Origin of the sequence: Actinotalea sp. JY-7876 (genome assembly GCF_014042015.1) — a bacterium.
Classification (GTDB): Bacteria; Actinomycetota; Actinomycetes; order Actinomycetales; family Cellulomonadaceae; genus Actinotalea.
The window spans coordinates 3487534-3545055 of record NZ_CP059493.1 but is presented as its reverse complement, the minus strand read 5'-3'; the positions used below and the strand labels follow the sequence as shown (position 1 = coordinate 3545055).

Sequence of the window (57522 nt, the reverse complement as noted above, 5' to 3'; positions counted from 1 at the left end):
TCGCCGTCTCGGGTGTCAACTTCCCGATCGGTGTCCTCATCTACTGGACCACCACGAACGTGTGGTCGATGGGCCAGCAGTTCTACGTGATCCGGCGGAACCCGACGCCCGGGTCCGAGGCGGACCGCCTGCTCAAGGAGCGCCGGGCGCGCAAGGCGGCCGCCAAGGGCATCGTGCTGGAGGAGCCGAAGGCGGAGGTGGAGGAGAAGCCGCGCGGGCAGCGTCCGCAGCCGAAGCGCAAGGCTCGCGCCAAGCCGGTCGCGGGTGCGCCGACAATCCCGGCGGGTACCTCGGACGCTCCTCAGGACGATGTCCAGGATACCCCCGGGGGTATGTTGGAGGTCCAGGACGACGCCCCTGCGCCGACCACACCCGCGGCGAAGAAGCGACCGGCCACCAGCGCGGGTGGGGCGACGAAGCCCCGCCCGGCGGGAGCGACCGGTGGCACGACGAAGCCCCGCCCGGCGGGAGCGACCGGTGGCACGACGAAGCCCGCTGCCGCGGGCGGCACCGGGACCTCGGCCGCGCCCAAGAAGCCGCGTCCTGGTGGCGCGACGGGGGCGGACGGCGCGGGCTCGAGCACGCCGCGCAAGCCGCGGACCCCGAAGAAGTGATCTCGACGGGCCGGCCGACCGCGGCCGCCCGATCCATCCCCGTGCACCAGGAGACGCCATGACCGACAGCACTGCCGCTCCGGAGACCTCCGACGGCCCGGACGACGTCCGGCGCCTGGAGGAGGAGGGCGAGATCGCGGCCGACTACCTCGAGGAGCTCCTCGACATCGCCGACCTCGACGGCGACATCGACATCGACGTGGACCACGGACGCGCCGCCGTCGAGATCGTGGCCGAGCCGGGGACGGAGCGCGCCCTGCGTGCGCTCGTGGGTGCCGACGGCGAGGTGCTCGACGCGCTCCAGGAGCTGACCCGCCTCGCGGTACAGACCAAGACGGGCGAGCGGAGCCGGCTCATGCTCGATGTCGCCGGCTTCCGTGCCGGCCGCCGGGCCGAGCTCGCGGAGGTCGCCCGGGCGGCGATCGCCGAGGTCGCGGCCGCGGGACAGCCGGTCGCGCTCGAGCCGATGAACCCGTTCGAGCGCAAGGTCGTCCACGACGTCGTCGCGGAAGCCGGCCTGGCGTCCGACAGCGAGGGCGTGGAGCCGTCGCGGTACGTCGTGGTGCGGCCTGCCTGACGTGGTTCCACGTGAAACGGGGCCCGACGCCGAACCTGGCGGCGTCGGCGCGTCGGCTGGGGACGCCGGACCGGCTGAGCTGGACCCGGCGCCCTCGTCGGCGTTGCTGGACGAGGTCCTCGGTGCCGGGCGCCCGACGGTCGAGGCGTTCCACGACCTGCTCGCGGCGGAAGGCGTGCGCCGCGGGCTCATCGGCCCGCGTGAGGTGGCCCGGCTGTGGCGGCGCCACCTCCTCAACTCCGCCGCGGTCGCGCCGTTGCTTCCCGCGACCGGGACGCTGGTCGACGTCGGGTCCGGCGCCGGTCTGCCCGGGATCGTCCTGGCGGCGCTCCGGCCGGACCTTCGGGTGGTGCTGCTCGAGCCCATGCTGCGTCGGACCACGTGGCTCAGCGAGGTGCGCGACTCGCTCGGCCTGTCCAACGTGGAGGTCGTCCGGGGCCGGGCCGAGGAGCAGCACGGCGTCATCTCCGCGGACGCGGTGACGGCGCGCGCCGTGGCGCCCATGGACAGGCTGGCCCGGTGGACCCTGCCGCTGCTGCGTCCCGGTGGCGTGCTGCTGGCGATGAAGGGCGAGCACGCGGTCGAGGAGCTGGCCGCCGCCGGCGCCGTCATCGACGCGCTCGGGGGTGGCGAGCGATTGGTGGTCGACGTGTCGCCGGGCGGGGAGGTGACGCGGGTCGTGCGTGTGGTGCGGGCGACCGTACCGGTGCCGGCCCCGAAGCGACGGGGCCGGGGCCGGTCCTGACACCGGGCTGACGTGGGTGGGAGCCGCGCGGAGTGATTCTGCGATGTTCCACGTGAAACAGGGCCGCCTTCGGCCTCACTGGTGGACAGGGCGCCACCCACGCGGTGGGCTCGTCCATGCGCAGCCGGCCTGAGCTCGTGGCCGCGGCACTCGACTGATCGTCGTTCCACGCGGAACAGGTCGCGCCTAGCGAGCTCGAGTGCGGAGGCTGTACCGCGCCGCGGCGTTTCACGTGGAACCGAGCATTGCCGCCGCCCGCGAGACGGGGCGGAGACCCCCGTGCGCGGTCACGACCACGCACAGCGCCCCGCCGCCACACGCTGTTGCAGGCCCGCCGGAGCACGCGCTCGCGCGGGTGGTCTGTTTCACGTGGAACAGGCCGCGCCGGTGGCGAGGACTGTCGGTGCCAGATGGCAGGATGGACCGACGACGACGGGAGATCGGGTGCACGAGCAGGACCTGCCACCGGCTGACGCCCTGGGGGCGCTCACGGCGGACGACGAGCGCCGAGCAGCGCTCATGCAGTCGATCCCGGACGGCGACGAGTCGACGCCACTCGCGGCGCAGCTCGCCGTCGACGCCCGCCGGCGGATCGACCTGTCCGGACGCCGGTTCGAGCGCCCGACGACGACCCGGGTCCTCACCGTGGCGAACCAGAAGGGTGGCGTCGGCAAGACGACCACCACGGTGAACCTCGCCGCGGCCCTGGCGCAGGCCGGGGCGTACGTGCTCGTCATCGACAACGACCCCCAGGGCAACGCGTCGACCGCCCTCGGGGTCGACCACCGCGCCGGCACGCCGTCGACGTACGAGGTGCTCGTCGAGGACGAGGACCTGGCCGCCGTGGTCCAGCAGTCCTCGCGGATCCCACGCCTCCTGTGCGCTCCCGCGACGATCGACCTGTCCGGGGCCGAGATCGAGCTCGTCTCGCTGGTCGCCCGGGAGACCCGGCTCCGGAACGCGATCGACGTGTACCTCCGGCACCGGAGCGAGACCGGCGCGGACCGCCTGGACTACGTGTTCATCGACTGCCCGCCGAGTCTGGGCCTGCTGACGGTGAACGCCTTCGTCGCCGCGCGCGAGGTGCTGATCCCCATCCAGTGCGAGTACTACGCGCTCGAGGGCCTCAGCCAGCTCCTCAAGAACGTCCAGCTCATCAAGAACCACCTCAACCCTGCGCTGCACGTGTCGACGATCCTTCTGACGATGTACGACGCCCGGACCAATCTCGCCCAGCAGGTCGCGGCCGAGGTGCGGGAGCACTTCCCGGCGCAGACGCTGCGGACGACGGTGCCCAGGACGGTCCGCATCTCGGAGGCACCGAGCCACGGCCAGACCGTCATGACGTACGACCCCGGTTCGACCGGCGCGCTCTCCTACCTCGCCGCCGCGCGCGAGCTGGCCGAGCGTGGCGCACCGCGCGTGCCCGTTCCCGCAGAGAACCCCGCTGCGACGACCTACCTCGAGGAGAACTGATGGCTGAGAAGCGTCGTGGGCTGGGCCGTGGCCTCGGAGCCCTGATCCCGAGCGCACCGAGCGGCGACGCCCGCCCGGTGGACGTCTTCTTTCCCGGGGCACCCGCTGCGGCCGTCGTCTCGGACACTGTCCCCGTGAGCACCGACGTCGTTGCCGCCGGGAACACCGGCGGTGCGGCCGCCGCCACCGTCCCGCCGTCGCCGGTCGACCTCGTCGACGACCACGCGCAGCGGCCCCGTGCAGCGGCCTCGGAAGTCCCGGCACCGCACGGTGACGTCCTGTCGCCGCGCCCGGGGGAGCGCGCCGATGTTTCACGTGAATCGGTGCACGACGGCGCTACGGACGTCGACGTTTCCCGTGAAACCGCGGCCACGACGGCGGAAGCGGACCGTCCCGCTGCCGATGTTTCACGTGGAACCACGGACGACCTGGTCCCGGTGCCGGGCGCCCACTTCGCCGAGCTGCCGGTCGGGTCCATCGCTCCGAACCCGCGCCAGCCCCGGTCGGTGTTCGACGAGGAGGCCCTCGCCGAGCTGGTCGGGTCGATCCGCGAGGTCGGCGTGCTCCAGCCCGTCGTCGTGCGGCCCGTCGTGGGCGAGGACGGCGCGCCTCGCTACGAGCTCATCATGGGCGAGCGGCGGTGGCGGGCCACCCAGGAGGCGGGCCTCGAGCGGATCCCCGCGATCATCCGGGAGACCGACGACACCGACCTGCTCCGCGACGCGCTCCTGGAGAACCTCCACCGCAGCCAGCTCAACGCGCTCGAGGAGGCCGCCGCCTACCAGCAGCTGCTCGACGACTTCGGGTGCACCCACGAGGAGCTCGCGCGGCGGATCCACCGCTCACGCCCGCAGATCTCCAACACCCTGCGCCTGCTGCGGCTCCCGCCGCTCGTGCAGCGGCGTGTCGCCGCCGGGGTGCTCTCCGCCGGGCACGCCCGCGCCCTGCTGGGGCTCGCGGACGGCGCCGCCATGGAGCGCCTGGCGCAGCGGATCGTGGCCGAGGGCCTCTCCGTGCGGGCCACGGAGGAGATCGTCGCGCTGGGGGGTGACGCCGAGAAGCGCGTGCCCGTGCGGCGCCCGCGGGCCGGCGTCCACAACGCGGCGCTGGACGACCTGGCCACGAGGTTGTCCGACCGCTTCGAGACGCGCGTGAAGATCCAGCTCGGCCGGAACAAGGGCCGGATGACGGTCGAGTTCGCGTCGGTACAGGACCTCAACCGGATCCTCGAGACCCTCTCGCCGCAGGACCCGGGTCTGCTGCGCTGACGCGGGCTGGCGCCCTGACGCGACGTGTCAGCGGGTGTCGGGCGACGCGCTCTCCACGGCGCCGCCGGCGCGGTGCGGGCCGGTGCCGAAGAGCCTGAGCAGCTCGCTCTCGGCCTCGACGACCCCGGCGAGCCGCCGGACGCCCTCGCGGATGCGCTCGGGGGTGGGGTAGCAGAACGACAGCCGCATGTGGTCCGAGCCCTGACCGTCGGCGTAGAAGGCCGTGCCGGACACGTACGCGACGAGCGCCGTCACCGCGCGGGGGAGCATCGCCTGGGCGTCGAGGCCCTCGGGCAGCTTGACCCAGGTGTAGAAGCCGCCGTCGGGGACCGTCCAGCTCGCCTCGGGGATGTGCTCCTCGAGAGCCTCGATCATCGCGTCGCGCCGCTGGCGGTACATCTCGCGGTACAGCTTGATCTGGTGCCGCCAGTCGTGGTGCGCGAGGTAGGTCGAGATCGCGAGCTGCGACGCGTTCGAGGGGCACAGGATCGAGGACTCGCTCGCGAGCACGAGCTTCTCGCGGATGTAGTGCGGGGCCACCGCCCACCCGACGCGGTAGCCGGGCGCGAAGGTCTTCGAGAACGAGCCCAGGTACACGACGCCCACGTCGTCCATGGAGCGCATGGCGGGCAGGGGGTCGCCGTCGAAGCCCAGCAGACCGTAGGGGTCGTCCTCCAGGACGAGGACCCCGTAGCGGGCCGCGATCTCGAGGACGCGCGGTCGGCGCTCCTGGGCGAGGGTGACGCCGGCCGGGTTGTGGAAGTTCGGGACCGTGTAGAGCAGCTTGACGCTGCGCCCTTCGCGCTTGAGGCGGGCGAGCGTCTCCTCGAGCGCCTCGGGGATCAGCCCGTGCTCGTCCAGCGGCACGTGCACCACGTCCGCCTGGTAGGAGCGGAAGACCCCGAGGGCGCCCACGTAGCTCGGCGCCTCGGCGACCACGACGTCGCCGGGGTTGATGAAGAGCCTGACGACAAGGTCGAGCGCCTGTTGTGATCCCGTGGTGACCACGACGTCGTCCGGGTGCGCCTGGATGCCCTGCAGGCGCATCACCTCGAGGATCTGCTCCCGCAGCGTCTCGTCGCCCTGTCCGGAGCCGTACTGCAGCGCCGTCGTTCCGCGCTTGAGGAGCAGCTGGTAGCTCGACTCGGCGAGCGCCTCGAGGGGAAGCCCGTCGATGTTGGGCATCCCGCCGGCGAGCGAGACCACCTCGGGGCGGTTCGCGACGGCGAAGAGCGCGCGGATCTCCGAGGCGCGCATGCCGTGGGTGCGGTCGGCGTAGGCCTCGATCCAGGGGTCGAGGCGGGTCCCGGTGGCGGGCTGGACGCGGGGAGCGGCTCCGCCGGTCGCGGGAGTCACCCGCCCCGTCGGCTCGCCGTGCTCGGGAGTCATGTCCCGAAGTCTGCCACGCGGCGGACAGGTGAGACGCGCGCCGACCGGCCGGCGGGACACCGGTGGCCCACCGCCGGACCGGCTGGCCTCCGCGCCGCCCCCGTGCACGCCGAAGGCCCCGCGGTTCGCCGCGGGGCCTTCGGTCGGGTGGAGCAGACGGCGTCAGCGCGAGGCGCCCGCCAGGACCGACTCGATCTCGGTGACGAGCGCCGGCTTGGGACGCGCGCCGACGACCTGCTTGACGAGCTCGCCGCCCGTGTAGATGTTCAGCGTCGGGATGGACGTGATGCCGTAGGCCGCCGTGACCTGCGGGTTCTCATCCGAGTTGATCTTCGCGATCTTGACGCGGCCCGCGTAGGTCTCGGACAGCTCCTCGAGGATCGGGGCGACCTGGCGGCACGGGCCGCACCACGGCGCCCAGAAGTCCAGGACCACGGGGATCTCGGACTCGAGGACCTCGGTCTTGAAGGTGGCGTCGGTGACGGGGACGGTGCTCACAGGGTCTCCTCGATCTTCTGGGGCAGGGCGGCGGGGGCGGGGGGCTCGGCGGCGTGCACGAGCTCCGCCAGGTAGTGCTGGGCGTCGAGCGCGGCGGCGCAGCCCGTGCCGGCGGCCGTGATGGCCTGGCGGTACACGTGGTCGACGAGGTCGCCGCACGCGAACACGCCCTCGACGTTGGTGGCGGTCCCACGCGCGCCGGCACCGGCGGCCTCGGGCCCGACGAGGACGTAGCCCTCGTCGTCGAGGTCGACCTGGCCGACGAGCAGCTCGTTGCGCGGGACGTGCCCGATGGCGACGAACAGGCCGGTCGCCGCCAGCTCACGCTCGGCGCCGGTCACCGTGTCACGCAGGGTGACGCCCGAGACCTTGTCCTGGCCGTGGATCGCGACGACCTCGCTGTTCCAGGCGAACCGGATCTTGGGGTCGGACGTCGCGCGGTCCGCCATGATCTTCGAGGCGCGCAGCTCGTCGCGGCGGTGCACCATGGTGACCGTCCTCGCGAAGCGCGTGAGGAACGTCGCCTCCTCGACGGCGGAGTCCCCGCCGCCCACCACGACGACGTCCTGGTCGCGGAAGAAGAACCCGTCGCACGTCGCGCACCACGAGACGCCGTGGCCCGAGAGGCGCTTCTCGTCCGGCAGCCCGAGCTCGCGGTAGGCGGAGCCCGTCGCGAGGATCACGGCGCGCGCCCGGAAGGTGTCGCCGTTCCCGGTGACCACGGTCTTGACGGGGCCGACCAGGTCGGCGCGCACGACGTCGTCGTAGCGGACGTCCGCGCCGAAGCGCTCCGCCTGCTTGCGCATGTTCTCCATGAGGTCCGGACCCATGACGCCGTCGACGAAGCCCGGGAAGTTCTCCACCTCGGTGGTGTTCATCAGGGCGCCGCCCGCGGTCACGGAGCCCGCGACGACGACGGGTGCCAGGCCGGCGCGCGCGGCGTACACGGCGGCGGTGTAGCCGGCGGGGCCGGACCCGATGATCACAAGGTCCCGGAGGGTGTCGGTCACGTGCGGCGTCCTTCGTCCGGTGGGTGGTTCGATCGCGTCAACCGATCCTAGAGGCCGGATGTTCCGTGCCGGCGCCGACCGGTGCCGGCACGGCCCGGTCAGGAGAGGCGGATCTCCGCGAGCTCCACGCGGTTGCTGCCGTCGGCGGTCTGCGGGAGCTCGGTGAACCACAGCACCAGGTGCTGGGTCTCGGTGGGGCTGCTCAGCGTCAGCACCGTCTCGGCGGACATCGGGCCGGACGCGAGCACCTCACCCTCGGTCGGCGTCGCCGGGTCCGTCGCGCGGATCTCGACGTTGCCGCCCGTGCCGTTGACCACGAGCGTGACGGTGGTGACCGTGGCCGGCTCGGCCAGCGTGACCGCGTAGCCGACGCCGGGCTTCATGCCGTAGGTCGGCGACTTGTACGTCCGCGTGTACCAGTGGGTGGCGGGGTCGCCGTCGTAGGCGAGCGCGACGGCCTCGGGGTGCTCGTTGTTGTCGCCACCGGGCGGCGGGTCGAGCATCTCGCCGGACGCGATGGTGGGCGGCACGGCCGTCGCCGCGTCCCCGGGCGCCTCGCCCTCGCCCTCGCCCTCGCCCTCGGCCGGGGCGTCGGCCTCGGGCTCCTCGGGTGCGGCGGAGTCGACGACGTCGCCGAAGCCGTCGCTGCCGCCGATCGGCGGGGGCGGGTCGGTCAGCGCGTTCCACGCCCACACCAGGCCGATGACGACGGCGATGCCGACCAGGGCGAGCACGATGGGTGTGGGGTCGAAGCGCTTGCGCACGAGCACCTCGACGGGGGTGCCGATGAGGTGCTCGAAGGACTCGTGCCCGCGGTGGTGCTCGCGGTCGGGCGCACGCTCCGGGTCGGGCGCGGGCCCGTGGTCGGTCGAGGGCGAGGGGCGGTCGCTCGACGCCGGGGGCCGGACGGGACGGCGCTGCACCGTGGCCGGGCCCATGACCTGCGTCGGCGCGGCTCCGGTCGGCATGGCCTGCGTGGCCGCCGCTGCGTCCGCACCGGCCTCGGCCTGGTCGGGGGCGTCCGTCCCGGCCCGCGCGGCCTGGGCGGCACCGAACGCGGCCGCGGCGGCTCCGGCGGCCACCCGCGGGTCGGTGCGGCGGAAGGCCGGCGGGATCGCGGGCGGCGGCGTCGTCCCGGGTCGCTCCGTGGCGGGCTGCGGGCCGTCCAGCGTGCTGCGCACCGACTGGCGCTGGACGCGCGCCGCGGCCGCGCGCGGCGGGACGACCGCCGGCGCCGCGGGCGTCGTGGCGGGGGTGTCCGCCGGGACGGCGGTGACGGCGCCCCACGGCTCGAGCTCGCGGACCAGCTCGGCCGGACTGTGCGGGCCGTCGTCGTGCGGACCGAGGGTGACCGCGCACAGCGTGTCGAGGTCGTTCGGGACGTCGGGCGCGAGCGCGACGGGCGGGACGGGCGTGCCGTCCTCGTCGGGCGGCGCGGCGATGCCGGCGTCGGGCATGGCCTCGCGGTGCGGCCACCGCCCCGTCAGCGCGAGGTACAGCAGCGCGACGAGGCCGACGGTGTCCGCGCGGGTGGTCGACCGTGCGTCGCCGGGGCCGCCGCCGAGGATCTCACCGTCGATGCCCAGGCCGGTGACGACGACGCCGCCCGCGGGCGTGATGCGCACGGCCGACGGGCGCAGCGCGAGGTGGTGGAGGCCGCGGCGTCGGGCGACCTCGAGCGCGACGGCCGCCTCGCCGACGATCGCCCGCGCCTGGTCCGCCGGGAGCGGGCCGGACGCGACGGCGTCGGCGAGCGTGCGGCCCGTGAGCGGCTCGGTGACGGTGTAGGCCAGGCCCTCGTGGTCGCCGACGTCCAGGACGCGCAGCAGGCGCGGGTCGGTCACGAGGGCGGCGCGGCGCGCGGCGTCCTGCGCCTGGGCGACGCGTCCGGCGCGGAGCACGAGCGCGCGCACCGGGCGGTCGAGGATCTGGTCGTGGGCGTCCCACGCCTCGACGTCGGGCAGGTCGGTGGCTGCGGACCGCTCGAGGCGGTACCTGCCGGCGAGCAGGGTGCCCTGCTCCACGACGACGTCCACCCGACCATCCCCTCGTCCGTCCGTGCGGTCCTGGCGAGTGCCGTCCCGGCCGGCCCGCCCGCCCATGCTACGGCCCAGGCGTGCCATCAGCGGGGCCGCCAGGCGGGCGACGTCGTCCACGCCGAGCAGGCGCAGGCCGCCGAGGTAGATCGCGAGCATGACGGAGCCGACCAGGACGCACAGTCCTGCGGCCTGGAGGAACCCGAGCCGGCCCAGGTCGCCGAACAGGAGGCTCAGCGGCCAGCCGACGGCGGTCGCCACGCCGGCGCTGAGGACGGCGCGGGCGTGCATCGACGCGGCGCGCCGCCCGGTGCCGCCCACCCGCCGCCGGACGAGGACGCCGCCCCACACGGCTCCCAGCACGTAGGACGCCGCGATCGAGGCGCCGGCCGTGACGGTCCACCACCGCGCGGGCAGCACGGCCGCGCCGAGCATCGTCCCGCCGGCGACGACCCCTGCCATCGCCACCTGCACCCAGAAGAGGCTCCGCGCGTCCTCGAACGCGTAGTACACGCGCTGGCACAGGGACCACGCGCCCAGCGCGGACAGACCGAAGAGCAGCGCGACCACCACGGGGGCGAGGGCGCCGAGCTCGCCCGGCGACGCGGAGGGGAACACGACGCGGACCAGCGGCAGGGCGAGCACGGCCAGGACCGCCGTCGCGATGACCGTGAAGACGCCGATGGTGCGCAGCCCGCTGGAGAAGTCCTCGCGCACCGCCCGGCGGTCGTCGGCCGCGGCGTGGCCGGACAGGCGGGTGAAGAACGCCGTGAGGAGCGAGACCGTCACGAGCGAGTGGGGCAGCATGAAGACGGTGAAGGCGAGCGAGTAGGCGTTGTTGCCCGCCACGTCCGCCTCGAACTCCTGGGCCGCGGACGAGGTCACGCGCATCACGGCGAGGATGCCGAGCTGGCCGACGACGAGCGCGGCGAAGGTCCACCCGGCGACCCGGCCGGCGCTGCCCAGGCCGGCGTTGCGCCAGTCGAACCGCGGCCGGAAGCGGAACCCGATGCGGCGCAGGGGCACCAGGAGGACGAGCGCCTGCACGACCACGCCCAGCGTCGCGCCGCCGGCCAGGAGCGCGACGTGGCCGGCGTCCCAGGTGGTGGGGTCGTCGAACCCACCGCCCTCCTGGTACCTGCCGAACGCGGCGATGAACACGCCGAGCGATCCGATGGCCACGACGTTGTTGACGACCGGCGCCCACATGTAGGGGCCGAAGCTCTCCCGTGCGTTGAGGACCTGCCCGAGGAGCGTGTAGAGGCCGTAGAAGAAGACCTGCGGGAGGCACCACACCGCGAAGGTCGTGGTGAGCGCGACGAACTCGGGGTCCTTGTCGCTGACCACCAGGCGCACCACGAGCGGTGCGGCGACCGTGATCACGACGGTGAGGGCGAGCAGCAGCGAGATCGAGATCGTCAGCAGTCGGTCGACGTACTGCTGCCCGTCGCGCTCGCGGTAGGCGCGCACGATCTGCGGCACGAGCACCGCGTTGAGCACCCCGCCCGCCACGAGCATGTAGAGCATGTTCGGCAGCCAGTTCGCCGCGGCGAACGCGTTGGCCGCGGGGGCGTTGAGGCCGATCGCCGCCACGAGGACCGCCGCACGGACGACGCCGAGCACGCGTGAGGTGGCCGTGCCCGCCGCCATGATGGCCGTGCTGCGGCCGATGCTGCTCACGGTGCCGCCCGCCCCGGCGTCCCGCTGGGCTCGAGCTCGTCGGACTCCTCCTCCGGCGAGAGGGCGTCGGGCCCGGCCACCACCGGGGCCGCGCGGGCGGCGGTCCGGCCGCGCCGGATGGTGCGGACGATGCCCAGGACCAGGCCGAGGGCCAGGAGCCCGCCGAGCACCGCGGCACCGATCCCCTCCCACTCGGCGCGCACCCGGACCGTGAGGACGGTGCGGTCGTCCAGCACGACGCCGTCCCCGGTGCGCAGCTCGACGGTGACGGGGACGTCGGCGCTCTGCACGGCGTGCACCGGCAGCAGCACCTCCCGCTGGCCCTCGCCCGGGACCGTGACGGTCACGGCCTCGTCGGCGACGAGCCGGGGGTCGCTGGGCCGCAGGGCGACGACGACCGTCACGGGCTGGTCGAGCGTGTTCTCCACGACGACGGGCAGCTCGCCGGTCGTCGAGACGAGGAAGACGTCGCTGCCGGGGCGCACGGTGACGGCGTCGCGCAGGGCGTCCGTACGTGCCACCGCGGCCGCGACCACCTGGTCCCGCCCGTCGGGGTCGTCGCGCCAGGCCACCGACAACGGCGTGAGGCGCTCGAGCTCCAGGTCACCGACCAGCGCCGCCGGGCGCTCGGCGACCGACGCGAGCGCGACGCGCTGGTCGAGCGTCTGCTCGAGGGTCGAGATCAGCGCCGGGGAGATCTCCGCCGTGGCCACCTCCCGCTCCGGGAGCCGGCCGCGGTCGACGGGCTCCACGGTCGCGAGCTCCGCGATCGGTGCGGTGCGCACCCAGGGGGCCGCCTCGAGCGCCTCGAGCTGGGCGCCGACGAGCGCGGGGTCCGGGTCCCAGTGCCGCGACGCCGAGATCAGCACGTGCCTCGCGTCGTTGGGTCGCTCGCGGGTCAGCACCGCGAGCTCGGCGAGCAGGTCCTGGGCCGCCGTCGTGGGCGTCAGCTGGTCGGGCCGTGTCTCGTCGTCGAGGCGCTCCTGCACGGTGCCGGTCTCGAGGGCGGCCGAGAGCCGCTCGTCGGGCACGAGCACGGTGACCTCACCGGCGGCGGTCTCGACAGTGCTGCGGGCCGACGGCGTGTAGCTCGTCTCGGCCGCGGGCGACAGCGCACCGGGTGCGACGACCATGAGCCCGCCCGTCCCCGCGAGGGCGGCCGTCTCGGCGTCGGGTGTCGGGTTGGCCGGCAGGACGAGGCGGTTCAGCCCCGGGTCCGGGACGCCAACCTCCTGCGCGGTCAGCGCGGAGCGGGCGACCGCGGCGTCCCAGAGGCTGGTCGAGCCGGAGTGGGCGATCGCGGACGGGTCCACGTCGGCGAACGGCAGCAGGGCCACCTCGTGGTCCGCGGCCGCACCGAGCAGCCGCTCGGCCCAGGCGGGACCCGCGGGGGCGGCGCCACCGGCCGCACGCTGGACCAGCCACGGGTCGAGGAGCCAGGTGATCTCCGGCCGGTCCGCGGTGGCGTTCAGCAGCGTCGTGAGCCGGCCACCCGGGCGGGTGAGGGCGGTGAGCAGCGTGTCGGTGCCCGGCTCGCTGCCGGCGGCCGGTCCCACGACGGGGACGGCGAGGGAGACGCTCGTCGGGGTGACGTCCTGCTCGGGGAACCAGATCGTGAACGTGCGGGCCAGGCCCTGCCGGCGGCGGACGTCGTCCTGGCGGTCGACGACCTCCACGGCGAGCCCGCGCGGTCCCCAGGAGGCGCTGGTGCGCAGGCCGACGGACGCGGCGGGCACGGTGACGGTGAAGGGCAGGGCGGCGCCGGGGGGCACGGCCTCGGTGAGGTCCACGGTGAGCACGCCGCGGCCCGACGGCTCGGTCGTGTCGGCCTCGCGCCACTCGTCGAGCTCGGTGCGCGAGGCGAACGCCGACCGCTCGAGGTGCACCACGACGCGCGGGATCTCGAGAGTCGCGTCTCCGGTGTTGCGGATCGTCCCCGAGACGACGAGGTCCTGGCCGGGCTCGAGGATGCCCGTCACCGCGTCCAGCTCGATGCTCAGCGGCAGGTCCTCGCGCTCGGACGCGGTCGTGGCCGGACCGGCGGGAGCACCGCCGGCCGGCTGGGCGGCGGCGACGGCCGGCGCGCCCAGCAGCGCCGCGAGCAGCGCGGAGCCCACGGCCGCGCGCCGGACGACCGACCGCGCCCTCATCCCTGGGCTCACCCGGCCTCGCCGGCGAGGAGCTGGGTGGCGGCCTGGGCCAGCCGGCGCTCGTTCGGGTACGCGAGCCGCTCGGGCAGCGCGGTCAGCGCCACCCAGGCGACCTCCTCGGCCTCCTGGTCGGGGTCGCCGTCGACGCTCAGGACGCCGCCGCGCGCGTGCAGGAGGAAGTGGTGGACGACCTTGTGCACGCGGCGGTCGTCACCCGTGAACCAGTAGTCGATGGTGCCGAGCGCTCGCACGACCTCGCCGCGGATGCCCGTCTCCTCCGCGATCTCCCGCACGGCCGCCTCGGCCGGGGTCTCCGTGCCCTCGAGGTGCCCCTTCGGCAGGCACCACTCGAGCCGCCCGGCCCGGTTGCGGCGCGCGATGACGGCGGCGTGCGGCGCCCCGGCGTCCTGGCGCACCACGAGCCCGCCCGCGGAGGTCTCCTCGACGACCGGCAGGGTGTGCACCGGGCGCCGCGAGGCGGCCGTGCGGTCGGGGGCCTGGATGCGCAGCGCGTGGCCCCCGGGCGGTGCGGGCACGGGGCCCGGCCGCGGGTGAGGGACGGCGCTCGACATGGCGCCACTGTAACGACCAGGGCTGGGGCGGGACCGGACGGCGGCGGGCGCTGCCGCATCTGGCACGCTGGTGTCCCGTGTCCACTCCTCTCCCGCCGACCTCGCGACCCGCTGCCACTGCGCCTGCCACCACGCCCGACCCGGGCGCCCTCGCGGCGCTCCAGCGCCGCGCGCTGACGGTCATCGCCGAGCTGGCCCCCGCCGCGGTGGAGCTCGGCGAGGCCTTCGCGCGAGAGGGCCACGAGCTGGCCCTGGTCGGCGGCCCCGTGCGCGACGCCTTCCTCGGCCGCGTGAGCAGCGACCTCGACTTCGCGACCTCCGCGACCCCGGACCAGACGCAGCGCATCCTCGCCGCGTGGGGCGACGCGCACTGGGACATCGGACGCGAGTTCGGCACCATCGGCGCCCGGCGCTTCGCGCGCGGCGGGGGTGCCGACGTCGTCGTGGAGGTCACGACCTACCGCACGGACGAGTACGACCGCACCTCGCGCAAGCCGGTCGTGGCGTTCGGCGACACGCTCGAGGGCGACCTGTCGCGGCGCGACTTCACCGTCAACGCGATGGCGGTCCGGCTGCCGTCCCTGACGTTCGTCGACCCCTTCGACGGCCTCGCGGACCTCGCGAAGCAGGTGCTGCGCACGCCGGTGACGGCCGAGCAGTCGTTCGACGACGACCCGCTGCGCATGATGCGCGCCGCGCGGTTCGTGGCCCAGCTCGGGTTCGCGCTCGCCCCGGACGTCCGCACCGCGATGGAGCGCATGTCCGACCGGATCACGATCGTGTCCGCGGAGCGGGTGCGCGACGAGCTCGTCAAGATCATGCTCGCGCCGGACCCGCGCCCGGGCCTCGAGGTCCTGGTCGAGACCGGCCTGGCCGACCACGTGCTGCCCGAGCTGCCGGCGCTGCGCCTGGAGATCGACGAGCACCACCGGCACAAGGACGTCTACCAGCACTCGCTCACGGTGCTGGCCCAGGCCATCGACCTCGAGACGGGCACGCACGAGCACCCGACGGGTCCGGTGCCCGGTCCCGACCTGGTCCTGCGGCTCGCCGCCCTGCTGCACGACGTCGGCAAGCCCGCGACGCGCCGCTTCGAGTCGGGCGGCGGGGTGAGCTTCCACCACCACGAGGTGGTGGGGGCCAAGCTGGCCGCGCGCCGGCTCAAGGCGCTGCGCTTCGACAAGGAGACGGTGCAGGCCGTGGCGCGCCTGACGGAGCTGCACCTGCGGTTCCACGGCTACGGCGAGAGCGGCTGGACGGACTCGGCCGTGCGCCGCTACGTCACCGACGCCGGGCCGCTGCTCGAGCGCCTGCACCGGCTCACGCGCTCGGACTGCACGACGCGGAACCGGCGCAAGGCCGAGCGGCTGTCCTTCGCCTACGACGACCTGGAGCGGCGCATCGCGGAGCTGCGCGAGCACGAGGAGCTGGCCGCCATCCGGCCCGACCTCGACGGCGAGCAGATCATGGCGATCCTCGGCATCCCGCCCGGCCGCGAGGTGGGGCAGGCCTACCGCTTCCTGCTCGACCTGCGCATGGAGCACGGGCCCCAGGACCCGGCCGAGGCCGAGCGGGCGCTGCGCGAGTGGTGGGCGGCGCGCGGCTGAGCGCCGCCGGGGTGAGGCTGGGCCCATGAGGCTCTGGTCGGTCCACCCGCGCTACCTCGACCGCCAGGGGCTCACGGCCGGCTGGCGCGAGGCCCTGCTCGCGCAGAAGGTGCTCACCGGCACCACGCGCGGGTACCGCAACCACCCCCAGCTGCGGCGCTTCCGCGTGGGCGAGCCCGGCCCCGTCGCGCCGGGCGGGCCGCCGCTCGACGTCGGGGCACCGATCCTGACCTTCCTGCACGCGCTCGCGGACGAGGCGGCCCGGCGCGGCTACTCCTACGACCGGACGCGCGTGCTCGGACCGCCCGACGCCGCCCTGCGCCTCGACGTGACGCAGGGGCAGCTGGCGCACGAGTGGGACCACCTGCGCGCGAAGCTCGCCGCCCGGAGCCCCGACGTCCTCGCGCGCTGGCGCGACGTCGAGGTTCCCGAGCCGCACCCGCTCTTCGTGGTCGTGCCCGGGCCCGTCGCGGACTGGGAGGTCGTCACGGACGGTGGACGGCCCGGTGGGCGGCCGGGCGGACGGCCGGGCGGACGGGCCGGGCCGGGAGCCTGACGGCGGCTCAGTCCGGCTCGGCGTCCCGCCGCACCACCAGGACGCAGACGTCGTCCTCGTGCTCGCCGCCCGCGAGCGTCGCGACCAGGTGGTCGCAGATGCCGCGGGCGTCCATCCCGTCGGGCATCGCCTCGAGCGTCGCGCGCAGCTCGGCGATCCCGCGCCGCAGCGGACGGCTGCGGCGCTCGAGGAGGCCGTCGGTGTAGACGACCAGCACCGCGCCGGGGGGCAGGTCCACCGCGGCCTCCACGACGGGCCGGCCGGGCACCGGGACCCCGACCGGGGTGGTCAGCGCGCCGTCCAGCTCCCGCACGACGCCGTCGGCCGTGCGGACGAACGGCGGCGGGTGACCCGCGCGGGTGTAGCGCAGGGTCGAGCCCTCGAGGCGCAGGTAGACGCAGGTGGCGATGTCGGCCATGCCGAGCCCCTGGACCAGCTCGTCGAGCCGCGCGACGACCGTGCCCGCGTCCTGGCCGGACCACGCGTAGGAGCGCAGGACCGACCGCAGCTGGCCCATGGACGCGGCGGCGTGCAGGTCGTGCCCCACGACGTCGCCCACGGCCAGGCCGACGGCGCCGTCGGGCAGCGGCAGGACGTCGAACCAGTCGCCCCCGACCTGGGCGCGGTCGAGGGCCGGGACGTAGGCCGCGGCGACGTCGAGGCCGGGGATCTCGGGCAGCTCGGGGAGCAGGCTGCGCTGGAGCGTCACCGCGGCCTCGCGCTCGCGCTGGTACAGGCGCACGTTGTCGAGGCCCACGCCGGCGCGGTGCCCGAGGTGCGCGGCCGTGATGACGTTCTCCTGCAGCAGGTCGTGCCGGTCTCGGACGACCAGGACCAGGACACCCAGCACGCCGTCACGGGCCCGCAGCGGCACCACGAGCGCGCTGCCCAGCCCGAGGCGGTGGAGCAGGGCGAGCTGGCGCGGCGTCGTGCGGGCGGCCAGGGACGCCACGTCGACGGGGGAGGCCACCGGGACGTGTCCGGCCGGGCTCGCCAGCGCGTGCGCGATGCGCGGTGAGCGCGTGAGCCAGCCGAGGTCGGCGCGCTCGAGCTCCGCGGCGTCGATGGCGTCGACCGGGTCCGCCGCGACGATGTGCAGGCCGTCGAACCTGCCGCGCTCGTCCACGACGGCGACGAAGCCCCACGACGCGAGCCGCGGGACGGCGACCTGGGCGAGCGCCCGGACCGCGTCGGTGTAGTCGAGGTGCTCCGCGAGGGTCTGGCTCACCTCCGCCAGCAGGTGCAGGCGGCGGCTCGAGACCCGGGCCTCGTCGAGCGCCGCCTCGCGCGCGAGCAGCGCCTGCACGCGCTCGGTGACGTCGGCCTGGATGCCGACGTGGTGCGTCACGTGGCCGTCGGCGTCCAGGACGGGACTGATGACCACCTGGTTCCAGAACGGCGTGCCGTCGGCGCGGTAGTTGAGGAGCGTGTCCGCGACCGTGGTGCGGGCCTCGAGCGCGGCGCGGATGCGGGCCACGACCTCGCGGTCGGTGTCAGGGCCCTGCAGGAAGCGGCAGTTGGTGCCGATGACGTCCTCGGCCCGGTAGCCGGTGACGCGCTCGAACGCCGGGTTCACCCACACGATCGGGTCGCCGGGCTGGGTGGGGTCCGTGATCGTGAACGACACGCTGCTCGCGACCGCAGCGCGGGCGTGGACGTCGGTGCCCAGGTCCGGCATGGCGGCCGCCGCGGTCCGCGACCGCAGCGGCAGCAGGACGACCAGCGCCTGGTGCGCGAGCGGGGCGGGCGCGCCGGCGAGCGGCACGCCGACGACCCAGAGCGCCTCGCGCAGGGCGGAGTCGCCGGTGGCCCGCTCCGCGCTGACCTGGATCCCGCGCGACGGCGCCTCGCGCGCGATCGTCGCGAGCGTGCGCAGGCCCTCGTCGAGCCCGAGGCCGTCCTGGGTCCGGAGCCCGGCGGCGCGGGCCCACTCGGCCAGCGGGGCCGGGAGGCGGACGTCCGGGGCGAGCTGGGTCGCGAGGAGGTTCGCGAACACGACCGTGCCCGCGTCGAGGTCGACGAGCAGGGTGGCCGCCGCCTGCTCGTGCGCCCCCTCCGGCAGCGCCAGGGCGTCGACGACGGCGCGCGCCGCCAGGTCGGCGAGGGCGTCGGCCTGGCCCGTCGGCTCGCTCACGCGGCCGATCCTAGAGCGGGACGGCGTCCGACCCGACGTGCCGGGCGGCCGCCGCGGCGGCCCGCGCGACGCCCAGCCGCAGCAGGGCCGCCGTGACGACGTAGGCGACCGCGAGGGCCGCGAAGGCGGGGCGGGACCAGCCCGTGTCCGGCAGCACGGCGGCCGCGAGGGCGGCGGCGCCCACGAAGGCGGCGTTGTAGAAGACGTCGTAGAGCGCGAACGCGCGCCCGCGGAACTCGTCGTCGGTGTCGCGCTGCACGATGGTGTCGACCGCGATCTTGGTGCCCTGGGCGGCGAGGCCGAGCAGGACGGCGCCGACCAGCACCGCGGTCCGCTCCACCGTGACGGCGAGCAGCACCTGGCTGCCCGCGCCGATGCCGAGGCAGACGACGATCCACTGCTCCGGGGTGAGGCGCTGGTGCGCGAGGGGCGTCAGGATGACGGCGCCCGCGAAGCCCACGGCCGACGCGCCGAGCACGAGCCCGAACGTCGCGAGCCCGGCCGCGCTGTCGGCGGGGTCGGAGAGCAGGTTCCGGGCGATGAGGATGCTCGCGATGAACGTCACGCCGTAGATGAAGCGGTGCGCCGCCATGACGCCGAGCGCCATCGCGGGGGTGCGCCGCGCGACGAGGTGACGCGCGCCCGCGCCGAGGCCGGCGGCGACCTCGCGCAGCTTCGCGCGCAGCTCGTCCGCACCGGCGCGGCGGGTCGGGCCGAGCTGGTCCGGGCCGAGCCGCAGCGCGAGCGCCGACGCGGCGGCGAAGACCACCGCGGCGCCGACGAGCACGACGGCGTCGTGCGCGGGTCCCGCCGGCGCGACGATGCCGCCGACCAGTCCGAGGGCGCCGCCGACGCCCGCGGCCGCCGCGCCCAGCGTGGGCGTGATCGAGTTGGCCATGAGCAGCTGCTCGCGCGGCACGACGCGGGGCAGCCCGGCCGAGAGCGCCGAGAGCAGGAACCGGTTGACCGAGAGCGTCACGAGCGTGAGGACGTACACGGCGGGTCCGACGCCGACGCCGGCCAGCAGGGCCGCGAGCACGAGCGTCAGGACCACCCGGACCGCGTTGCCGACCAGCAGCACCTGGCGCCGGCGCCAGCGGTCGAGCAGGACCCCCGCCCACGGACCGACGACCGTGAAGGGCAGCAGGAGCACCGCGAAGGCGGCCGCGACGCCCGACGCCGTCGTCATCCGCTCGGGCGCGAAGAAGAAGAGCGTCGCCAGGCCGACCTGGAACATCCCGTCGCCGGTCTGGGACACGAGGCGCACGGCGAACAGCCGCCGGAACCCGGGGTGCACGGCGACGATCTTCAGGTCTCCGAGCACGCTCACACCGACGCAGGCTACCGGCCGAAGGAGCAGCCCACGGCCCTGCACCCCTTGAACGCGCCGTGCCGTGGCCGATCAGGTCGGTGTGAGACGTCTGCGCCCCGACGGGCCCGCCGCGCGGGGCGCCGGCCCCACGGGCATCGTGACGGAGCTGCGGCGCAGCCACGTCGCGCTCGTCGCGGCGCTCGCCGCGATGCTCGCGATGGCCCTCGTGACCTCCGGCTACCTGCTGGTCGTCAGCGAGCCCGCCGTCGTGCGGTCGACCAACCTCACGCGCGAGGCACGCCTCATGCAGGAGGGCATGCTCAACCAGGAGACCGGGCTGCGGGGGTGGCTCGCGACGGGTGACGAGGTCTTCCTCGGGCCGTACGAGCAGGGCCGCGCCGACGTCGACGCCGCGGGCGCCCGACTCCTCGAGTACGCGGCGGACGACCCCGGCCTGACGGCGCTCGTCGTCGAGACCATGCTCGCGCGCCAGGCGTGGCAGTCGTGGGCGGACGACGTCGTGGACGGGACCACCCGGATCTCGGCGCTCACCCCGGCGGCGACCACGCGCCTCCTGCTCGCGGGCAAGGACCTGTTCGACGTCTACCGCGCCGCCGACACCGTGACGATCGACACGGTCGTCGAGCAGCGCAACGCGGCGCTCGTGGCCCAGCGTGGTGCGCTGGTCGCGGGCATGGGCGGGTCGGTCGTGACCGTGACCGGTGCGGCGGCCCTCGCGACGCGCCGGCGCCGGCGGCTCACGAGCGCCGTGATCGCGCCCGTCGACGAGCTGCTGCGCACCATCGACGCCCTGCGCGAGGGGGACCTGTCCGCGCGCGTGCCCGTCACGGGCATCTCCGAGCTCGACACGATGGGCTCGGCGCTCGACCGGCTCGCGTCGGACCTGCAGGCCGCGGGCGAGCTCGGGGTGGCCCGCGAGGAGCGGCTGGCGCTCCTGGCGGAGCGCCTGGCGAGCGTGGTCCGGATCGCGCGGGAGGTCTCCGGCAGCACGAGCGTGCGGTATGTCGCCGAGTCGGTGAGCGACGCCGCCGCGGACCTGCTGGGTGCGCCCGTGACGCTCTGGATCCGGGGGGACGACGGCGAGCTGCACGCGGTGCGGTGCAGCGACGACCCGCACGGCACGGTGCCCTCGTCGGACACGCCGCTGCCGCCGGCCGTGGTGGCGAGCGCCGCCGACGCGCGTCCGGTCGCGGAGGAGCAGGGCAGCGCCCACCCGCTGGTGCTCGGCGGCTCCGTCGTCGGTGTCTTGCACCTGGGCGGCATCGGCGCGCAGGCGGGCCGCGCGGTGGACCCGGACACGCTCGAGGTCCTCACGGCCCTGCTGTCGACGGCGGCGGCGGCACTCGAGTCCGCGCGCCTGCACGGCTCGGCGCGCGACCAGGCCGAGCACGACGCCCTGACCCGCCTGCCCAACCGACGCCGGCTCGAGGCCGACCTCGCCGTCGAGTGGGAGCGCGCGGAGCGCTACGGGCGCCCGCTGACGTTCCTCATGCTCGACCTGGACCACTTCAAGCGGCTCAACGACCAGCACGGTCACCTCGCGGGCGACGCCGTGCTGCGGGCCGTGGCGCACGCGGTCCGGCGCGAGCTGCGCTCGAGCGACACCGCGTACCGGTTCGGCGGCGAGGAGATCGCCGTGCTCCTGCGCGAGACCGACGCCGCGACCGCCCAGGCGGCGGCCGAGCGGCTGCGCGCGGCCGTGGCCGACGTCGTCGTGCCGGACGTGCCGACCTACGTGACGGCGTCCGTCGGCGTCGCGTACCGCACCGACGACATGCTGGTGGCGTCCGACCTGGTGGGCGCGGCCGACGCCGCCCTCTACACGGCCAAGCGCAGCGGACGGGACCGCGTGGCGCTCGCGCTCGTCTGAGCCGCCGCGCCCCGGGTGCTCCGGGAAGGAACCGGGTCCCGTGTCGGTTGATGCGACAACTGCCGCGGATCGCCCGCGGCCTCGTCGCGAGGAGACCACCGTGTCGATCGTCGTCACCGGAGCCACCGGCCACCTGGGCCGCCGTGTCGTGGAGGAGCTGCTCGAGCGCGGGGTCGCCCCCGCCGACGTCGTCGCGGGCGGTCGGGCGCTCGAGCGCGTCGCGGACCTCGCCGAGCGCGGGGTGCGCACCGCGCGGGTCGACTACGACGACCCGGCGTCGGTCGCGGCCGTCCTGGGCGAGGGCGACACGGTCCTGCTGGTCTCGGCCAGCGAGCCGGGGCGACGGGTGCAGCAGCACGGGACGGTGATCGACGCCGCCGCGCGCGCCGGCGTCGCGCGCCTCGTCTACACGTCCGTCCTCGCGGCGGACACCACCGCGCTGGTCCTCGCGCCCGAGCACAAGGCGACCGAGGAGCTGTTGGCCGCGAGCGGCCTGACCACCACGGTCCTGCGCAACGGCTGGTACTCCGAGAACTACGTGCCGACGCTCGAGCAGGCGCGCGCCACGGGCGTCGTCCTGTCGAGCACCGGTGGCGGGCGCGTCGCGAGCGCGGCCCGCGACGACTACGCCGCGGCGGCGGCCGTCGTGCTCACCACGGACGGCCACGAGGGTGCGGTGCACGAGCTGTCGGGCGACACGGCGTGGAGCTTCGACGAGCTCGCGGCGGTGCTGAGCGAGCTGCTCGGCCGCGAGGTCCGGCACGACGACGTCACGCCCGAGGAGCACCGCGCCGCGCTGCTCGCCGCCGGCCTCGACGAGGCGACGGCGGGCTTCGTCGTCGCGCTCGACGGCAACATCCGCGACGGCGCGCTCGCGGCCACGTCCGGCACGCTGAGCCGCCTCATCGGCCGCCCCACCACCCCCCTCGCCGACACCCTCCGCCGCGCCCTCCCCTGACGGCCCCGCCCGCGCCCGGCTGGCCCCGGCCCGCCCGCCCGCCCGCCGCCCGGGCGGCGAGCGGCGCACCTCGGCCCGCTCCGGCCCGCCCGGGAGCTTTCGCCCGCCCACCGGTCCCAACCCTCCGCCGCGTCCCGGGTGGCCGCGTTCAGCTCGTGGTCCCCTGGCTGGCGCACGCGTGTGCCCGGTCCATGTCCGCCGCGCGGAGGCTTGCGGCCGCCCACCGGCCCCAACCCTCCGCCGCGATCGGGAGCGTCGGCCCGCGCCGCCGGGAGCCGGTGCCGCACAGATTCGTGGGGCGGAAGGTTGCGCCCGCCCAGCGGTCAGAAGCCTCCGGCGCGTGTGGCCGATGATCGGCGGGCGACGGTGCAGGTGGGGCCGCACGGGCGCGCGGTCCCGGACCAGCCGCCGGCGCGTAGGCCGGCCTCGACCTGCAGCGTCGTGCGGCACGGGGTGACCGCGACGTGCGCCCAGCGGTAGCGGAGCGTGAGCTCCGCGCGCTCGAGGAGGACGGCGTTGTCGCGCCAGGTGTCGGCGTCCGTGCGGCCGCCCGGGTGGGCGAGGCGCCCGTCGAGCTCCACGCGCAGCGCGTACTTCTCGTAGACGACGTCGGCGCGCACCCAGCTGCCGTCGAGCCGGTGCCGCACCTGCAGACAGGCCTTCGGCAGCCCGTGCCGTCGTTCGACGTCCCGCCGGTAGCGCCGCTCGAGCGGCGACTCGACGCCGTCGCCCACCTCGCACAGGAGGTCGCGGAGCAGCGCGCTGCGGGCCGACCGCCCCCGGCGGTCCAGTGCCGCGAGGACCTCGTCCGGGTGCGTCCCGGCCCGGACGGCGTCGCACACGCGAGCCATCGCGTCGTCCTCCGTGCGGGCGTCGGCGACCAGGTCGACCACCGTCTCGCCCGCCACGTGCGGCGCGGCCGGCCCGCCGACGGCGGCACGGGCGTCCGGCGGTGCACGGTGAGCCCGGCGCTCGGCATCACACGCCGCTCACCGGGCACGGTCACGGCGACCGTGCGGGGTGGCTGGACGGTGACGTCCTGGAGGAACGCGGCCGCCTCGTGGCTCAGCACGGCGCCGCGCCCGGCGTAGAGCAGGGCGCCCCAGGCCCTCGCGCGCCAGGGCACCGGGCCCGAGTGCGTCACCAGCACCCCGCGGTGCAGGCGCTGCCACCGCCCGTGCTCGAGCTGGCGGGTGATCCACGAGTCGTCCGCGCCGGCCTCGCGCAGCTGGGCCCGCGTCGCGACGCCGGCCTGCGGTGCGGTGAGCTGCCCCACGAGGCCGAGGTCGAGTCGCATGCGCGCGATGCTCGCGCCTCACCGGTCCTCTCGACCAGCCACCCGGCGTCGCCTGTGGACGACCACACGCTTGGGGACGACGGGCGGGCGGGGTGACCAGACGGACGACGCCCGGGCACCCGACCCGCGCCGCCGTCGCGCCGTAGCGCCGCCCCGACGGAGGGTCATGCCCGTATAGCGCCCAGAACCCTCCGGCCGACGTCCGACGGCGGCGGTTCGGCTCGCCCGGCGCGTCGGGTGAGGGGCGCCAGGGTGGTCCGCCGTCGTGCGCGGTGCCGGTTCGGTGCCGGGCGAAGCCGACGGAGGGTTGCGCCGGATGGTGCGCAGAACCCTCCGGCGAGCAGCTGAGCCGGAGGCGTGGCGGGTGGCGGCGGCCGGTGGTGGGCGGCCGGTGGCGGTGGCGGCGGCGGGTGGCGGCGGCCGTGGCCCGTGGCGGCGGGTGGGGATGCGCCGAGGGCCCCGGACGGGTGCGTCCGGGGCCCTCGGGCGAGCGGATCAGGTCCGCTCAGGTGGTGCTGGTGCTCAGCGCTCGATGTCGCCGGCGATGAACGCCTCGAGACGCGCACGCCCCGCGGTGTCCTCCATCTGGACCGGCGGCGACTTCATGAAGTACGTCGACGCGGACACGATGGGGCCGCCGATGCCACGGTCCTTGGCGATCTTCGCCGCGCGGAGCGCGTCGATGATGATGCCGGCCGAGTTCGGGGAGTCCCAGACCTCGAGCTTGTACTCGAGGTTCAGGGGCACCTCGCCGAACGCGCGGCCCTCGAGGCGCACGTACGCCCACTTGCGGTCGTCGAGCCACGCGACGTAGTCCGACGGGCCGATGTGGACGTTGCGGTCCTCCTTCTTGCCCGCGAGCGGGCCGTCGTCGATGTTCGACGTCACGGCCTGCGTCTTCGAGAGCTTCTTGGACTCCAGGCGCTCGCGCTCGAGCATGTTCTTGAAGTCCATGTTGCCGCCGACGTTCAGCTGGTACGTGCGGTCGAGCACGACGCCGCGGTCCTCGAACAGCTTCGCGAGCACGCGGTGCGTGATCGTCGCGCCGACCTGCGACTTGATGTCGTCGCCGACGATCGGCACGCCGGCCTCCTCGAACTTCGCGGCCCACTCGGGGTCGGACGCGATGAACACGGGGAGGGCGTTGACGAAGGCGACGCCCGCGTCGATCGCGCACTGGGCGTAGAACTTCGCCGCACGCTCGGAGCCGACGGGCAGGTAGCAGACGAGGACGTCGGCCTGCGTCTCGCGCAGGGCGGCGACGATGTCGACCGCCTCGGCGTCCGACTCCTCGATGGTCTCGGAGTAGTACTTGCCGAGGCCGTCGAGCGTGTGACCGCGCTGGACCGTCACGCCGAGCGGCGGGACGTCGGCGATCTTGATGGTGTTGTTCTCGCTGGCGCCGATGGCCTCGGAGAGGTCGAACCCGACCTTCTTCGCGTCGACGTCGAACGCCGCCACGAACTCGATGTCCGAGATGTGGTACGGGCCGAACTGCACGTGCATCAGGCCCGGGACCTTGCTCTGCGGGTCGGCGTCCGCGTAGTAGTGGACGCCCTGTACCAGCGACGCGGCGCAGTTGCCGACGCCCACGATGGCGACGCGGATCGAAGTCATCCTCGCTCCTCGGTTCTCTCTCAGTGCCGGGGCGCGGAGGCGCCGTCGACGGTGGCGGGTCCGGCCGGACGGCCGTCCCCCTCGGTGGTCCCGCGGCGGTTGCCGCGCTCGTTGTCGATCAGTCCGTCCAGCCAGCGCACCTCGCGCTCGACCTGCTCCAGGCCGTGGCGCTGGAGCTCGAGCGTGTACTCGTCGAGACGCTCGCGTGTGCGCAGCGCCGACTGGCGGACGTTGTCCAGCCGCTCGGTCAGCCGCGTGCGGCGTCCCTCGAGGATCCGGAGCCGGGTCTCGGCATCCGTCTGCGCGAAGAGCGCGAAGCGGACGTCGAAGTGCTCGTCCTCCCACGTCGTCGGGCCGGAGCTCGCGAGCATCTTCGCGAGGTGCTCCTTGCCGTCGGCCGTGAGCTCGTAGACGATCCGCGCCCGCTTGCCGCTGAGGGCGTGGGGCGGCGGGGTCTGCGACGCGTCGGTGCCCGCGATCAGCCCGCGCGCGACGAGGCCCTTGAGGCACGGGTACAGCGACCCGTAGGACAGGGCCCGGAACGAGCCGAGCAGCACGTTGAGCCGCTTGCGCAGCTCGTACCCGTGCATCGGTGTCTCCTGGAGCAGGCCGAGGATGGCCAGCTCGAGCACGCCGGAACGACTGCTCACTGGACCTCCCCTGTGCTCATCCCCGCCCGAGGCGGCGTCGTCGCGACCTCGTGCCGGGCCGATGAAGCTCGTCGATGTATCGAACTGATACATCGGAGACAGTAGGTGCGGGCGGGCGATCTGGCAAACCCCGGGCGGACGGGGCGTCTCCCGCCCGCGGCCGGGCCGGCCCCGCGGGCCCGATAGCGGACCACCGCGCTCCTCTCGCGTCGCGATGACCGGTCGCTCACAACCTCTTCACGAGCGCGTGCCCATACTGAGAGGAGCCACGAGCGTCAGGTGTCCCTACCCTGAGCGTGGCTCCCCCCGTCTGCGGGTGGTGCGCCCCCGCGCGGCCACCCGTCGTCCATGTCGTCCACCGGAAGGCTCACTGTGGCACCGGCCAGCACTCCCCCCTCGCGCGGCTCGTCCCGACCCTCCGGGCAGAGCGGCCCCACGCGTCGCAGTGCCTACGGCGCGACGGGCGGCCGCGGTGGCGCGACGGGTCCCACGCGCCGCACGACGAGCGGCGGGGCAGCGGGCAGCGCGGCCCCTGCCGGCCGCCGGCCCGCGTCGGGCACCCGCCGCGCCTCGGGCGGCGGTGCCGGCGCGACGGGCGGCCGACGTCGCCTCGTGGACTACCCGCGCCAGGGCAAGACCGGGGTGCGGCGGTGGCTGCCGTCGTGGCGCCTCGTCCTCGGGACGTTCCTGACCTTCGTAGCCCTCGGCATCGGCGCCTTCGTCTTCCTCTACACGACGACGGAGATCCCGGAGCCGTCGGACTTCGCCGAGGCGCAGACCACGACGATCATGTACGCGGACAACGCGACCGAGATGGGGCGCTTCGCGGAGCAGAACCGGACCATCGTCGACAGCGCGGAGATCCCGGACCACGTGAAGGACGCCGTGGTCGCGGCGGAGGACCGCTCCTTCTACGACAACCCCGGCATCAACCCGGCAGGCATCGTCCGCGCGCTGTGGAACAACCTGCGCGGCGGCGAGCAGCAGGGCGGCTCCTCGATCACCCAGCAGTACGCCGAGCGCTACTACGTCGGCTCCACCGTCTCGGACTACAAGGGCAAGCTGAACGAGGCGCTGCTGGCGATCAAGCTCGACCGCGCGCAGGACAAGGACGAGATCCTGTCCAACTACCTCAACACGATCTACTTCGGCCGGGACTCCTACGGCATCCAGGAGGCGGCGCGCGCGTACTTCGGCGTGGGCGTCGCGGACCTCGACGTGTCGCAGGCCGCCATGATCGCCGGGATCATCCCGTCGCCGAACAACTGGGACCCGCGCGTCGACCCGGCCAAGGCGGAGCAGCGCTGGAACTACGTGCTCGACGGCATGGTGGAGACGGGTGCCCTCACGCAGGCGGAGCGCGACGCCCAGGTGCTGCCCACGCCGATCGAGTACGCCCCGACGGACACGTTCGCGGGTCCGCAGGGCTACCTGCTGGACCAGGTCCGCCGGGAGATCATCGCCAGCGGTGCGATCACCGAGGACGAGCTCCGCATGAACGGCTACCGGATCGTCACCACGATCGACCCCGGCCTGCAGTCGATGATGCAGGAGGCCGTCGCGGCGATGCCCGCGGACCACGCCCCGGAGCTGCGCATCGGCATGGTGACGCTCAACCCGGTGGACGGCTCGATCGTGGCGATGTACGGCGGGCCCGACTACCTCAGCCAGGGCCAGAACTCCGTGACCCAGGCGCGCGCGCAGGCCGGCTCCACGTTCAAGCCGTTCACCCTCGCCGCCTACCTGCAGAACGGCGGCTCGCTGAAGTCGCGCTACGACGGCAACGACGACGTGCGCGTCGAGGGCTTCGAGCGCCCGGTGACGAACTTCGGCGACGCGGACTACGGCCGGATCGACGTCGTCCAGGCGACGGCGAAGTCGGTCAACACCGTCTACGCGCAGATGAACGTCGAGGTGGGCCCCGCCGAGACCAACCGCGTCGCGCGCGAGGCGGGCATCTCTCCCGACCACCTCACCGAGGACGTGCCGTCGAACGTGCTCGGCCCGGCGTCGGTCACGCCGCTCGAGATGGCCTCGGCCTACAACACGTTCGCCGCGGACGGCGTGCGGTACCAGCCCTTCATCGTCCGCTCCGTGACCTACCCGGACGGGCGCGAGGCCTACACCGGCGCGACGGCGGGCACCCAGGCGTTCCCGACCGACGTCATGGCCGACACGGTCTACGCGATGACCCAGGTCGTCGAGGCCAGGGGCGGCACGGCCACGGAGGCGCGCGCGGTCGGGCACCCCGTCGCGGGCAAGACGGGCACGTCGTCCGACAACAAGTCGGCCTGGTTCGTCGGCTTCACGCGCCACCTCACGACGGCGGTCGCGCTCTTCCAGCCGACGCCCGACGGCGCCGGCGAGGCCGAGATCACCCCGTTCGGCGGCTACCGCAGCATCACGGGTGGCTCCGTGCCGCTCGACGTGTGGACGTCGTACATGACGAACGCGATGCAGGGCCGCGAGGTGCTCGACTTCCCGAGCCGGGCGGACATCGGCGAGCCCAACACGCCTCCCATGGTCGAGGTCCCGTCGGTCGTCGGCATGAGCGAGGGCGAGGCGACGGCGGCGCTGTCCGCGGTCGGCCTGGGCGCCGACGTCTCGCGAGCCAACGACGCCACGGTCCCCGAGGGCACCGTGATCAGCCAGAGCCCCGGGGGTGGCGCGGAGGTCGAGCAGGGCGGCGCCGTGAGCGTCGTCGTCTCGGCCGGACCGGGCACGACGGCGATCCCGAACGTCGTCGGGCAGAGCGCGCAGTCCGCTCAGGCGACGCTCAGCGGCGCCGGCTTCACGGTCGCCGTGTCGGAGGCACCGAGCGACTCGGTCCCCGCGGGCACCGTGATCAGCCAGAGCCCCGGCGGCGGCGCGGAGGCCGGTCCCGGGTCGACCGTGAGCATCGTCGTGTCGACCGGCCGGCCTGCCGGCGGTGGCCCGGGCGGCGGCGACGGTGGCGGGGAGGACGACGGCGGCGGCGAGGAGCAGCCGGGCGGTCCGGGCACGCCTCCCGTCCCCGACCCCGGCGGTGCCAACCCCTAGCCGGACGTCCTCCACAGGCGCCGTCGGGCTGGTCGTGACCGCGGGCGGCAGCCGGTAGCATGGACCCTTGCTGCCCGGAGTCCCGCGGTGCCATCACCGCGGCGCCGGGCGCGCTGCTGGACGCACAACCCTCCTGTCACGGAGAGACCGTGACCGCTGAGACCACAGGAGGTGGGTTATCGCATGCGTCGTTACGAGATGATGGTCATCCTCGATCCCGACATCGAGGAGCGCACCGTCGCCCCTTCGCTCGACAAGTACCTGTCCGTCATCACGACGGCCGGTGGCTCGATCGACAAGGTCGACATCTGGGGCCGGCGTCGCCTGGCCTACGAGATCCAGAAGAAGTCCGAGGGCATCTACGCCGTCGTCGACTTCACCGCCGAGCCGGCGACCGCCAAGGAGCTCGACCGCCAGCTGGGCCTGAACGAGGCCGTGCTGCGCACCAAGGTCCTGCGCCCCGACGCTCGCTGAGCCTCCGCTCGGCAGCGCCGTAGCCCCACGGCAACCGCGGCAGCCCACAGCGCCGCACGCACCGCCCACGACCGCACCGCACCGTTCGCACCGAGACAGGGAGCTGGCATGGCTGGAGACACCGTCATCACGGTGATCGGGAACCTCACGGGGGACCCGGAGCTGCGCTTCACCCCGTCGGGTGCCGCCGTCGCGAACTTCACGATCGCGTCGACGCCCCGGCAGTTCGACCGCCAGAGCAACGAGTGGAAGGACGGCGACACGCTGTTCATGCGCTGCTCGATCTGGCGCGAGGCTGCCGAGAACGTCGCGGAGTCCCTCACCAAGGGCATGCGCGTCATCGCCTCCGGCCGGCTCGTCCAGCGCTCCTACGAGACCCGCGAGGGCGAGAAGCGCACGGTCGTCGAGCTCCAGGTCGACGAGGTCGGCCCGTCGCTGCGCTACGCGTCCGCCAAGGTCACCCGGGCCCAGCGCTCGGGCGGCGGTGGCGGCGGGTTCGGCGGCGGCGGTGGTGGCGGCTCGCAGGGCGGCAGCTCCCAGGGCGGCGGCGGGTTCGACAACGACCCGTGGGCCACGCCCGCACCGTCGGCCGGCGGCTCGTTCTCGGACGAGCCCCCGTTCTGACACCCAGACTCACCCCCATCCCGGGTCGCGCGGCCTCACGGCCAGGCGGATCCGGGCTCCATCACTGAAGGAGCACCACGATGGCGAAGCCCGTCGTCCGTAAGCCCAAGAAGAAGACCAACCCGCTCAAGGCCGCCAAGATCGACGTCGTCGACTACAAGGACACGGCCCTGCTGCGCAAGTTCATCTCCGACCGCGGGAAGATCCGCGCCCGTCGGGTGACCGGCGTGTCCGTCCAGGAGCAGCGCGCGATCGCGCGGGCCGTCAAGAACGCGCGCGAGATGGCCCTGCTGCCGTACTCGAGCTCGGCTCGCTGAGAGAGGCTGACCCATGGCAAAGCTCATCCTGACGAACGAGGTCACCGGCCTCGGCGCTCCCGGTGACGTGGTCGAGGTGAAGGACGGGTACGCCCGCAACTTCCTCGTGCCGCGTGGCCTCGCGACCGCCTGGTCCAAGGGCGCGGAGAAGCAGATCGCCGGCATCCGCAAGGCCCGCAAGGCCCGCGAGATCGCCACGCTCGACGAGGCGAAGGCCGTGGCGGACTCGCTGCGCGCCAAGCCCGTGACGATCACCGTCAAGGCCGGCGCGTCCGGCCGGCTCTTCGGCGCCGTCACGACGTCGGACATCGCCGAGGCCGTCACGGCCGCCGGTGGCCCGTCGATCGACAAGCGCAAGGTCGAGATCGGCCAGCCGATCAAGTCGGTCGGCTCGTACACGGTGCAGGTCCGCCTGCACGAGGACGTCTCGGCGCAGATCGACGTGCGGGTCGTCCCGCAGGTCTGATCCGCCGACGGTCGAGGCCCGGTACCCGCGAGGGTGCCGGGCCTCGCTGCTGCCCGGAGCGGCCGGGCGGCGCGGCCTAGGCGCCCGTGATCATCCACGCCGTCCCGCGGGCACGCAGGCCGGTGGTCACCGCACGGGCCGCCATGAACACGCCGGCGAAGGCGAGCCACGACCAGGCGAGCCCGGAGACGCCGTCCTCGGCCAGCGAGCGCACGGCCAGGGCGGCCGGGACGTACACCACGAGCGTGGCGACGCCGACGCGCGCGAGGTAGCGGCCGTCCCCGGCGCCGATGAGCACGCCGTCCAGGACGAAGACCCAGCCGGCCATGGGCAGGGTCACGGCGACGACGACGAGCGCGACGGTCACGGCGAGGCGCACGTCGGGGTCGCGCGTGAACAGCGGCGCGAGCCACCACCCGGCGGCGCCGAGGACGACACCCAGCGCGGCTCCCGCGGCGACGCCCCACTGCAGGGTGCGCCGCAGGACGTGGCGCACGCGGTCGACGTCGGCCGCGCCGAGCGCCTGCCCGACGAGCGCCTGGGCGGCGATCGCGAGGGCGTCGAGCGCGAAGGCGGCGAAGCCCCACAGCGCGGCCACCACCTGGTGACCGGCGAGCGTGACGGTGCCGAGGCCCGCGGCGACCCACGCGGACAGCAGGATCGCCGCCCGCAGCGAGAGCGTGCGCACCACGAGCGGGGCCCCGGAGCGCAGCCCGGAGCCGAGGCCCGCGGCGCTCGGTCGCAGCGGGACGCCCTCGCGCCGGGCGCCGCGTGCCACGACCGCGGCCAGGACGGCTCCCATGCCGAGCTGCGTGACCGCGGTCCCGAGCCCGGACCCGGCGACCCCGAGGCCGAGGACCAGCACGAGGACGACGCTGAGGACCGCGTTGACGACGGCGCCCGTGGCCGCGACGACGAGCGGCGTGCGGGTGTCGAGGAGCCCGCGGAGCACGCCGGTGGCGGCCAGGACGACGAGCATGCCCGGCAGGCCCGGCGCCGACCAGCGCAGGTATGCGACCGCGTGCGGCACGACGTCGGCCGGGGCACCGAGGGCGGTCACCAGGGCCGGGGCGGTGGCGAGGAGCGCGACGGCGAGCAGCGCCCCGACGCCCGCGCCCAGCCAGAGGCCCTCGACGCCGAGGCGCAGTCCGTGCGCGCGACGGCCCGCGCCGACGTTGCGGGCGACGTCGGCGGTGGTCGTGTACGCGAGGAAGACGCACAGTCCCACCAGGGTCATCAGGACCGTGCCCGCGAGGGCGAGGCCGGCGAGCTGCGGGGTGCCCAGCGTGCCGACGACCGCCGAGTCGACGAGGACGAAGAGCGGCTCGGCGACCAGTGCCCCGAGGGCCGGCACGGCGAGCGAGAGGATCCGACGGTCGAGCGTCCCACCCACTGGGGGGACGGTCTGTCCATCTGGTGAACGGTCGGCCAACGAGTTCCTGTCCACAGTCGGTGCATGACGAACGCAGTGCTCAGCGGCACTTCCCGCCAAGGTTGCCACGTCGTCCACAGTGTTGTCCCCGGCCTGTGCACAACCGCTGGGCACCGCGTCCACAGGGCGTCCCCAGGTCTGCCCACAGGACGGAGGTCCCGGTCTTTGGGGACACGCCGGGGCGGCGCCTAACCTCGCGAGGGAAGCAGACGAGGTCGGTCGTCGCGGGCGCCAGCGGTGGTGTCGGAGGCGCGCGATAGGACATCAGTTCGACACGTGCGCGACCGCTTCGCTGCCGAGGGCAGCCCGAGACACAGGAACGGACGGCCTGAGTGAGCATCGACGAGCTCGAGCAGGGACTGCGGCGCGCGCCGGCGGGCGGCCCGGGCTTCGACCGCACCCCCCCGCAGGACATCCCCGCGGAGCAGAGCGTGCTCGGCGGCATGATGCTCTCGAAGGACGCGATCGCCGACGTCGTCGAGCAGATCAAGGGGATGGACTTCTACCGTCCCGCGCACGAGCTGGTCTACGACGCGATCCTCGACCTGTACGGCCGCGGCGAGCCGGCCGACGCGGTCACGGTCGCGGCGGAGCTGACCAAGCGCGGCGAGATCTCCCGCATCGGCGGCGCGCCCTACCTGCACACGCTCATCTCCATGGTGCCGACGGCGGCCAACGCCGGGTACTACGCACGGATCGTGCGCGAGCGCGCCGTCCTGCGCCGCCTCGTCGAGGCGGGCACGCGCATCGTCCAGCTCGGCTACGCGACCGACGGCGGCGACGTCGACGAGATCGTCAACAGCGCCCAGGGCGAGATCTACGCGGTCACCGAGCAGCGGACCAGCGAGGACTACCTCCCGATCGCCGACATCATCAACGGGACGATGGAGGAGATCGAGGCCGCGGGCAACCGCGGCGACGGCATGACGGGCGTGCCCACGGGCTTCATCGAGCTCGACAAGCTCACGAACGGTCTGCACCCCGGCCAGATGATCGTCCTTGCGGCGCGTCCGGCCATCGGAAAGTCAACAATGGGCATAGATATAGTCAGGTCCGCGTCGATCAAGCACCAGATGACGTCGGTGATCTTCTCCCTCGAGATGAGCCGCAACGAGATCACCATGCGCATGCTCGCCGCCGAGGCCCGCGTGCCCCTGCAGAACATGCGCAAGGGCACCATGCGCGACGACGACTGGCAGAAGCTCGCGTCGACCATGGGCCGCCTGTCGCAGGCGCCCCTGTTCATCGACGACTCGCCGAACATGTCGCTCATGGAGATCCGGGCCAAGTGCCGGCGGCTCAAGCAGCGCCACGACCTCAAGCTCGTCGTCATCGACTACCTGCAGCTCATGAGCTCGGGCAAGCGCGTGGAGTCGCGCCAGCAGGAGGTCTCGGAGTTCTCGCGCGCGCTCAAGCTCCTCGCGAAGGAGCTCGGGGTCCCGGTCATCGCGATCTCGCAGCTCAACCGTGGCGCCGAGCAGCGCACGGACAAGCGGCCGCAGATGAGCGACCTGCGCGAGTCCGGCTCCATCGAGCAGGACGCCGACATCGTCATCCTGCTGCACCGAGAGGACGCCTACGAGCGCGAGTCGCCCCGGGCCGGCGAGGCGGACGTCATCGTCGCCAAACACCGCAACGGGCCCACGGACACGCTCGTCGTCGCCTTCCAGGGCCAGTACGCGCGCTTCGTCGACATGGCTCCCGCGGGCATGTAGTGCTGGCGTTCACCGAGTTCGGGAATGGCGCGCCGTTGTAGGAACCGATGGGAGAGGCCGCGTGCGCAGGTCGCGGTCTTGGGAGCACGGGAGCAACCCCTGAGTCGCCTCTGGAGTGCAGTGTCCTAGAGGGGCAGACTCATCGGTGTGGGGCACACGGTGATTCAGGTTCCCGTACCAGCGCTTGAGTCGATCACTCATCGCCTCACGCCTGCGCCCGTGTGTCCGCACATCACCTTGCTCGGTCCGTTCGTCGACCGGGGCGACGTCGATGATGACCTCGTGGGCACCATCCGTGAGGTCCTGAAGCCGGTTCTAGCCTTCGACTTTGAGCTGTCCGCGGTGGGTCACTTCATGGGCGGGCTCACGTATCTGGCGCCCGATCCCGCCGAGCCCTTCATCCGACTCACGGAGATGTTCGCCGCTGCCTTCCCGCAGTGGCCACCGTACGGCGGGGCGTTCGACGAGGTCGTCCCTCACCTGTCGATCGGTGAGGCGCTTCCAGAGGCTGACGTTGCCGCGCTGCGGGAGCTACTTCCGATCGGCGCGACAGCGGACGAGGTGACGCTCACCTGGTGGTCGGAGCACGTCGCTGACGTGCTTGTGCGCTTTCCCCTCCACCCTCAGCGGACGCCTCTCCGCCAGTCGACCGAACGGAGCCCGTCTCCCGCCACCCCTGCCGTCTAGCGGATGGCAGCGAGCCAGCCATCCGGCGACGAGGTTCTCGACCTAGTCGGCGTCGTCGCCATCCATGACCCGGCACACCGGCGCCGCCCAGTCTGGACCGAGCCGCTACGTCGAACCCGCCCCGCACCGCGATCACGAGGACAACCTGTCCTGCATCTCGACAGTCGACGGGCAGCCTGGTTCTCGCGATCGTGCGGGAGCGGTCCAGCTCGTCCTCGTCCGGCGCGCAAGCGCACCATCCACGCGCACGTCGTGCCCGAGGCCGGCTCCGCGCGCGGTCCCCGGCCGTATCGGGGTGCGGTCGACGTTGCGCCCTGCTAGACCTGGGTGGACGGCCGACCCCCGCGTGAGAGGCACGCGAGAGGGGCCGCAGGGGGCACCGATGTCACGTGTGCTGTGGACCGTCTGGCTCGCCGGGGTCACCGACTCCGACAACTACTACAAGTCGACGACGGTGCGTTTCCTGCCCACTGACGTGGTCGCGACCATCGCGGTGTCCGCGTTCCGGGCCGAGCTTCCGGCCCGGGAGAACCTCATCCCGCCCGAGGTGGACGCCTGGATCACCGAGGAGATCCCCGCCGACCAGTGGGGCTCTCACCGGTACGGGTCGTCGAACTCCCGCTGGGCGGACGGCGTCAGCGAGCTGACGTTCAACATCCGGGTATCGCGGGCGGCCACCGCCGCCACGGGGATCGTGCACGACCGCCGCGACTCGGTCTCCAGCACACGCGCCGCCCAGGTGCTCGAACGGGCGCTGGTGGACCGGGACACCGGCGCCATCCACCGCCTGCACACCGACATCACCCTGGAGGGCGCGACCCCCGTCGACGTCGAGGCGCTCGAGGCAATCCTGGTACGCGGAACCCGTCTGAGCATGGTGGGCGCGGAGCCCCTCTCCGACGAGGCGGGCGTGCTCGCACCGCGCTACGACCCCGACCGAGACCGGGTCGTGTTCGAGCCGCCGCCCGCCCGCGGCACCTGATCGGGCTGAGGTCAGGGCCAACGACTCCTCCCTCGTCGGGGCTCAACGGTCCGAGCCGCATCGCGACGAGCGTTCTGGCGGCGCGGCCCGGATAGGGTGACGGCCCGGCTCGTCCCGATTCCCGGGACGGCGCACTGCAGGCGGAGGCGTCGGTGCTGCCCCTCACGATCCACCGCTACGGAGACCCCGACACCCCGCCCGTCGTGCTGCTGCACGGGCTGACCGAGGCGGGGACGGCCTGGCCGGACCTGGTGAGCCACTGGGGTGCTCGATGGGACATCCACGCGCCGGATCTTCGGGGCCACGGGCGCTCGCCGCGCCTGACGCAGGACGAGCTGGTGAGGTCCCACGACGTCCTCCTCGCCGACGTCGTCGCCATCGTCGATGCGCTGGCCGCGCCGGCCGCCCTGGTGGGGCACTCGCTCGGCGGTCTGCTGGCGCTCCGTACGGCGCTGGCGCGCCCCGAGAAGGTGTGGGCCCTGGTGCTCGAAGATCCGGCCCGGCCCACGGACGGCGCCCCCGACGAGGACTTCGTCGCGGCGAACGACGCCTTCCTGGACTCCATGAGCGACCCCGCCCGCCACCCCGAGCGTGTCGAGGGGATGCTGGCCGAGACGACGTGGAGCCGGCGCGAGGTCGAGGCGTGGGCCGCCTGCAAGCCTGCCGTGGACCGCGAGTACATCCGACAGGGCCTGTCGCTCGGCGACGCCGCGTGGGAGGAGCTGTTCAACGACCTGGAGGTACCGACTCTGCTCGTCGTTCCTCCGACATCGGAGATGGCACCCCGCCCCGAGCTCCTGCACAACCCGCGTGTCCGGACGGTCGTCGTCCCGGACTCGGGTCACTGCGTCCGGCGCGACCAGCCCGGCCGGTACCACCAGGCGGTCGACGACTTCCTCGCCGCGGCGCTGCAGCAGCACCTCGGCGGATAGCTCGACCCGCCTCGGGGTCGGCTGGCCGGGCACGGCAGGTCGCTCGAGCCCTCTGCTCTTGACCCTCGACCAGGTCGAGGCGTGAGCGTTCCGCCATGACCGTTGCTGATGCATCGCCGCGGGCGCTGCCCCGCTCCTACCTCGCCTGGGTCGGCGGCTTCACCGTCTCGCGGCTCGGTGATGCCGTGCTGATGTTCGCCCTCGGATGGGCAGCCTCTGGACTTGGTGGCTCGACGGCGGCCGTGGTCCTGACGCTCAGCGCGCTGCCCCGCGTGGTCCTGCTGGTCGTGGGAGGGGCCGTCGCCGACCGTGTGGGCGCGCGCCGGATCCTCATTGTCGGCGAGGCCGTGCTGCTCATGCTGACCGCCGTCCTGGCTCTGGCGCTCGCGCGGTTCGGGTCGCCGGCCTGGTTGCTCATGGCGTCGTCGTTGGCGCTCGGCACGGTGACCGCGTTCTGCCTCCCGGCTGCGGGCTCGCAGCCGCGCCGCCTGGTCCCGGACGACCAGCTGACCCGTGCCCTTGCGCTGCGGCAGGGCTTGAGCCAGGCCGTGCTGATGGCCGCTGCGCCGCTGGGTGGCCTCCTGGTCGGCGCCGTGGGGCTTCCGGCGATCGCCTGGTGGGATGCGGTGCTGCTGGGCGTCGGGCTGTGCGTCCTCATCGCGGTCCAGGACATGCCCGGCTCGTCGCCGGACGCGCGGCCTGTCGGTGGGCCGCACGGCGGGCGACTCGACCTGGTCGACGGCTTTCGCGTCGTGGCCCGAACACCGGGCTTGCGGGACGCGCTCCTCCTTGCCGGCGCGGGCGCAGCGCTCATGCTGCCGGTCCCGGCTCTTCTCGTGCCGCTGCTCGGCCGGGCGACGGGCTGGGGGGCGGGTCCGACCGGCGTGGTGGCCGGCGCGGTGGGTGCCGGGGTGATCAGCGCGGCGCTCCTGACGGCGCGACGTCGGCGGCTGGCTCCGCGGGTGGGAGTGGCTGCCGGGGCGAGCGGGCTCGCGGCGAGTGCGGTGGGGGCTCTCGTTCTTGCGGGCGGTGCGGCGCTCGAGGGTCCCCGGGCGGTAGCGGTCGCCGTCGCCGGCGCGCTGGTCTTCGGGTTCGGGAACGGGGCGTTCGTCGCGCGGTTGGCCCCGCTGGTGCTCGGCAGCGCACCCCGGACGCACCTCGCGCGGGTGCAGGCGATCGTGGGGTTGGTTCAGCTTGTGCCGGTGATGGCGACGACCATGATCCTCGGGGCCCTCGCCCAGCACGCGTCGCCGGGCTGGGCGCTCTGCGCGACGGCGGTGGGCCTGGCTGCGTGCGCGGCGTTGGCCGTCGGCGGGCGGCGGGGTACTCGTCGGATCAGGTGTGCAGGCGGATCGGCATCATGAGGCCGACGTGGTCCGGGCGATCTGCCGGGGTCAGACTCAGGGCGGACCGCTCGTCGAGCGCCAGGGCGACGGTCTCCGCTCGTGCGGCGCGAACCGCGTCGAGAAGGAACGTCCGCGAGAAGCCGAACGCGTCTCCGTCGCGCGGGGGCGTGACACCGACTCGGTCTCCGTCGAGCCGCAGGACGACGATGTCGCCGGCCCCTTCGACGCTCTCGGCCAGCTCGTCGGACGCGACGGTCGCGCCCGGCCTGCTGGAGCGCAGGAGCTGCTGGTAGTCCGGGAACGCCGCGTCGAGCGGCTCGGTCTGCCGACCCAGGACCTCGAGGACGCGGGGGCCGAGAACGACCGGCCCGACGTCCGGCAGCGGTCCCGCCGCGATCTCGTCGAGGAACGCGAGTGACGCGACGACGCGCGTCTGGGGGCCGGAGGGCTGCCGCGCCGGCACCGTCGAGACCGCGATGCGGGACCGGTCGCCGGCGACGAGGCGCAGCGCGGTCCCGTCGAGATGGAGCAGGACGCCGGCGAGCCCCGGCCAGGCCGTGTCGGCGCCGACCGCGTGCCGGACGGCGGCGATCGCCGCGCGAAGGTCCTCGGCAGCGATCGAGCAGCGACCGGGCTGATCCAGGATGCTCTGCGCCGCATCGAGGTGCGCGGCCGCCGCGGTCATGTCCTCCTCGAGCCGGCGACGATGCCGGGCCAGGACGTCGTGCGCCTCGTGCGGGGCCTCGAGGACGGCGACCAGGTCGACGATGGGCAGCCCTGCCCGCCGCAGGTCAGCGATCAGCCGTGCCGTGTGGACCTGGGCCGAGGTGTACCAGCGGTAGCCCGTGACCGGGTCGACGTGCGCCGGGCGGAGCACCCCGGCGGCGTCGTAGAACCGTAGGGCGGAGACGGGTAGGCCGCCGGCGCGGGCCAGGGCGCCGATGCTGAGCAGGTCGTCGTGCACGCGCCCACTGTGGGCCCTCGACCCACATGAGGGTCAAGACCATCGCGCCGGATCCGGGGCGTCAGCGCGATCCAGGGACGCGCGGAGTCCGGCTGGTTCAGCTGATGGGTCCCCAGCGGTCGTCGTAGCCGCGTTCGGCGCACACGGCACGGTCGGCGTAGACGAAGCTGTTGCGCCAGCTCGACATGAGCCACTGCCCGTCGACGTCGGCGAAGGCGACTGCCTGCTCGAAGCACAGAATCGAGCCTTCGAGCTGCCCTCCGGGCGCGTTCGTGAGGCGAACGAGGAATCCCGTGAACGTCACGGCAGGGTCACCGTTCGGGGCCAGGGTGTGCTCACCGGCGGCCATGTGGAACCTCTGGATCCTGGCAGCCCCAGGCTCGTACGCCAGGGCGTAGCCGCGTTCCGCGCGCTTGCCCAGGACGTCGTTGTCGACGAGGGCGCTGAGCGCCTTTCCCTCGGTGCGTTCGTCCAGCGCTTCGAGGACGTCGGGGCGGCTGCTCTCCATGTACCGGTGCATGTTCGCAGCAGCCCACTCGTCGACGCGGACGGAATCGACCAGGATCGAGTCGACCCCCTCTTCGACGACCCACAGCGCGCCGACGGAGGTGATCTGGGCCAGCTGGTCGTGGGTGTACCCGGCCTCGAGGACCGCAGGGTCGACCTTCGTCTCGTCGATCGTGAGCGCCGGGTGGTCCGCTGCCAGGGTGACACGGGCGTACGGCGTGCCGTCGGGAGTGTCGACCTCGGTCACGCCGAGCAGTGCGAGCTCGTCAGGGAGCTCGACATCGGCTGCTGTCGGTGTGGCGGTCTCGGACGGGGTGGGCGTCGCCGCTGGAGTCCCGGACGACGGGGGCGTCCCACTCGTGCCGCAGGCCGTCAAGGCGCCGGTCAGGACGAGTGCCAGGAGCGCGACGCTGAGGGTTCGACGCACGGTGTCGACCTCCTTGGTTCGGGGGAATCGTGCGTGGCGTCGAGCGGTGAGAGGGGAACCGTCGTCGACTCGATCATCCGGTCATGTCTTCGCACGATCCATCGGCCCCGGCCGGCCGGGGTTGAGACGTGACCGCGCCCCGCCGTCGCCCACGCCGCGCCGTGCCGCGCCCACCTTCCTAGGCTGGGGACGACGCAGGGGGGGCGGCGATGGCGAGCGTGCGCACGGACCGAGGCCTTGACCGTCTCGTCAACTTCACCGACGCGGCGGTGGCCATCGCGATCACGCTGCTCGTGCTGCCGCTGGTCGACGTCGTCACGGACGGGGAGCAGCGCACGGTGGCCGAGCTGCTCACGCAGGAGGCCGGGACCTTCCTCGCGTTCGCCATCAGCTTCGTGGTCATCGCCAGCTTCTGGGTGGGGCACCACCGGGTCTTCGAGCACCTCCAGGACTACTCCCGGGCGATGCTGTGGGCCAACTTCCTGTGGCTCGCGAGCATCGTGCTCATCCCGTTCACCACGCAGCTCCTGGCCGACGACGGCACCGACGTCCCCGCCGTCAACGCGCTGTACATCTCGACGATGATCGTGACGACCGGCAGCATCCTGCTCATCGAGTGGCTGGCCGTCCGTGAGCCCGAGCTCCAGCGCGCGGAGGTCCGCGGCTCGCTCACGCTGCGCAACGGGGCCGTGGCGCTCGGGCTGCTGCTGGTCGCGCTCGTGCTCGCGGTGGTGGCCCCGCGCGTCGGGATGTTCTGGCTGCTGCTGCTGTTCCTCGCCGATCCGTTGGCGAGGCTCACCGGCGGACGCCGGGGACGGGACGCCGGCGCGGCACCCGAGGCGCCGTGACGCTCCTGCTCACCGGCCGCCTCACGAACGCACCGGTTCGAGGGCGAGACGTCAGCGGACCGCGGCCCGTGCCCGGATGGTCGCCACCTCCTCGCCGGTGAGCAGCCCTTCGACGCGCAGGGTGTCGAGGGTCCGGAGCTGCTCGGCCGACAGGCGCGAGGCGATCCCGCCGCGGACCTCCTCGCGGGTGCGCTCGACGAGGGAGGCGAACAGGTCCTGCTCGCGCGCGACCTCCTGGAGGACCGACCAGTTCGGGTGCGGGTCGCCCAGGTCGATGCGGGGTCCGAGGACGACGGGGATCCGCTTCAGGTCGATGTCCTTGACCGTTCCCAGGCACCGCTTCACGTCCGCGACGTACTGCGAGTCCATCCGGACCTCGACCGTGACGATGCTCAGGTCCTCGACGAGCTCGTAGCCGCGGTCCCAGATGTCCTGCGACGAGGCCGGGAAGGGCGGGATGAGGGGCGGGTCGCCGGCGTAGGCGAGGATCGCCCGCACCGTGCCCGACCACACCCCGTCGCCGGCGGCGTTGCTGAGGTCCAGCGTCGTGCCCGAGCAGGAGTACGCCAGGGTGCCCGGTCCGCCGGGGAAGGCGTCGGCCAACGGCTTGCCGGGACCGCCCGTGATGGCGGCGACGCCGCTCAGCTGCACCGGCACCGCACCGGTGGGCGCCGGCAGGGGCGTCTCGTCGAGGAACCACCGCACCTCCACCGGCGCCGCGTTCCCGATGTTGAGGACCTGCAGGCGCGTCGTGCTGGTCAGGCGGGTCGCGGTGGCGACGTAGGTGCGCTCCGGGAACCAGCACACGCGCGTCGTCACGCTGGCGCTGTCGGCATAGGTCGAGGTCAGCGAGATGACCGACGACGCGAGCCGGTGCTGGCGCACCCGGGTCGCGCGGGCCCCGCCCCGGATCTCGTAGTCGGCCTCGTCGTCGGTGTAGCGGAGCACGATCGACTGCTGGCTGGCCGAGAGCTGGCGTCCGGTGAAGACCGCAGCGTCAGCACCGAGCAGGTCGTCCGGGTCGATGATCTCGTCCCAGCCGGCCGCGTCGGTGAGCGCGGACCTGATCGGCCCGCGGATCGCGCCCTTGACCCGCCGGGTGAGCTCGCGGACGGCGTTGCTCAACCCGGCCGGGTCCGCCATCCGCCTGATCCGGAACGGCAGGCCGAACCCCTCGGGCGGGTCCGGGAGCGGGTTCCCGGCCGCATCGGTGTTGAGCGCGGCGTCATACCCGGGGTCGCCCTGGAGGAGCGTCTGGAGCTCGTGGGCCAGCGCCGGGCCGAAGGCCGCGTTGAATGCCGCGTGCCCCGCCTCCGACGTCGAGGGGGCGAACGCGTCCTGGTCCCAGACCAGGGCCACGATCCCCGCCAGGCCGTCGAACCACCCGGCGCCCTCGATGAGCGCAGGCCGCAGGCGCAGGCTGCGCGTGCCCAGGGTGGCGGGGATGGTCAGCGGCGTCGGGCCGGCGTTCACCGAGCCCGGTCCCACCAGCCACGGGAGCGAGGGGGGCCCGACGACGGTCCGGACACCGATGGTCGGCACGAGCGTGCCCACCGCCGGGGGCCCGATCGTGTCCGCGTCGACCTTGAAGCCGAGGACCCACAGGTACGGATCGTCGCCGCCGCTGTCCTCGGTCTTGTTGACGAGCACCTGGTCCAGGTGGAGCGTCACGTCGAGCTCGTTCGGGCGCATGGCAGCTGCCTCTCGGTCGACCCGTGGGCGCCGTCCCGATGGGCAGTGCCCGGACATGACCCCGGCCGCGGGGGCCGAGGCCTGTCACCATCAGCATCGACCCGCCCCGGGTCCGACAACAAGGGGCGGCGTTGCCAGAGCTCAGCGGCTCGGTCCGGTCACCAGCCCCGTCTCGTACGCGTAGATGACGGCGTGGACCCGGTCGCGCAGGTCCAGCTTCATCAGGACTCGGCCGACGTGCGTCTTCACCGTGGTCTCCGCGACGTAGAGGCGCTGCGCGATCTCCGCGTTGGTGAGCCCCTCGGCCAGCAGCCGCAAGGTCTCCCGCTCGCGCTCGGTCAGCCGGGCGAGCGCTGCGGCCGTGCTGTCCTCGTCGACGGCCCGAGGACGCTCGAGGTAGGACTCGATCAGGCGCCGCACCACGGTCGGGCCGAGGAGCGCCTCGCCGCGGTGGACGGCCCGGAGCCCTGCGACGAGGAGCTCCGGCTCGGTGTCCTTGAGCAGGAAGCCGCTCGCCCCGGCGCGGAGCGCGTCGTAGACGTACTCGTCCATGTCGAACGTCGTCAGCATGACGACGCGCGGGGCGTTCCCGCCGGCGGTCAGTCGCCGGGTCGCCTCGATCCCGTCGACGCCCGGCATGCGCACGTCCATCAGCACGACGTCGGGCTGGAGCTCGGCCGCCCGAGCCACGGCGGCCTCGCCGTCGGCCGCCTCGCCGACGACGCGGAGGTCGGGCTCGATCTCGAGGACGAGCCGGAAGCCGGTGCGGACGAGCGCCTGGTCGTCGACGATCAGCACGTCGATCCGCTCGGCGCCCGCCGTCCCGGTCGCCGCGCTCATGCCGGGTCCAGAGGCAGGGACGCGACCAGCTCGAAGCCGCCGCCGGGCCGGGCCCTGGCCACGAGCGAGCCACCGAAGACCGCGACGCGCTCCCGCATGCCGAGAAGGCCGCTGCCCGGCGGGGCCTGCTCCGCCGGGGCGGCGCCACGACCGTCGTCGCGCACCGCGACCTGGATGTGGTCGGTCGCGTAGCGCAGGGTGACCTCGGCGCGGTTCGGACGGTCGGCGTGACGGAGCGCGTTCGTCAGGCCCTCCTGCACGATGCGGTACGCCGTGAGGTCCAGCGCCGGTGCCAGCGCGCGCGGCGTGCCGCTGACGCTGACCTCGACGGGCAGTCCGGCCGTCCGGAACTGCTCCGCCAGCCCGTCGACCTGGTCCAGGCCCGGCGCGGGGGCCAGGAGCGTGCTGTCGTCCGCCTGGCGCAGCGCGCTGACCATCCGCCGCATCTCGGTGAGTGCCCCCCGACCGACGGCCTCCACCGTCTCCAGCGCCTGCCGCTCGACGGCCTGGTCCGCCGTCAGCCGCCGTCGCACGGCGGACGCCTGCACGGTCATGACGCTGACGGAGTGCCCGAGCACGTCGTGCAGCTCACGGGCGATCCGGTTGCGCTCCTCGGCGACCGCCTGCGCCTCCTGCTGCCGGCGCGACGCGCGACGCTGCTCGGCGTTGGTCGCCGACAGGCGCAGCAGGACGCCGACGAGCCAGGCGATGACGAACGGCGACATCCACACCATCGTGCCCAGCCGTTCCGGGGCCGCGGCACCGTCGTTCACCGGGTCGAACACGGACCAGGCGGCCCAGAAGACGACGCCGAGCACGGGAGCCGCCCAGGCGCGGCGGGCGGGGAGCCGCCGCCCCACGGTGTACCCGGCGACGAGCATCGACAGCGCGACGGCGGTGCCCTCGGGCGACCCGAAGACCGCGAACTCGACCGCGCTCACCACCACGATCGCGACCAGGCAACCGAGCGGGTGGACCCGCCGCACGACCAGGAGCGCAGCCGTGACGGCGTACAGCGTCGCCTGCGCCCACAACGGACCCTGGCGGTGCGTCGCGCCGACGCCCCACCACGCCTCGAGCTGCCCCAGCACGCCGACGGCGAGCGCGAGCGCGATGTCGAAGGACCAGCTCCTGCGGGTCACGGTTCGACGGTACGCCGGGGCGGGTGACCGGGCCGTCCTCCTTCCGCAGGAGGCGCCCGTCCTCCTCGAGGAGCGGCGCGGCTCGTCTCGCGGCAGGACGACCGCCGGGTCCGGGGTTCCTAGCGTCGGAACCGAGCCCCGACCGGGGCCGCGCCCAGCAGAGGAGCACGCCATGGAGATCACGGCACAGCACGCCCGGTGGATCAGCCGGTTCGCATGGCTCATGGCGATCGTCGCCACCGTCGCGGGTCAGCTGCACGCCGTGGCGCGCGCTCGCTCGCACCCGGGCGACCTCGTCGAGTCGCCCCTCTTCGCCGCCTGGGCCGAGCCTGCGCTGCGTGCGCTGCGCCCGCTCCTGGAGTGGGGGGACCCGTGGACCGTCTACGTCATGTACGGGAAGCTCTGGGCCCCGGTCGTCGTGGCGTTCATCGCGGCCGCCTACCTCGTGTACCGGCGCCGAGCGCCCGTCGGGGTGGAGCGCGTGCTCTGGCGGGTCACCCTCGGCGCCTACGTCGTCATGGCGGTGTCCGTCATCGGCGCCTACTTCACCCCGTGGATGGACGCCGCCTTCCTCCTCGGTGTCGGCGCCGTCGCGGTCATCGGCGTGTCGGGGAGCTGGTTCGGGATCGTCCTGCTCCGGCACGGCTTCCGCCCCAGGGTCACCGCGATCCTGGTGCTGCTCTTCGCGCCCCTCATGGTGGCCATCACCACCGTCACGACGCAGGGCAGCGCCCTCCTCCCGCTGTCCTGGGGGTGGGCGATCGCCGCCCACGTCGCCGCACGGCCGTCTGCGGCGGCCGCCGACGAGACGAGCATCGACCTCGGCGCGACGACGACGGCGTGAGCGTGCGCTACCGGCCGGGGAGCACGAGGTCGAGCACCCGGTGCAGGCGCGCCTCGCCGACGGTCGTGAGGGGCGGGAGCACCAGCGTGGTGATCCCGATCGCGGCCGCGGCGCCGTCCCACGCGCCGCGGTCGCCGACCATCAGGACGTCCTGCGGCGGCAGGGCCAGCCGGTCGAGCGCGTACCGGAAGATGACCGGGTCCGGCTTGGCGGCACCGAGCTCGTACGACAGCGCCCAGACGTCGACCAGGTCGGCCCACGTCGTGCCGTCGCCGGCGGGCTGCTGCGCGAAGACCGGGCGCAGGTCGACGTGGATGTCGCTGACGACGCCCAGCTTCACCCCCGCCGTCGCGAGCGTGCGCAGGAGCTCGCCGACGTCGACGGCGAAGGGGTTGAGGCTCGGGTCGGACTCGGCGGCGTACAGCGCGTCCGCCAGCTCGTCGTCCAGGCCCGCGGCGGCGAACCACTCCAGGTACGCGGCCTGGTGCTCGTCGACGTCGGTGTCGATCTCCGAGGAGTCCACGCGTGAGGCGTCGGCGGCACGCAGCCTCCGGACCACGCTCTCGACCGCTCCGGGCGACGCGTCGCGGCCCAGTGCCCGGAGCGCCGTCCGCGCGAGCCACGCGGTGGTCGGCGCCACCGCGAGCGTGCCGCGCCAGTCGAGCAGGACCGCGCGGAAGCCGGGCGTCGCCCGTCCGGGCGCGCCATGCCAGGCGTCGTGCAGCGGGACGAGGTCGGAGGTCACGACACGCCCGTGGCCTCGTACACGGGTGCCAGCTCGGTCCACCGGCGCTCCCACCCCGCGGCGGGCCGGGTGGCTGACCAGCCGTCGGGGTGCGCGGGCCCGCCGAGGTGGAGCGAGCGACCCAGGTCCTCGAGGTGGGCCTGCCAGCCAGCGGCGTGGACGTGCAGCTCGTCGAGCGGCAGCCCGCGCTCCTCGACGACCAGCCGGGTCCGGTCGCCCTCGGCCTCCAGCCACACCTCGGTCTGGGTCTGCCCGTCGCCGTCGGGCAGCGGGCTGGTCAGGAGGAGGTGATGCGGCGCGTCGCAGACCTCGATCCGCGCCGGCCCGGTCCACGTGCTGGTGAACACCATCTCGACGGTGCCCCCCACCCTCAGGTCACCGGAGACCTGGGCGATCCACCGCGCGAGCCGGTCGGGCGTCGTGCACGCCTCCCACAGGTCGTCGATGTCGGTGTCGTAGACGTCCTCGACCCGGATCGCTCCGGTCGTCGGGTCGAGTGCGCGCATCGTCGCGGGACGGTTCATGGCCGGGCCTTCTTCCCTCGGGCGATCTCGGTGTGGAGCGCGTCGAGGCGGTTGCCCCACAGCGCGCGGTAGTCCTCGAGCCACTCGTCGACCTCGACGAGGGCCTCGGGCCGCAGCCGGTAGATGCGCCGCTGCGCCTCCTGCCGCGCCTCCACCAGACCCGCCTCCCGCAGCACCCGCAGGTGCCGTGAGACGCCGGGCCGGGCGATGGGCAGGGCCTCGGCGAGCTCGCCGGCGGTGGCCTCGTGGTCCCGGAGGATCTCCAGGACGGTGCGCCGACTCGGGTCGGCGAGCGCTTGCAGGACGGCATCCATGGGGCGAGCGTAACCGCGTTGGTACGTAACCACAAGGGTACATGTCCGACCAGGGACCCGATCTGGCCGCGGGCGGCGTCGCCCGACCTCGGACGCACGAAGGCCCCGCACCGATCGGTGCGGGGCCTTCGTGCTGGGTACCGGCCGAGCCGGTACGGGTCAGACGGTGAGGTCAGACGGTCGCGGCGGCCGCGTCCTTGCGGGTGATCGCGGCACCGGCCGGGACCAGCGAACGGAGCGCGTAGCCGATGAGGAGGAACATGACGCCCATGCCACCGGCGAAGGCCGAGACACCGAAGGCGATCACCGAGGTGAAGAGCGAGCTGCGCAGGAAGGACGCGTTCATCATCGTGGCGCGGACCGGGTCCTCCTTGTCGAGCTCCGCGTAGGTCTTGCCCTCGGAGGAGTGCAGCGCGTGCTGGTTGATGATGTCGGCCTGGAAGTACGCGTCCAGGGGGCCGTCGACGGTCTTGCCACCGAACATCTCGGCGTCCTCGGCGACGGTGATGTTCTCCTCGAGGAGCTGGCTGCGGACCATGGTCCACACGGTCGCGCCGGCGATGATGAGGACGACACCAGCGATCATGGAGATGAGGCCGATGAGGCGGACGGGCTTGGTGGAGACGGTGCTGGACATGACTGACCTTTCCCAGGGGATGAGGGGTCGGAGTTCGCGTCCGGGTCCCTCAGGGGGCGACTTCCGCCCTCCGGTGAGTACTCTCCCAGGCTTTCACCGGTTCAAAGTCAGGTCCTAGGTCCGGGGGCCCAACGTCCCAGGCGCGCGGGTAGGCTCGTCGGCTCGTGAGCCGCCTCGTGGAAGCCGTCGTCCCCGCGCGCCTCGGCACCGGGTTCCGCTGGCTGCTGGCGTCGTCGTGGGTCTCGAACCTGGGCGACGGCATCGCGCTCGCGGCGGGCCCGCTCCTGGTCGCGTCGATGACCCGGGACCCCCTGCTCGTCGCGTCGGCCGCGACGTTCCAGTGGCTGCCCCCGCTGCTCTTCGCCGTGTGGGCCGGCGCGCTGTCCGACCGCCTCGACCGGCAGCGGATCGTCGTCGTCGTCGACCTGGTGCGTGCGGGCGTGCTCGCGCTGCTCTGCCTCGCCCTGGCGACCGACGTCGTCTCCGTCGCGCTCGTGCTCGCGGCCCTGTTCCTGCTCGGCACGGCCGAGGTGTTCGCCGACAACAGCGCCCAGACGCTGCTGCCGATGCTCGTCGCGCGCGACGACCTCGCCGTCGCCAACGCCCGCCTCCAGACCGGCCTGATCACGGTCAACCAGCTGGCCGGGCCGCCGCTGGGGGCGGCGCTGTTCGCGCTCGGGTCGGTGGTGCCCTTCGGCGCGCAGGCGGCGCTCGTGGCCCTCGGCGCCGTGCTCGTCTCGCGCATGGCGAAGCCCGCCCACCCCCGCCCGGCCGCCAGGACCAGGCTGCGGCACGACGTCGTGGAGGGCTTCCGCTGGGTCCGCAATCACGCGGCGGTGCGGACCCTGGCGCTGACCATCACCGTGTTCAACGTGACCTTCGGCGCGGCGTGGTCCGTGCTCGTCCTGTACGCGACCGAGCGCCTGGGCCTGACCGACATCGGCTTCGGCCTCATCACCACGGTGATGGCGATCGGGGGCCTGCTCGGCACCACCGCGTACGGCTGGATCACCCGCCGCGTCAGCCTCGGCGACCTCATGCGGATCGGCCTGGTGATCGAGACGCTCACGCACCTGGCCCTGGCCCTGACGACCAGCGCGCCCGTCGCGATGGTGGTCTTCTTCGTCTTCGGCCTGCACGCGTTCGTCTGGGGCACGACGTCGGTCACGGTGCGCCAGCGCGCCGTGCCCACCGCCCTGCAGGGCCGGGTCGGGAGCGTCAACCTCATGGGCAGCTACGGCGGGCTCGTCGTCGGCTCCGCGATCGGCGGGCTCGTGGCGCGTGAGTGGGGCGTCACGGCGCCGTTCTGGTTCGCGTTCGTCGGGTCGGCGGTCTTCGTCGTCCTGATCTGGCGCGAGCTGCGGCACGTCGCCCACGCGGACGAGCGCCCGGTCGAGGAGGCGCCTCAGCACTGACGCGGCTGTCGGCGGGCGCGGCTAGCGTGCGGACCATGATCCGGACCGTGGCCATCGAGAACTACCGCTCGCTGCGCGAGGTCACCACGGCGCTCGAGACCCTCACCGTCGTGACGGGCCCCAACGGGAGCGGCAAGACCAGCTTCTACCGGGCGCTGCGCCTGCTCGCCGACCTCGCGCGCGAGGGTGCCATCTCGACGCTCGCGCAGGAGGGCGGGATGCGCTCGGCCCTGCACGCCGGTCCGCGCGACCGGGCGGCTGTCGCGATGCGCCTCGGCTTCTCCAGCGACGACCTGTCGTACGCGATCGACCTCGGGCTCCCCCAGCCCGGCGTCAGCCCGTTCGAGCAGGACCCCGAGATCAAGGTCGAGGCGGTCTGGTCCGGCCCGGTGCTGCGCCCCGCGACGCTGGTCGCCGACCGCCACGGCCCGCGCGTGCGCACCCGGTCCGACGACGGCTCGTGGCGGACCGCGGACTGGCGGTTGGGCGACCACGAGTCGCTCATGTCCGCGCTCGCCGACCCGACGCAGACGCCCGAGCTCTACGCGGTCCGCGAGCAGGCGCGGCGCTGGCGGTTCTACGACCACTTCCGGACCGACCCCGGGGCCGGGGCCCGGCGTCCGGCGGTCGCCACCTACACGCCCGTGCTCGGTGCGGGCGGCGAGGACCTCGCCGCCGCCCTGCTCACGATCCAGCGCGTGGGGGTCGGTGCGGTCCTGGACGCCGCGGTCGAGAACGCCTTCGACGGGGCGCGGCTGGAGATCGTGGAGGACGGCGAGGGAGCCTGCCGCCTGGCGCTGCACCAGCCCGGCCTGCGTCGTCCGCTCGGTGCGGCCGAGCTGTCGGACGGCACGCTGCGCTACCTCCTCCTCGCGGCCGCGCTGCTCTCCCCGCGCCCGCCCGGGCTCCTGGTCCTCAACGAGCCGGAGGCGAGCCTGCACCCCAGCCTGATGCCGGCGCTCGCGGCGCTCGTGGTCGAGGCCGCGACCCGGTCCCAGGTCGTGCTCGTGACCCACTCGGGTGACCTGGTGCGCGCGCTGCGGGGCGAGGCCCTGCTCCTCGAGCTGGAGCGCGCGGAGGGCGCGACGACCGTCGTCGGGCAGGGCAGGCTCGACGGGCCGCCGTGGTCGTGGCCGCGCCGCTGACGTCCGCTCGCCCTCGGAGCCTCGGGACGGGACCATGGGGCACCGGACGACGATGGAGGAACCCGTGCCGCACCTGACCGACCTTCCCGACCTCGCCGACCTCACGCGCTCGCACCTCGCGGCCGCGCACGCCTCGCCGCACGGCCGCAGCGCCGAGCTCGTGCTGCACGACGGCGTCCTGCGTCAGACGGTCATCGCCCTCACCGCGGGGTCCGAGCTGGCCGAGCACAACTCCCCGCCGGCGGCGAGCGTCTTCGTGCTCGCCGGGCGCGTGCGCGTCACCGGCATGGAGGTGGACGAGATCGCCGCCGGCCAGCTCGCGCGCCTCACGCACGAGCGGCACGGCGTCGTGGCGGTCGAGGACTCGGCCTTCCTGCTCACCACCGTGACGAGCCTGGAGCCCGCGCAGGTCCGGCTCGACGACGCGCAGGCGCGGCCCCGCTGACGGGAGCCGGCGCTCAGGGGCCGGCGCTCAGGCGCCGAGCCGGGCGCCGAGGCGCTCGAGCAGACCGGCCCAGCCGTGGGCGGAGCCGTAGGTCGCGGACATCTCTGCCGCCGCCGCCCCGTAGGACTCGAGCCCGCGGTGCTCGAGGCGCACCAGCGTGCCGCCGCCGTCGGCGGGCGTGAACGTGACCTCGACCTGCGTCACGAGCGCGGGGTCGTACGTCCAGTCCGCGCCGATCTGCCAGGTCAGCAGGACGCGGCTCGGCGGCTCCCACGCGAGGACGCGGCCCCAGTCGCACTCGACCCCCGCCGCGTCGCGCTCGTACCAGCGGCCGCCCACCTCCGGCTCCAGGCCGATGCGGGTGAACGGCTGCGCCCCGATGGAGTGACCGGGGTCCCACCACCGCTCCATCCTCGCCGTGAACGCCTCGAAGACCGTGGCCGGCGGCGCGCTCACCCGCACCTGCGCCACGATCGGGGCGACGGCGACCTCGGCCGCCACGTGCTTGTCGACGGTCATCGCGTCGTCCTCTCCTGGGGTGGTGCGCCGGGGTTGGCACCGGGCGTGCCAGCGGGTCCGGGCGTGGCGCCGGACTCCACGAAGTCGGCGAACGCAGCCAGCCGCCGCGTCCAGAACCGGTCGAGGTACTCGCGGAGGGCGGCGACGCCGGCGGTGTCGAGCTCGTAGATGCGGCGCGTGCCCCGCGCGTGGTCGTGGACGAGCCCGGCCTCCTTGAGCACCCTCAGGTGCTGCGAGACGGCCGGGCGGCTCACGGGCAACGACGCGGCGAGCTCCCCCACCGGACGGGGCGCCGCCGCGACCTGCTCGAGCACCGCGCGCCGCGTCGGGTCGGCGAGCGCCTCGAGGACGGATCCGTAAGTGGCCACGAACCGTAAGTTACTGCTGACGGAGCGCAGCGACAAGGGGTCGGTGCGGCGGAATGCCGCACCTGCCCCCTCGGGTTGCCCCCACGTGAGCCACCCGACCCCCGCCGCAGCACCCGCCCCCGACGCCGCCGACGGCGCGACGCCCCAGCCCTCCCCGGGCGCCACCGGGACCCTCCCGCTCGCGGTCCTCGACTTCGTCGGGATCGAGCACGGCGAGAGCGCGCACGACGCGCTGCAGGGCGCGATCCGCGTCGCGCAGGCGGTCGAGGCCGCCGGGCTCCGGCGCTACTGGGTCTCGGAGCACCACAACATGCAGACCCTCGCGTGCAGCGCGCCGGAGATCCTGGTCGCTGCCGTCGCGGCACGCACGACGACGCTGCGCGTGGGTGCGGCCGGGATCATGCTGCCCAACCACGCGCCCTTCAAGGTCGCGGAGACCTTCCGCACCCTGCTCGGGCTCTACCCCGGCCGGATCGACCTGGGCCTCGGCCGCGCGCCGGGGACGGACCCCCTGACCGCGCACGTGCTGCGCCGCGGCGCGCAGGTCGACGTCGGCTCCGAGTTCCCCGGACAGGTCGCCGAGCTCCTCGCCTTCCTCGGCGACGGGTTCCCCGAGGGGCACCCCTACGGGCGCCTCGTGGCGGCGCCCGTGGTGGACGAGAAGCCACCGGTGTTCGTCCTGGGCTCGAGCCCGTACGGCCCGCAGTTCGCCGCGATCAACGGGCTGCGCACGGTGTTCGCGCACCACATGAGCCCCGACCTGGCGATCGACGCGCTGCGCCGCTACCGCGCGGAGTTCCGCCCCGGGCCGGACGGTGCCGGGCCGTGGTCCGCGATGTCGGTCCTGGCGTTCGCGAGCGACGACGAGCAGGCGATCGGCGAGTTCGAGGCCGGCTGGTCCCTGACCATGCAGAACCTGGCCCGCAACATCCGCGAGCCGCTGCGTCCGGAGGACGTGCGCACGTACGCGGCATCTAGCGCGTTCGCGTCGCGCCGGCTCGTCGAGGGGCCCGACCAGCGGATGGTGACGGGCCCGGCCGACGTCGTGGTCGACCGGCTGCGCGACCTGCAGCAGCGTGCCCAGGTGGACGAGCTGGTCCTGGTCACGCCGTCGATCGACCGCGACCGCCGCATCGCGAGCCTCGAGGCGATCGCGACCGCCTGGCCCCGCTGACCCGGCCGACGCGACCGCGTGGCTCGGCGCCCCGGCGCTTCCGTGCGCCCTGGGTGACCGATGGGGCGGGTGGGGCCGCTGGTGCTCACCTGAGCCCCACCCGTCCCACCAGCACCGACGGGCGCACGGACTCGCGCGGGCCGGGTGGCGGGCCGGGGCGGGGCGGGGTGGTGCCGGCGCGCGGTCAGGGCTTGGGGCGGCGGCCCGAGGCGGCGACCAGCGCCGCGACGAGCGCGAGCGCCACGCCCCACTGCACCGCGACCAGGATCGGCGTCGTGACGCCGACGTAGAGCGCCAGCGCCGTCGGCAGGGTGCCGACGAGCACGACGTCGACGCCCTGCGTCATCCCGGTCGTGGGCGGCACGCCGCCCATCGGGGTGCTGACCGCGGGCATGCGGTACTTGGGCGGCGGACGGTAGGCGGCCCGCACCGCAGCCGCCGCGAGCACCAGCGCCCACGCGGGCGCCACGGGGCCCAGGCCCGGCACCGTCGCCACGGCGGCCGCCGACCACACGGCCGCCGCCGTCAGGGGTGCGACGCCGTGGGCGACCCGCGCCCAGCGCGCCGAGAGCGGCAGCGTGCGGTCCAGCGCGGGGACGAGCTCCGCGTGGCGGGCGCCCTGGGCCGCCGCGTTGGCGGCCCAGAACCCCGTCAGCACCAGCACCGGGTAGAGCACGATCCCCGGCCCTACGAGCGCCGAGCGCGCCGTCACGACGGCGATCAGCGCCAGCAGCACGACCTGCACCAGCGCGCGCGGCGTGCGCAGCAGCAGCGTGAGGTCGGCGACGGCGACCGCCGACATGGGGCCGCGCGCGCGCAGCCGCCAGGGCCGCCGCCGGTCCCGCGTGTCCACGGCGGTCAGGGCGCGACCGAGCTCGCGCATGTCGAGCGCGAGGACCGCGACCTGCGCGCGCTCGCCGAGCGCACCGAGGCGGCGCAGCCCGGCGCCGTCGAGCCGCTCGGACCCGCGGTCGGCGAGCAGCGTGAGCGCGCCGGCGGCGAGGAGGAGCGGCGCCGCGACCCATCCGCCGCGGTGCAGGTGCCAGCCCTCCCAGCCGCCGGTCGCGAGCAGGACGGCGATGCCCGCGACCGCGACCGCCACGAGCGCGTCGCCGGTCGCGGCCAGGGCCTGCTCGCGGCGCAGGTGCTCGCGGCCGCCGGGGCCGGCTCCGGCGCCGACTGCCGGGCCGGCTCCCGTGCGGGCGCGCGTGCGGGCGGCCCGGGGCGCCTGCTGCACCAGCGCCGCGCCGGCCGCCACCAGCGCGGTGACGCCGCCGCCCAGTCCGGCCCACCCGAGCACCGCGCCGAGCGTGCCGGGCATCCCGAAGCAGAGGGCGGCCAGGGGTGCCGCGACGGCGCCGACGGCGAGCCCGAGCGCCGGCCACCGCAGCACGGAGGGCCGCAGCAGACCACGCCGGTCCACGGGCATCGGCAGCCACCACCCGGCGGCCCCGCCGCCGAGTGCGACGGGACCGAGCCGTGCCCCGAGGGCGAGCATCCCGCCCGCGACCGCGAGGACGACGAGCACCACACCCGCCTCGCCGATCGCGAGCCCTTCGGGTGTGCGCCGCACCGCGACCTCGCGCACGACCTCCGCCGTCCCGTACGCCACCGCCGCGAGCGCCGCCGTGACGGTGACGGCGTACCAGAGGTCGGCGACCACCCCGCCGAGCCCGCGGCCCGTCCGTGCGCCCTCGATCTGCTCCGTGAGCCGCCGGATCCTGGTGCCGGGCGGCACCTCGCCCCGGACGAGCGGCGGCAGCACGCTCACAGCTCCGCCATGACCGCGACCGCCTCGTCCGCCGGGACCCGTCGGCACCGCTCGTCACCGATCAGCACGGCGTCGGCCCCCAGCGACGTCAGCAGGACGGGGTCGTGCGTGGCGAGCAGCACGCCGGTGCCGCTCGCGGCCTCGGCGGCCAGGAGGTCCGCCAGGCGACGCCGCATCGAGGTGTCCAGCCGCGCCTCCGGTTCGTCGAGCACGAGCAGCCGCCGCGGCCGGACGAAGGCCGCGGCGAGCAGGAGGCGGCGACGCTGCCCCGAGGACAGCGCGGTCGGGATCGCGTCCTGGACGTCCCCGATGCCGAACACGTCGAGCACCGCGTCCACGGCGGTCGTCGTGCTGGTCACGCCGTGACCGGCCGCCGTGAGCAGGAGGTGCTCGCGCACCGTGAGACCGGGGAACCAGGCGTCGTCGTCCAGGACCGCGGCGACGGCGGCCCGGAACTCCGCGCGCCGCTCGTCGACCTCCTCGCCCAGCACACGCAGCTCGCCGGCGAGCGGCTCGAGCAGGCCGAGCACCGCGCGCAGCACCGTGGACTTGCCCGTCCCGTTGGGCCCGACGAGCGCCAGCACCTCACCGCCTGCCAGGCGCAGGTCGACGGGAGCGCAGACGGGATGGTCCGTCCAGCCGACCTCGAGGCGGGAGGCGTTCACGAGCTCGGTCACGCGGTAGACCCTAGGAGGCCCCGTGGGCGGTCCGGATCCGTCTCGCGACTGAGATGTGGGACGATCGGGACGGCCCCGCACGGGGCCACCGGACGAGCGGCGCCGTACCCGGACGGACACGACGGCGACCAACGGAGGTGCCGTGCACTGGGTCGTCCTCGTCGTGTCCGGGGTGTTCGAGGCGGTCTGGGCCACGGCCCTCGGGCGGTCGGAGGGCTTCACCCGGACGGGGCCGACGATCGTCTTCCTCGTCGCCCTGGTGCTGAGCATGGGCGGCCTCGCGTGGGCCATGACGGCGCTGCCCGTGGGGACGTCGTACGCGATCTGGGTCGCGACCGGAGCGGGCCTGACCGTCGCCTACGCCATGATCACGGGCGAGGAGCCGACGTCGGTCCTGCGCGTCCTGCTCATCCTCGGGCTCATCGGCTGCGTCGTGGGCCTCAAGCTGACGAGCGGCCCCGCCCCGGAGTGAGGCCCGCTCCGGGCGTCCCGGCGCTCAGAGCTCGCCGGTGCGCTGGAGCGTGCGCATCGCCAGCCACCCGAAGGGGATCCGGGCCCAGTAGGTCAGCGCGCGGAACAGCACGACGACCGACGCCGCGATCGCGCCCGGGACGCCGCCGTTGATGAGGCCGATGGTCAGCGCGGACTCGATCGCGCCGAGACCGCCGGGCGTCGGCACGAGCGCACCGGCCGTGTTGCCGATGAGGTAGATCAGCGCGAGGTCGATGAGCGGGAGCGCCTCGCCGAAGGCCGCCAGGCTGGCCTGGAAGGCGCCCAGGTACCCGACGGTCATGATCAGGTTGCCGATGATCGCGACGGCGAACCGCTTGGGCTGGCCGATGAGCTGGACGAGGCGCGGCCACGTCTGGCGCCACAGCGGGAGCGTCTTGGACGCGACCCACCGCCGCAGCGCCGGCACGAGCATCGAGGCGCCCAGCGCGACCACGACGATCACGGCGTAGACCACGACGGTCCGCGAGGGCAGCTCCATCGGCCGCCCGCTCGCCAGCGAGAGCACCAGCAGGAGCAGCAGCGTGGTGATGAACTGCGACACCTGCACCAGCCCGACGGAGGCGACGGCGAGCGTGTTGGTCACCCCGCGCCGCGTGAGCATGCGCAGGTTCAGGGCGGCCGGACCGACACCGGCCGGGGCCACGAGCGCCACGAACGAGCCCGCGACCTGGACGAGCGTGGCACGCCACATGGGCAGCTTCACCGGCGAGAACGCGACCAGGGCCATCGCGGACCCGACGAACGTCACCATGCCCAGGCCGAAGGAGACCGCCGCCCACCACGGCTCGGCGCTCGTCAGCGCCCGCGAGATCTCGGCGAAGTTGAGGCGCGTGATGATGAGGACCGCGGCGGTGATGCCGAGCGCGAGCATGAGCACAGTGCGTGCACCGAACCGGATGAGCCGCTGCGGCTCGACGTCGGCCTCGGGCAGCTGCGCGAGCAGCGCCTCGCGCACCTCGGCGAACACGCCCTTGCGAGCGTGCGCCTCCTCCCGCGTGGTGCGGGGCATCGCGATGATCTGCAGCAGCGGCCCGATGCTCGCCAGGTCCTCGTCCGTGAGCACGCGCGCGGCCGACGCGACGGCGCGCTGCGCGCCGACCCGCAGCGCCAGCACGGCGAGCATCTGGGCGATGTCGAGCCGCTGCGCCAGGTCGGAGGAGGCGACGTCGCCCGACTCCCAGCCGGTGAGCAGGACGACGGGGCCGCTGGTGTCGACCGGCGCCGGCGTGCCATCCGGGGCGGGCGGCGACCCCGGCACGAACGGCGGCTCGACGTCGACCAGCACGACGTCGGACGTCAGCGCGCGGTGCGCGAGGCCCGCCTGGTGGGCCGTGCGCAGCTGGTCCCAGACGGCGTCGAGCACGCCGTCGGTCAGGGCCTCGGAGGGCAGGTCGCGCACGGGGACCGCGCCGAAGGCGTGCTGCTGCACCAGCAGCATCGAGTCCTCGGACTCGGCGAGCGCGAGCAGGCGCGGCGTCCGCACGCCCGCGGACCACGCGGCGTACGCGAGCAGCGCCGCGCGCTCGGCGGCCTGACGCAGCGAGACCACGGTGCGTCCGTCCAGCCCGCGCAGCCGCAGCGAGCGCCAGAAGCGCACGAGGATGCCGACGACCTGCCGGTCGCCGTCGAGCACGACGACGTCGAGCCGCTCGCCGTCCGTCGTCGTCATCGCGTAGACGCGGTTGTCGCCGTGGCGTGCGATCGCGAGGGCGGCGAGGTCGGCGTCGGGGTCGGCGGCGGTGTCGATGCCGACCTCGTGCCGGTCCTCGGTGGTGACGTCCTGCACGCGCACGAGTCGGGCGGGCTCGAAGCCGGCGCGACGGATGCCCGCGACCAGCGCGTCGCCGTACGCGCGCTCGCTCTGCACGCCGGACAGGTACCGCACGCCCAGCCCCACGATCCGGCCCACCAGCACCGTCATGAGCGCCGCGGGCAGCGTGAGCACGCCGCTGATCAGCGC

The 57522-nt window shown here is 74.3% G+C and carries 52 protein-coding genes and 1 riboswitch (2 of these 53 cut by a window edge); of the genes, 26 read left to right on the top strand and 26 right to left on the bottom strand.

Translation table 11 applies throughout. The features are described 5' to 3' along the window. The 5 genes from yidC to H2O74_RS16400 form a co-directional block, all read left to right on the top strand. Window positions 1–614, top strand: partial view of a membrane protein insertase YidC gene (gene yidC / locus H2O74_RS16420; protein WP_182112550.1) — the 3' portion only. Its footprint begins 694 nt before the window's first position; only the last 614 of its 1308 coding nucleotides appear in the window; the start codon falls outside the window, past its left edge; its stop codon occupies window positions 612–614. 58 nt (window positions 615–672) lie between these two features. After that, window positions 673–1191, top strand: coding sequence for a R3H domain-containing nucleic acid-binding protein (locus H2O74_RS16415; RefSeq protein WP_182112549.1), 519 nt, complete (start codon window positions 673–675; stop codon window positions 1189–1191). Between the two features lie 103 nt (window positions 1192–1294). After that, window positions 1295–1936, top strand: a complete 642-nt coding sequence (rsmG, locus tag H2O74_RS16410; RefSeq protein ID WP_255491693.1) for a 16S rRNA (guanine(527)-N(7))-methyltransferase RsmG — start codon at window positions 1295–1297, stop codon at window positions 1934–1936. A gap of 519 nt (window positions 1937–2455) precedes the next feature. Next, window positions 2456–3412 carry a ParA family protein gene (locus tag H2O74_RS16405; RefSeq protein ID WP_182114352.1) on the top strand — a complete coding sequence of 319 codons (957 nt, stop codon included), beginning with the start codon at window positions 2456–2458 and terminating at the stop codon, window positions 3410–3412. Then, window positions 3412–4680: a ParB/RepB/Spo0J family partition protein gene (locus tag H2O74_RS16400; RefSeq protein WP_182112548.1), complete on the top strand. Its 1269-nt coding sequence runs from the start codon at window positions 3412–3414 to the stop codon at window positions 4678–4680. Before H2O74_RS16405 ends, H2O74_RS16400 begins: the two co-directional genes overlap by 1 nt. A gap of 27 nt (window positions 4681–4707) precedes the next feature. Here H2O74_RS16400 and H2O74_RS16395 read toward each other — a convergent pair whose 3' ends face one another. The 6 genes from H2O74_RS16395 to H2O74_RS16370 form a co-directional block, all read right to left on the bottom strand. Further along, window positions 4708–6069, bottom strand: a complete 1362-nt coding sequence (locus H2O74_RS16395) for a PLP-dependent aminotransferase family protein (protein ID WP_182112547.1) — start codon at window positions 6067–6069, stop codon at window positions 4708–4710. 162 nt (window positions 6070–6231) lie between these two features. Further along, window positions 6232–6567, bottom strand: coding sequence for a thioredoxin (gene trxA / locus H2O74_RS16390; RefSeq protein ID WP_182112546.1), 336 nt, complete (start codon window positions 6565–6567; stop codon window positions 6232–6234). After that, window positions 6564–7577, bottom strand: coding sequence for a thioredoxin-disulfide reductase (gene trxB / locus H2O74_RS16385; protein WP_182112545.1), 1014 nt, complete (start codon window positions 7575–7577; stop codon window positions 6564–6566). The genes trxA and trxB overlap by 4 nt, the downstream gene beginning before the upstream one ends. 98 nt (window positions 7578–7675) lie before the next feature. Further along, on the bottom strand, window positions 7676–11293 hold the full coding sequence (locus H2O74_RS16380) for a murein biosynthesis integral membrane protein MurJ (protein WP_255491692.1): 3618 nt from the start codon (window positions 11291–11293) through the stop codon (window positions 7676–7678). Further along, window positions 11290–13443, bottom strand: coding sequence for a DUF6049 family protein (locus H2O74_RS16375; protein ID WP_182112544.1), 2154 nt, complete (start codon window positions 13441–13443; stop codon window positions 11290–11292). Before H2O74_RS16375 ends, H2O74_RS16380 begins: the two co-directional genes overlap by 4 nt. 8 nt (window positions 13444–13451) lie before the next feature. Further along, window positions 13452–14015 (bottom strand): NUDIX hydrolase, encoded by a 564-nt coding sequence (locus H2O74_RS16370; protein WP_182112543.1) that lies wholly within the window; start codon window positions 14013–14015, stop codon window positions 13452–13454. 77 nt (window positions 14016–14092) lie between these two features. Between H2O74_RS16370 and H2O74_RS16365 the strand changes: the two genes are divergently transcribed. Further along, on the top strand, window positions 14093–15622 hold the full coding sequence (locus H2O74_RS16365) for a CCA tRNA nucleotidyltransferase (protein WP_182112542.1): 1530 nt from the start codon (window positions 14093–14095) through the stop codon (window positions 15620–15622). A gap of 25 nt (window positions 15623–15647) precedes the next feature. Further along, window positions 15648–16178 (top strand): pyrimidine dimer DNA glycosylase/endonuclease V, encoded by a 531-nt coding sequence (locus tag H2O74_RS16360; protein ID WP_220457986.1) that lies wholly within the window; start codon window positions 15648–15650, stop codon window positions 16176–16178. Window positions 16179–16185: 7 nt separating this feature from the next. On the opposite strand, the gene H2O74_RS16355 is transcribed toward H2O74_RS16360, so the two are convergent. Together H2O74_RS16355 and H2O74_RS16350 are read right to left on the bottom strand one after the other, a co-directional pair. Beyond that, on the bottom strand, window positions 16186–18312 hold the full coding sequence (locus tag H2O74_RS16355; RefSeq protein ID WP_255491691.1) for a SpoIIE family protein phosphatase: 2127 nt from the start codon (window positions 18310–18312) through the stop codon (window positions 16186–16188). A gap of 10 nt (window positions 18313–18322) precedes the next feature. Continuing rightward, window positions 18323–19642 (bottom strand): MFS transporter, encoded by a 1320-nt coding sequence (locus H2O74_RS16350; RefSeq protein WP_370525776.1) that lies wholly within the window; start codon window positions 19640–19642, stop codon window positions 18323–18325. 82 nt (window positions 19643–19724) lie between these two features. Between H2O74_RS16350 and H2O74_RS16345 the strand changes: the two genes are divergently transcribed. Then, entirely contained in the window at window positions 19725–21515 is a 1791-nt protein-coding gene (locus tag H2O74_RS16345; RefSeq protein ID WP_182112541.1) for a diguanylate cyclase, read from the top strand. A gap of 100 nt (window positions 21516–21615) precedes the next feature. Further along, window positions 21616–22473: an SDR family oxidoreductase gene (locus H2O74_RS16340; protein WP_182112540.1), complete on the top strand. Its 858-nt coding sequence runs from the start codon at window positions 21616–21618 to the stop codon at window positions 22471–22473. Between the two features lie 323 nt (window positions 22474–22796). On the opposite strand, the gene H2O74_RS16780 is transcribed toward H2O74_RS16340, so the two are convergent. The 3 genes from H2O74_RS16780 to H2O74_RS16325 all read right to left on the bottom strand — a co-directional run bounded on the left by H2O74_RS16780 (window position 22797) and on the right by H2O74_RS16325 (window position 26037). After that, entirely contained in the window at window positions 22797–23381 is a 585-nt protein-coding gene (locus H2O74_RS16780; RefSeq protein WP_255491690.1) for a hypothetical protein, read from the bottom strand. 911 nt (window positions 23382–24292) lie between these two features. Continuing rightward, window positions 24293–25387: an inositol-3-phosphate synthase gene (locus H2O74_RS16330; protein WP_182112539.1), complete on the bottom strand. Its 1095-nt coding sequence runs from the start codon at window positions 25385–25387 to the stop codon at window positions 24293–24295. A gap of 20 nt (window positions 25388–25407) precedes the next feature. Then, window positions 25408–26037 (bottom strand): PadR family transcriptional regulator, encoded by a 630-nt coding sequence (locus H2O74_RS16325; protein ID WP_182112538.1) that lies wholly within the window; start codon window positions 26035–26037, stop codon window positions 25408–25410. 612 nt (window positions 26038–26649) lie between these two features. Here H2O74_RS16325 and H2O74_RS16320 point away from each other — a divergent pair. From H2O74_RS16320 to rplI, 5 genes are all read left to right on the top strand, one after another. After that, the gene (locus H2O74_RS16320) at window positions 26650–29076 is read left to right on the top strand and encodes a transglycosylase domain-containing protein (RefSeq protein ID WP_182112537.1); all 2427 of its coding nucleotides are present in this window, start codon (window positions 26650–26652) and stop codon (window positions 29074–29076) included. A gap of 183 nt (window positions 29077–29259) precedes the next feature. Beyond that, the gene (rpsF, locus tag H2O74_RS16315) at window positions 29260–29550 is read left to right on the top strand and encodes a 30S ribosomal protein S6 (RefSeq protein ID WP_182112536.1); all 291 of its coding nucleotides are present in this window, start codon (window positions 29260–29262) and stop codon (window positions 29548–29550) included. Between the two features lie 108 nt (window positions 29551–29658). Beyond that, window positions 29659–30174: a single-stranded DNA-binding protein gene (locus H2O74_RS16310; protein ID WP_182112535.1), complete on the top strand. Its 516-nt coding sequence runs from the start codon at window positions 29659–29661 to the stop codon at window positions 30172–30174. Window positions 30175–30254: 80 nt separating this feature from the next. Then, window positions 30255–30491 carry a 30S ribosomal protein S18 gene (rpsR, locus tag H2O74_RS16305; protein WP_034221340.1) on the top strand — a complete coding sequence of 79 codons (237 nt, stop codon included), beginning with the start codon at window positions 30255–30257 and terminating at the stop codon, window positions 30489–30491. A gap of 13 nt (window positions 30492–30504) precedes the next feature. Then, window positions 30505–30957 (top strand): 50S ribosomal protein L9, encoded by a 453-nt coding sequence (gene rplI / locus H2O74_RS16300; RefSeq protein WP_182112534.1) that lies wholly within the window; start codon window positions 30505–30507, stop codon window positions 30955–30957. Between the two features lie 76 nt (window positions 30958–31033). Here rplI and H2O74_RS16295 read toward each other — a convergent pair whose 3' ends face one another. Further along, complete coding sequence (locus tag H2O74_RS16295; RefSeq protein ID WP_255491689.1) at window positions 31034–32350, bottom strand: MATE family efflux transporter; 1317 nt, start codon at window positions 32348–32350, stop codon at window positions 31034–31036. Window positions 32351–32721: 371 nt separating this feature from the next. Between H2O74_RS16295 and dnaB the strand changes: the two genes are divergently transcribed. The 5 genes from dnaB to H2O74_RS16270 all read left to right on the top strand — a co-directional run bounded on the left by dnaB (window position 32722) and on the right by H2O74_RS16270 (window position 38069). Then, window positions 32722–34104: a replicative DNA helicase gene (gene dnaB, locus H2O74_RS16290; protein WP_182112532.1), complete on the top strand. Its 1383-nt coding sequence runs from the start codon at window positions 32722–32724 to the stop codon at window positions 34102–34104. A 147-nt stretch (window positions 34105–34251) separates the two neighbouring features. Continuing rightward, window positions 34252–34791, top strand: a complete 540-nt coding sequence (locus H2O74_RS16285) for a 2'-5' RNA ligase family protein (protein WP_182112531.1) — start codon at window positions 34252–34254, stop codon at window positions 34789–34791. Between the two features lie 382 nt (window positions 34792–35173). Then, on the top strand, window positions 35174–35773 hold the full coding sequence (locus H2O74_RS16280; RefSeq protein ID WP_182112530.1) for a hypothetical protein: 600 nt from the start codon (window positions 35174–35176) through the stop codon (window positions 35771–35773). A 152-nt stretch (window positions 35774–35925) separates the two neighbouring features. Beyond that, entirely contained in the window at window positions 35926–36705 is a 780-nt protein-coding gene (locus tag H2O74_RS16275) for an alpha/beta fold hydrolase (RefSeq protein ID WP_182112529.1), read from the top strand. A 95-nt stretch (window positions 36706–36800) separates the two neighbouring features. After that, window positions 36801–38069, top strand: a complete 1269-nt coding sequence (locus tag H2O74_RS16270) for an MFS transporter (RefSeq protein WP_182112528.1) — start codon at window positions 36801–36803, stop codon at window positions 38067–38069. Here H2O74_RS16270 and H2O74_RS16265 read toward each other — a convergent pair. Next, window positions 38041–39015 (bottom strand): MerR family transcriptional regulator, encoded by a 975-nt coding sequence (locus H2O74_RS16265; protein ID WP_182112527.1) that lies wholly within the window; start codon window positions 39013–39015, stop codon window positions 38041–38043. The two genes, H2O74_RS16270 and H2O74_RS16265, sit on opposite strands and share 29 nt — an antisense overlap. A 97-nt stretch (window positions 39016–39112) precedes the next feature. After that, window positions 39113–39769: a hypothetical protein gene (locus H2O74_RS16260; RefSeq protein ID WP_182112526.1), complete on the bottom strand. Its 657-nt coding sequence runs from the start codon at window positions 39767–39769 to the stop codon at window positions 39113–39115. A 398-nt stretch (window positions 39770–40167) separates the two neighbouring features. On the opposite strand from H2O74_RS16260, the gene H2O74_RS16255 reads away from it, so the two are divergent. Beyond that, complete coding sequence (locus tag H2O74_RS16255; RefSeq protein WP_182112525.1) at window positions 40168–40797, top strand: TMEM175 family protein; 630 nt, start codon at window positions 40168–40170, stop codon at window positions 40795–40797. 51 nt (window positions 40798–40848) lie between these two features. Here H2O74_RS16255 and H2O74_RS16250 read toward each other — a convergent pair whose 3' ends face one another. The 3 genes from H2O74_RS16250 to H2O74_RS16240 form a co-directional block, all read right to left on the bottom strand. Next, window positions 40849–42489: a hypothetical protein gene (locus H2O74_RS16250; RefSeq protein WP_182112524.1), complete on the bottom strand. Its 1641-nt coding sequence runs from the start codon at window positions 42487–42489 to the stop codon at window positions 40849–40851. 141 nt (window positions 42490–42630) lie between these two features. Continuing rightward, window positions 42631–43329 carry a response regulator transcription factor gene (locus H2O74_RS16245; RefSeq protein WP_182112523.1) on the bottom strand — a complete coding sequence of 233 codons (699 nt, stop codon included), beginning with the start codon at window positions 43327–43329 and terminating at the stop codon, window positions 42631–42633. After that, window positions 43326–44471, bottom strand: coding sequence for a sensor histidine kinase (locus H2O74_RS16240; protein ID WP_182112522.1), 1146 nt, complete (start codon window positions 44469–44471; stop codon window positions 43326–43328). Before H2O74_RS16240 ends, H2O74_RS16245 begins: the two co-directional genes overlap by 4 nt. Window positions 44472–44643: 172 nt before the next feature. Between H2O74_RS16240 and H2O74_RS16235 the strand changes: the two genes are divergently transcribed. After that, on the top strand, window positions 44644–45315 hold the full coding sequence (locus H2O74_RS16235; protein ID WP_182112521.1) for a hypothetical protein: 672 nt from the start codon (window positions 44644–44646) through the stop codon (window positions 45313–45315). Between the two features lie 7 nt (window positions 45316–45322). Here the strand turns inward: H2O74_RS16235 and H2O74_RS16230 are convergent, their stop codons facing one another. From H2O74_RS16230 to H2O74_RS16215, 4 genes are all read right to left on the bottom strand, one after another. Beyond that, entirely contained in the window at window positions 45323–46060 is a 738-nt protein-coding gene (locus H2O74_RS16230; RefSeq protein ID WP_220457985.1) for an HAD family hydrolase, read from the bottom strand. Next, window positions 46057–46584, bottom strand: a complete 528-nt coding sequence (locus tag H2O74_RS16225) for an SRPBCC domain-containing protein (RefSeq protein ID WP_182112520.1) — start codon at window positions 46582–46584, stop codon at window positions 46057–46059. The genes H2O74_RS16230 and H2O74_RS16225 overlap by 4 nt, the downstream gene beginning before the upstream one ends. Next, a complete protein-coding gene (locus H2O74_RS16220; RefSeq protein WP_182112519.1) occupies window positions 46581–46898 on the bottom strand; it encodes a helix-turn-helix transcriptional regulator in 318 nt (105 codons plus the stop codon). Before H2O74_RS16220 ends, H2O74_RS16225 begins: the two co-directional genes overlap by 4 nt. A 172-nt stretch (window positions 46899–47070) precedes the next feature. After that, window positions 47071–47535 carry an aromatic ring-opening dioxygenase LigA gene (locus tag H2O74_RS16215; RefSeq protein ID WP_182112518.1) on the bottom strand — a complete coding sequence of 155 codons (465 nt, stop codon included), beginning with the start codon at window positions 47533–47535 and terminating at the stop codon, window positions 47071–47073. A gap of 164 nt (window positions 47536–47699) precedes the next feature. Here H2O74_RS16215 and H2O74_RS16210 point away from each other — a divergent pair, with 164 nt between their 5' ends. The 3 genes from H2O74_RS16210 (at window position 47700) to H2O74_RS16200 (ending at window position 50540) form a co-directional block, all read left to right on the top strand. Beyond that, the gene (locus tag H2O74_RS16210) at window positions 47700–48950 is read left to right on the top strand and encodes an MFS transporter (RefSeq protein ID WP_182112517.1); all 1251 of its coding nucleotides are present in this window, start codon (window positions 47700–47702) and stop codon (window positions 48948–48950) included. A gap of 35 nt (window positions 48951–48985) precedes the next feature. Further along, window positions 48986–50095, top strand: coding sequence for an AAA family ATPase (locus tag H2O74_RS16205; RefSeq protein ID WP_182112516.1), 1110 nt, complete (start codon window positions 48986–48988; stop codon window positions 50093–50095). 64 nt (window positions 50096–50159) lie between these two features. Beyond that, window positions 50160–50540, top strand: a complete 381-nt coding sequence (locus tag H2O74_RS16200; protein ID WP_255491687.1) for a cupin — start codon at window positions 50160–50162, stop codon at window positions 50538–50540. 27 nt (window positions 50541–50567) lie between these two features. Here the strand turns inward: H2O74_RS16200 and H2O74_RS16195 are convergent, their stop codons facing one another. Then, a complete protein-coding gene (locus H2O74_RS16195; RefSeq protein ID WP_182112515.1) occupies window positions 50568–51059 on the bottom strand; it encodes an SRPBCC family protein in 492 nt (163 codons plus the stop codon). Then, window positions 51056–51427: a helix-turn-helix transcriptional regulator gene (locus H2O74_RS16190; protein ID WP_182112514.1), complete on the bottom strand. Its 372-nt coding sequence runs from the start codon at window positions 51425–51427 to the stop codon at window positions 51056–51058. Before H2O74_RS16190 ends, H2O74_RS16195 begins: the two co-directional genes overlap by 4 nt. 85 nt (window positions 51428–51512) lie before the next feature. Between H2O74_RS16190 and H2O74_RS16185 the strand changes: the two genes are divergently transcribed. Beyond that, window positions 51513–52601 (top strand): LLM class flavin-dependent oxidoreductase, encoded by a 1089-nt coding sequence (locus H2O74_RS16185; protein ID WP_182112513.1) that lies wholly within the window; start codon window positions 51513–51515, stop codon window positions 52599–52601. A gap of 184 nt (window positions 52602–52785) precedes the next feature. Here H2O74_RS16185 and H2O74_RS16180 read toward each other — a convergent pair whose 3' ends face one another. Beyond that, complete coding sequence (locus H2O74_RS16180; protein ID WP_182112512.1) at window positions 52786–54372, bottom strand: DUF6297 family protein; 1587 nt, start codon at window positions 54370–54372, stop codon at window positions 52786–52788. Then, window positions 54369–55049 (bottom strand): ABC transporter ATP-binding protein, encoded by a 681-nt coding sequence (locus H2O74_RS16175; protein ID WP_182112511.1) that lies wholly within the window; start codon window positions 55047–55049, stop codon window positions 54369–54371. The genes H2O74_RS16180 and H2O74_RS16175 overlap by 4 nt, the downstream gene beginning before the upstream one ends. 67 nt (window positions 55050–55116) lie before the next feature. Next, window positions 55117–55180, top strand: a riboswitch (guanidine-III (ykkC-III) riboswitch). A gap of 11 nt (window positions 55181–55191) precedes the next feature. On the opposite strand from H2O74_RS16175, the gene H2O74_RS16170 reads away from it, so the two are divergent. Then, a complete protein-coding gene (locus H2O74_RS16170; RefSeq protein WP_182112510.1) occupies window positions 55192–55521 on the top strand; it encodes a multidrug efflux SMR transporter in 330 nt (109 codons plus the stop codon). A 24-nt stretch (window positions 55522–55545) separates the two neighbouring features. On the opposite strand, the gene H2O74_RS16165 is transcribed toward H2O74_RS16170, so the two are convergent. Further along, on the bottom strand, window positions 55546–57522 hold the 3' portion of the coding sequence (locus H2O74_RS16165) for a lysylphosphatidylglycerol synthase transmembrane domain-containing protein (protein WP_182112509.1). 639 nt of this gene lie beyond the right edge of the window; 1977 of the gene's 2616 nt are visible here — the last part of the coding sequence; its start codon lies off the right edge, out of view; its stop codon occupies window positions 55546–55548.

Excerpts from the sequence above, each read along its gene's own strand:
- H2O74_RS16370 (WP_182112543.1), bottom strand. The coding sequence starts at position 14,015 with ATGTCGAGCGCCGTCCCTCACCCGCGGCCGGGCCCCGTGCCCGCACCG.
- H2O74_RS16395 (WP_182112547.1), bottom strand. The coding sequence starts at position 6,069 with ATGACTCCCGAGCACGGCGAGCCGACGGGGCGGGTGACTCCCGCGACC.
- H2O74_RS16375 (WP_182112544.1), bottom strand. The coding sequence starts at position 13,443 with ATGAGGGCGCGGTCGGTCGTCCGGCGCGCGGCCGTGGGCTCCGCGCTG.
- H2O74_RS16245 (WP_182112523.1), bottom strand. The coding sequence starts at position 43,329 with ATGAGCGCGGCGACCGGGACGGCGGGCGCCGAGCGGATCGACGTGCTG.
- H2O74_RS16220 (WP_182112519.1), bottom strand. The coding sequence starts at position 46,898 with ATGGATGCCGTCCTGCAAGCGCTCGCCGACCCGAGTCGGCGCACCGTC.
- H2O74_RS16360 (WP_220457986.1), top strand. The coding sequence starts at position 15,648 with ATGAGGCTCTGGTCGGTCCACCCGCGCTACCTCGACCGCCAGGGGCTC.
- H2O74_RS16415 (WP_182112549.1), top strand. The coding sequence starts at position 673 with ATGACCGACAGCACTGCCGCTCCGGAGACCTCCGACGGCCCGGACGAC.
- H2O74_RS16225 (WP_182112520.1), bottom strand. The coding sequence starts at position 46,584 with ATGAACCGTCCCGCGACGATGCGCGCACTCGACCCGACGACCGGAGCG.
- H2O74_RS16205 (WP_182112516.1), top strand. The coding sequence starts at position 48,986 with ATGATCCGGACCGTGGCCATCGAGAACTACCGCTCGCTGCGCGAGGTC.
- H2O74_RS16270 (WP_182112528.1), top strand. The coding sequence starts at position 36,801 with ATGACCGTTGCTGATGCATCGCCGCGGGCGCTGCCCCGCTCCTACCTC.
- H2O74_RS16310 (WP_182112535.1), top strand. The coding sequence starts at position 29,659 with ATGGCTGGAGACACCGTCATCACGGTGATCGGGAACCTCACGGGGGAC.
- H2O74_RS16235 (WP_182112521.1), top strand. The coding sequence starts at position 44,644 with ATGGAGATCACGGCACAGCACGCCCGGTGGATCAGCCGGTTCGCATGG.
- H2O74_RS16250 (WP_182112524.1), bottom strand. The coding sequence starts at position 42,489 with ATGCGCCCGAACGAGCTCGACGTGACGCTCCACCTGGACCAGGTGCTC.
- H2O74_RS16400 (WP_182112548.1), top strand. The coding sequence starts at position 3,412 with ATGGCTGAGAAGCGTCGTGGGCTGGGCCGTGGCCTCGGAGCCCTGATC.
- rpsF (WP_182112536.1), top strand. The coding sequence starts at position 29,260 with ATGCGTCGTTACGAGATGATGGTCATCCTCGATCCCGACATCGAGGAG.
- H2O74_RS16280 (WP_182112530.1), top strand. The coding sequence starts at position 35,174 with ATGTCACGTGTGCTGTGGACCGTCTGGCTCGCCGGGGTCACCGACTCC.
- rpsR (WP_034221340.1), top strand. The coding sequence starts at position 30,255 with ATGGCGAAGCCCGTCGTCCGTAAGCCCAAGAAGAAGACCAACCCGCTC.
- H2O74_RS16330 (WP_182112539.1), bottom strand. The coding sequence starts at position 25,387 with ATGACTTCGATCCGCGTCGCCATCGTGGGCGTCGGCAACTGCGCCGCG.
- H2O74_RS16195 (WP_182112515.1), bottom strand. The coding sequence starts at position 51,059 with ATGACCGTCGACAAGCACGTGGCGGCCGAGGTCGCCGTCGCCCCGATC.
- H2O74_RS16215 (WP_182112518.1), bottom strand. The coding sequence starts at position 47,535 with ATGTCCAGCACCGTCTCCACCAAGCCCGTCCGCCTCATCGGCCTCATC.
- H2O74_RS16405 (WP_182114352.1), top strand. The coding sequence starts at position 2,456 with ATGCAGTCGATCCCGGACGGCGACGAGTCGACGCCACTCGCGGCGCAG.
- rplI (WP_182112534.1), top strand. The coding sequence starts at position 30,505 with ATGGCAAAGCTCATCCTGACGAACGAGGTCACCGGCCTCGGCGCTCCC.